The organism is Sedimentitalea sediminis, from assembly GCF_042687825.1.
GTDB lineage: Bacteria > Pseudomonadota > Alphaproteobacteria > Rhodobacterales > Rhodobacteraceae > Sedimentitalea.
On sequence record NZ_JBHUQE010000003.1, the window covers coordinates 110340 to 166099 of the forward strand.

A 55760-nucleotide genomic window follows, 5' to 3' on the forward strand; every position below is an offset into this window, starting at 1 on the left:
TGTCACGACGACCGAGGCGCTGGTGCGAACGGTCGGGAACGAATTCGAGCGGTACGCCAAGGTGCGCAAGAACATCCCCGAAGAGGCGCTGGCGGCCGTGGGCGATAGCACCGAACCGGCCAAGCTGGCCGATCTGGTGGCCGGGCATCTGGGCATCGAAGTGGCGCAAAAGCAGGATCTGCTGGAAACGCTGTCGATCAGCGAACGTCTGGAGAAGGTCTATGGCCTGATGCAGGGCGAATTGTCGGTTCTGCAGGTCGAGAAGAAGATCAAGACCCGCGTCAAGAGCCAGATGGAGAAGACCCAGCGGGAATACTATCTGAATGAGCAAATGAAGGCCATTCAGAAGGAGCTGGGCGATGGCGAAGAGGGCGAGGGGGAAATCGCCGAGCTGGAAGCCAAGATCGCCGAGACCAAGCTGAGCAAGGAGGCCCGGGAAAAGGCCGATGCCGAGCTGAAGAAGCTGAAGAACATGAGCCCGATGAGCGCCGAGGCGACCGTGGTGCGCAACTATCTGGACTGGATGCTGTCGATCCCGTGGGGGGTCAAGTCGCGGGTGAAAAAGGATCTGGGCAAGGCGCAAAAGGTGCTGGATGACGACCATTACGGTCTGGAAAAGGTCAAGGAGCGGATCGTCGAATACCTGGCCGTGCAGCAGCGCAGCAAAAAGATGAAAGGCCCGATCATGTGCCTGGTCGGCCCGCCGGGCGTGGGCAAGACCAGCCTGGGCAAATCCGTGGCCCGCGCCACCGGGCGCGAGTTCATCCGTATCTCGCTGGGCGGGGTGCGCGACGAAAGCGAGATCCGCGGCCACCGCCGGACCTATATCGGCTCGATGCCGGGCAAGATCATCCAGGCGCTGAAAAAGGCCAAGACGACGAACCCGCTGATCCTGCTGGACGAGATTGACAAGATGGGTCAGGATTTCCGGGGCGATCCGGCCTCCGCGATGCTGGAGGTTCTGGACCCGGAACAGAACAACACCTTCATGGATCACTATCTCGAGGTCGAATACGATCTGTCCAACGTGATGTTCCTGACCACGTCGAACTCTTACAACATGCCGGGGCCGCTGCTGGACCGGATGGAGATCATTCCGCTGGCCGGCTATACCGAGGATGAAAAGCGCGAGATCGCGAAACAGCATCTGATCGGCAAGCAGGTCAAGAACCACGGGCTGAAGGCCAAGGAGTTCGAACTGACCGATGCGGCGCTGACCGAGATCATCCGTGTCTATACCCGCGAGGCGGGGGTGCGGAACCTGGAACGCGAGATCGCCAAGGTCTGCCGCAAGAGTCTGACCCGGATCATCAAGGGCGACACCGACAGCGTCACCGTGACGCCGGACAACCTGAGCGATTTTCTCGGGGTGGCGAAATACCGCTATGGTCTGGCCGAGCAGGAGGACCAGATCGGCGTGGTCACCGGGCTGGCCTATACCAGCGTCGGCGGCGAGCTGTTGCCGATCGAGGCGCTGCGTCTGCCGGGCAAGGGCCGGATGAAGACCACCGGCAAGCTGGGCGATGTGATGAAAGAGAGCATCGATGCAGCCAGTTCCTATGTCCGCTCGATCAGTCCGCAGATCGGGATCAAGCCGCCGAAATTCGACACGCTGGACATCCATGTTCACGTGCCCGATGGCGCCACGCCCAAGGACGGCCCCAGTGCCGGGCTGGCGATGGTCACCTCGATCGTGTCGGTGCTGACCCAGATTCCGGTACGCAAGGACATCGCCATGACCGGCGAGGTCAGCCTGCGCGGAAACGCGATGCCCATTGGCGGCCTCAAGGAAAAGCTGCTGGCCGCCCTGCGCGGTGGTATCAAGACGGTGCTGATCCCGGAAGAGAACGAAAAGGATCTGGCCGAAATCCCCGACAACGTGAAGGACGGTTTGAAAATCGTGCCGGTCAAGCATGTCTCCGAAGTGCTGCAACACGCGCTGCTGCGCCAACCCGAACCCGTCGAATGGGACGAAGCGGCGGAAGAGGCGGCGGCAACCAAGGCGGCCCTGACCGGCAAGGACGACACGGCCACGGCTACGGCGCATTGACGGGTTGAAGCCGAGCCGCCGGCTCCTGGCTGGCCGGAACCTGCCCTGCAACACAGCGGCGTCCCTAGCGGGGCGCCGCTTCGTTTTCGTCGCGGCATATCGGCCAGAGTGCTGCACCGCGGCCCCCTATCGGCGAGCGTCGGACGGCTGGGCAGTAACGCTGTTCTCCGCAAAGCTATCTTTTTGTGCCAAACTCGTCCATAATCGGACAGGTTTTAACGATTATGTGTGTCACGATGTCGAATTGGCGTATCTATGAAATTTCCCGGTCCTTGCTGGCGACCGAGGCCGAGAGCTTGGTCAGAAACTGGTATTGTGCCAGTGATACCCAGCCCACTCTGTTTGTTCTGAACAATGTGTCTGCCGCACGGGTCAACCGGATCCTCGACCCCGTCGTGGCCGCGCGTGCGCTGCCGGGACATGGTGTGCGCTATGCGATTCTGAGTGAGTTGCCGCGGTTTTCCGACATTTTCAGGCAGGCCGGTCGTTTGGTCATCGCGACGCCGGAATTCCGCGCTTGTTTGCGTGACAGCGGTATCATTGTGAACCCGGATTGCGAGATTCGCGATCTCGTCCCGACCCAGGTGCCGATGCGGGTGCCGGGGCTGCGGAACAGGCACGCATATCCCTTGCCGGGCCTTCAGTCCGCGGATCGGGAAATTGCCGTCGGCCTCTTGCACTACCCGGCAGGCCCCGCTACATCGCGTTGGGCGGGTGATTAGCTCAGTTGGTAGAGCGCTTCGTTTACACCGAAGATGTCGGGAGTTCGAGTCTCTCATCACCCACCATAACCCGTTGAATTTTAGTGTGGTTTCCTTGCGCCGCCGCTTTTGGTCTGGTCCGGTTTCCCAATCCCGAACCAGAGTTTCCCAGAAATACCGGCCAGGGCCGGCGGCGCCGATCTGGTGCGGCGTCAGAAAACCCGTTCTGATCTAACCCAGCAGCGTCAGCCACATCCAGACGGTCAAAAGTGACGTTCCGGTGGCGATCAGAACCGACGAGGCGGCCACCCGTTTGGCCCGACCATAGATATTGGCAAAGATGAACGCATTGACCCCTGGCGCCATCGCCGCATTCAGAACCGCCGATCGGAACAGATCGCGATTCAGGGACAGCGCCGATCCCATTGCCCAGACCAGGGTCGGGTGGACCAGCAGCGAGATCGCACAGACAAAGGCGATGGTGCGCAGATCGCCCTCGGGACGGTATTGCACCAGAACGCCACCCAAAGCGAACAGCGCACAGGGCAGGGCGGCGCGGGTGATCAGCGCCAGGGCATCATCGATCACACCGGGAATTGCGAGCCCGGACAGGTTGACCGCAAAGCCCAGTGCGATGCTGAGGATCAGCACATTGCGGAACATCGCGCGCAGGCTGGTGCGAAGGGTCGCCATGCCGCCCCGGCCGCGGTTGCGCACGATCTCCATTGCGGTGATGCCCAGCGCATAGCAAAACGGCGAGTGAAAGGCGATGATGGCATAGTTGCCGGTCAGGCTCTCGGGACCATAGGCGCGCTCGGTGATCGACAGCCCCAGCAGCACGGAATTCGAGAACAGGCAACAGAACCCGATGGCGATGCTGTCCTCCCAGTCGCGGTGAAATAACAGGCGTGCGCCAGCGATCCCCAGCGCAAAACAACTGGCCGCACCGGTGTAGAAACTGGCCAGCAGGGCCGGGTCGAATCCGGCGGACATGTCCAACTGGGCAATGGCGCGGAACAACAGGCAGGGAATGGCAAAGCTCTGGGCAAAGCGCATCACCGCGTCGATCTGCGTATCGCTGAAATACCGGGCGCGGGTTGCGGCGTAGCCGGCGCCGATCACCAGAAAAACCGGCAGGATCACATCGATCAGGGTCTGGAACATGAAGCTCTGCCTCTTCTGCAGCGCGTGCCTGTCAGCCGCTTTGCCGGGCTGCCGGCACCGCTGTGAAAGCCAGAGAAAACGAACACAGCGTGCCCCGGACCGGGACCGTTTCGATCATATCGGATAGCGCAGGGTCATACCGTCATAGGCAACGAGAACATTGGCGGCGGTTTCGGCCATGACGGTATCGTAATCCATGTCGATATGCATGTTGGTCAGCACGGCCTGGCGGGGTTGCACGCGGTCGATCCACTCCAGAGTGCGGGCCAGATGCGAATGCGTCGGATGCGGCGTGCGCCGCAGGGCGTCGACGATCCAGCAATCCAGGTCCTGCAGGGCCTCCCAGGCCTCGTCATAGATCTCGGCGACGTCGGGCAGATAGGCCAGCCCGCCGATGCGAAATCCCAGGGCGTCGATCGAGCCATGTCCGACCCGAAACGGGCGCAGGTCGATCGGGCCGCCGGGGCCGTCGATCGAAAACGGGCCGTCGATGGTGTTCAGGTTCAGGATCGGCGGATAGGGCGAGCCCTCGGGCTGGACAAAGGCATAGCCGAACTTGCTGATCAGGTCGTTCTGGGTGTCGCCATCGGCCCAGACCGGAATGCGGGCGCGCATGTTGAACACGATCATCCTGAGGTCGTCGATGCCGTGAACATGGTCGGCATGCCCATGCGTATAGACCACCCCGTCCAGCCGGCCGGTACCGGTGTCCAGCAGTTGTGACCGCAGGTCCGGCGAGGTGTCGATCAGCACCGAAGTGGTGCCGCCCGGCCCGTCCCGCTCGACCAGCAGCGAACAGCGCCGGCGCGTGTTCTTGGGGTTTTCAGGATCGCAATCGCCCCAATGCCCACCCAGCCGGGGCACGCCGCCGGACGAGCCGCAGCCCAGTATGACAAAGCGCATCTCTGCCATCAGGCTGCTGCCCGGAACTGCGCGGCCTTGCTGAACAGGCGGTTGAAATTGCTCTGGGTCCGGGCCGCGAACTCGGCATAATCCAGACCAAAGATGTCGGCGCCGACGCGGGCGGTATGCGCGGTGTAGGCCGGTTCGTTGCGCTTGCCGCGATGGGGTGGTGGTGCCAGATAGGGGGCGTCGGTCTCGACCAGGACGCGGTCGATGGGGGCGGCGGCAAAGATGTCGCGCAACTCCTGGCTTTTGGGAAAGGCCGCAATGCCCGACATCGACAGGTAGAACCCCAGATCCAGAGCGGCGCGGGCCAGGTCCGCCGAAGACGAGAAACAGTGCATCACGCAGAAATAGGCGCCGTTGCGGTGCTCGTCGCGCAGAATGCGCGCCATGTCGTCATCCGCCGCGCGTGCATGGATGATCAGCGGCAGGCCGGTCTGGCGCGCGGCGGCGATGTGGATGCGCAGGCTCTCTTGCTGAATGGCGGCACTGTCGGCGGTATAGTGGTAATCCAGCCCGGTTTCGCCGATCCCGACGAATTTCGGATGCGCCGCCAGCGCCGTCAGTTGCTCGACACTGACCAAGGGTTCCTGGGCGGCACTCATGGGGTGGGTGCCGGCGGCATAGAAAACCGGCGCATGCGCTTCGGCGATGGCGCGCACGGCGGGTTCGTTGCGCAGCCGGGTGCAGATCGTCACCATGCGGGTGACGCCGGCGGCGGCGGCATTGGCGACAATGTCATCCAGCTGGCCCTCGAAATCGGGGAAATCGAGATGACAGTGGCTGTCGGTGATCTGGGGAATTTTGGTCATGGGCTATTGGCGCGGGGCCGGCCCGCCACGGTTTCCTTCATCTTGAAAACCGTATCTAGGACAAGCGCGGCGGGGTCAAGGTTGACCGACTGCCCGTGGCGGCTGCGGTCGGTGATGATGGCGGCGGTCTCGGCCCAGGCGCGCGCCATTCCCGGATCGGGGGCCAGCCGGGTCAGGATGGCCGCCTCGCCCGGTGCCGCTTCGGGCCGGGGCGCGGTGCCGCTGGCGCCGGTGCGGGCCAGGCGTGTCAGCGCGATCTCGGTGAGATCCAGCAGCAGGTCGAATGTCTCGGCAGCACCGCGCTGGGCGGCGGCCTGCGCCAGCGCCAGCGCGCGGGGGCGGTCAAGCGCGGGCAGCGAATCCAGGATCGCGATCAGTTCGCCATACAGGCGCAGCCCGTCCAGGCCCAGCAGCCGAAACGCCGCGCCGACCGAACCGGCGGCCAGGGCGGCCAGGTGGTCGGCCTGACCGGAGGCGTCGGGCAGGGCGGTGCCGGCCTGGGACAACGCCGCCTGCATGTCCGCGCTATCCAACGGGTTCAACCGCAGCGTGCGGCAGCGCGACCGGATCGTCGGCAACAGCCGCGACGGATGATGCGCGACCAGCAGCAAGGTGGTGCGCGCCGGCGGTTCCTCGAGCATTTTTAGCAGCGCATTGGCGGCCGCCGTGTTCATCTCGTCGGCGGCGTCCACGATCACCACGCGCCGGCCGCCATCGGCCGCCGACAGGCCAAAGAACCGCGCCAGCCGGCGGATGTCATCCACCACGATCTCCTGGCGTATCCGCCCCGATCGTTTCTCGTCTTCGCTGCGGGTGACATGGGCCAGGCCCGGTTCGGCCCCGGCCAGAATGCGCCGCGCCACGGGGTGGTCCGGGGCGATGTCCAGGCTGTCGGGCGGCGGTGGCGCGAACATGCCGGCCGCCTCGGCGGCGGGCGTGGCCAGCAGGAACCGCGCGATGCGCCAGGCCAGGGTGGCCTTGCCGATGCCGCGCGGCCCGGTCAGCAGCCAGCCATGATGCATGCGCCCGGATGTATAGGCCTGCAGAAAGGCGTTCTGAGCCGCGTCCTGCCCGAACAGTTGCGCGGTTTCGCGCGGATGCGGCGCGCCGGGGGCCTGATCGGGGGGCAGGGGGTCGGCGCTCATGCCAATGCGTCCATGGCGATGGCAAGGACCTCGACGGCAACCGTGTCGATGGCCCGATTGCCGTCGATCACCCGGAACCGGTCGGGGTATTCCGCCGCCAGCGCCAGAAAGCCCGTGCGCATCCTGCGTTGCAGATCGGGGCCGAACCCCTCGAACCGTTCCTCGTGGCCCTGCCGCGCCAGCGCGCGGTTCAGCCCGGTTTCGGGGTTCATGTCGATCAGCAGGGTCAGGTCCGGTTCGCGCCCGATCATCAGGTCGTGCAACTGGTCCACGAGGTCGCGCAGATCGCCGCGCGACAGGCCCTGATACATGCGGGTGCTGTCGGCAAAACGGTCGCAGACCACCACCTTGCCAGCGCTCAGTGCAGGCAGGATCACGCGCTCCATGTGGTCGCGGCGGGCAGCGGTGAACAGCAGGATCTCGGTTTCCGCCGACCAGCGGTCGGGGTCGCCTTCCAGCACCAGCCGGCGGATGTCCTCGGCCCCGGGCGAGCCGCCCGGCTCGCGGGTCAAAACCACATCGTGCCCAGCGGCGCGCAATGCGTCCGCCAACCGCCGCGCCTGGGTGGATTTGCCGGACCCGTCGATGCCTTCAAAGCTGAGAAAACGCCCCGAGGCGGTGGGCGATCGGATCACATTGCCTCCATCGGCCCGTTTACGAAACGGGTGAACAGGTGCTGGGCAGCGGTCGTGACCTTGACCATGAACCCGCCCGCGGGCACGTCCTGATGCGCCACCAGCGGTCGGCGGATTTCCGGCAGGCCCTCGGGCTTGATCACCAGTTCCGCCAGTTCATCGCCCTTGCGGATCGGCGCGTGCAGTGGACCCTGATACACGACTTCGGCCGCGACGGATTTGTCGTTCAGGGCGGGCAGCAGCAATTGCAGATCCTCGGCCGGTACCAGCCCTACCGATCGTTCAACTCCCATCCAGACGTCGGCCGTGGCAATGGGCGTGTCGGCGGTGGCGATGGTTTTCTTGACAAAGTGGCGAAACGACCAGTTAACGACGGCCTGGGCCTCCTCGGTGCGGGCCGCCTGATCCGGCAGTCCGGTCACCACGAAAATGACCCGGCGGTCGCCCTGTTTCGCCGAGCCGACAAGCCCGTAGCCGGCTTCCTGGGTGTGGCCGGTCTTGAGGCCATCAGCCCCGATGCCCAATCGCAGCAGCGGGTTCCGGTTGAACCGGTTTGCCGGTGAACGATCTTTGTAGTTGAATTCCTTCTGGGCGAAATACTGATAGAATTCCGGGAACTCCTCGATCAGGCGCTCGGCCAGAATGGCCAGGTCGCGCACGCTCATCCGCTGGTAGGGATGCGGCCAGCCCGATGCGTTGGCAAAGGTGGAATGGGTCATGCCCAGCCGTTTCGCCATCTCGGTCATCTGCGCGGCAAAGGCCTCTTCGGAGCCGGCCAATCCCTCGGCCACAACGACCGTGGCGTCATTGCCCGAGGATACGACAATGCCCTGGATCAGTTCGTCCGCCGTCGGCCGGTCCAGTTCGTTCAGGAACATCGTCGAACCGCCCATTTCCTTGGCCTTGGTGGAAACGGTGAATTGTTCGTTCAGGCCGACCCGCCCGTCGCGCAGCGCGTCAAACAGCATGTACAAGGTCATCAGCTTGGACATCGAGGCCGGCGGCAACGGATCGTCGGCATTCTTGGACAGCAGCACCGTGCCGGTGGACTGATCCAGTACATAAGCGGCCTTGGCGGCGGTGTCGAATGCCCAGGCGGTCAGCGGCAGCTGGCACAGCAACAGGGCCCCAAGGATGTGACGGAACGCTGGTTTCACCGAGAATACTCCCTGGTCAGTTGGTTACGAAATAGGCGTCGGAGAACCCGGCCCCCTTGACCCGCTTCAACAGCGCCGCGCCGTCGGACCGGGTCATTGCCGGACCGACCACAACACGCCAGAACCGTTTGCCGTTGGCGCGCTGGTCATAGACGGTGGGCGTCAGGCCGGCGGCGCGCATCTGGCCGGCGGTACGCTCGGCATTGGCCTCGACGCTGAAGATGCCGATCTGGATATAGGGCTTTTCGAGCCGCGAAACTTGAGGTTGCGCCGTTGCGGCGGTCACGGGTTCTGCGGCGGGTTCAGGCTCGGCGGCGCTGGCGGCAGCCGCGCCTGCGACCGCAGGTTTTGCCCAGGGCCAGCGAAAGCCCCGCTTGCGCGGTTGATCCGCCGCCGTTTCGGTGCTGGCCGCGGCCGTCGCTGCGACAACGTCAGCCTCGGGCGTTGCAGACACCGTGGGAGTCGGTTCCGCCGACTCTATTGCGGCAGCCGCGCCGGCGATCGGGTCCAGCGCGGTTTCGCTGATTTCGGGTGCCGGGGCGGGCTCGGCGGTGGCCGCGGCTGCGGGTTCCGGTTCGACCGGTGCGCGCGTCAACGCGATGATGGTCATCTGAACCGGCGCGCCCGGCAGCATCGACAACGCTTCGGCGGCATCCGACGAAGCCTGGATGCGCGGGCCGGGAATGTCGCGCTCGCGCCGGAACAGCGCGCCGATCACTTCCTTGTTGTTGGCCGCGTTGCGGATCACCACGCGCTGGGGCTCGGTGACATCCGGATGCGCCACCCAGACGCCGCCCAGCGACGGGCGCCCGTCCCACAGGGCCGCCTCGGTCGCCTCGAAAACCTCGGGGGCCTCGACGTCCTTTTCCACCAGCTTCTTGCTATGCGTTGCGCCGGTGCTGCCGGTCGCGGCGGGCCCGTTACCGGGATTCAGGAATGAGTTGCCCTCGTCGCAGCCCGAAAGCGCCCCCATGGCGAGCACGGTTCCGGTCAGGCAGATCGCGCGCCTGATGCCAGTTGCTGTACGGATCATATCCAGTTCCTTGCCTGTGTGCCGGCACATATGCGTTCAATTGCCGGTTGTCCGGTCATTCCGCCTGGCCGTGCGCCGCACCATAGCTTGGCTGTGGTGGCAAGGAAAGTCCGCGCCACCGGACTCGGCGAGAATTCCCCGGGTTTTTTGCTTGCCTGACGGGGCGCGGGCGCATACATCGGCGTCTCAGTGAAACCGGTCAGGGCGTTTCACGCTGGTCCCGCGGGGGCCGCGCGGGGAGGTGGCAGAGTGGTCGAATGCGGCGGTCTTGAAAACCGTTGGGCGTGAGAGCGTCCCCGGGGTTCGAATCCCCGTCTCCCCGCCATTATCCCCATTGCGAACCAGTGACACCGCCCTGATGGGCACGGATTTTTCAGTGTTATCAAAGGGGTTTGCAGGAACCGACCGAACCTCATAGACGCGTCGCCAGTCCAAAGTTGGGCTCTGAATGGCCCTCAGTCTCAGTTTGGGCGGACCTCGCTCGCTCCGGTTCAGTCTACTTTTACCGTTACTTTTCAGTAGCTTGCTTTTGAACTCCGCCAAAACCCAATTGCGCGTTCCGAACGGCTTCGATGGCAGCTGACCCAGCCCCCTGAAATCAGGCCACTGGGATGTTAGTAATCCGTCCAAGCAAAGGATGGACTATGAAACGCAGATTTGGCGACGAACAGTTCATAGGAATGACCAAGGAATTCGAGGCAGGGGTTAAAGCTCAGGAGTTGTGCCGCAAATACGGGATCAGCGATGCCACGTTCTACAAATACAAAGCCAAGTTTGGCGGGATGAACGTGTCGGATGCGCAGAAGCTGCGAGCGCTGGAAGATGAGAACAATCGTCTGAAACGGATGCTGGCGGATGCCATGTTGGACAACGCCGCGCTCAAGGATCTCGCGACAAAAAACGACTGACGCCTGACGTTAAGCGACGGGCCGTGTCGGATGTGATGGATCGGCATGGCCTGTCTGAGCGTCGGGCATGTGAACTGGCCGACCTGCATAGGTCTGTCTTTCAATATCGCAAGCAGGCCCAGGATGACATGGCGCTCCGAAAACGGTTGCGTGAACCGGCGAATGAACGCCGTCGGTTCGGCTATCTCCGCCTAAAGGCTGCATCCATCACACAGATCGTGGGTCGCAATATGGTTCGCACGATTATCAGAAGATCCTGCGCCAACATGGGTTCAAGGTGTCGATGTCTGGGAAGGGCAGCCTTGAGCGCCTCAAGCGCAACCCTCGCCTTATACTCTGCCGATTGGTTCTCCCGTTTCGACATCTCTGATCGCCTTCTCGTCTAAGATCAGCAGACTGCAAATCGTAGCTTATGTCGAAGTCCGATTTTCGGGGGGGGGCCGCTCAAAGGTTCTCTGAAACAGGCAGTCATTGCTGGCCCGTTGGCAACGCAGGCTTTCCGTCCAACTCTGCCTGTACTGCCAAGAGTTCAGGGTGTTCCGGATTGGCCGACAGTGCCTCTGCTACAACCGTGGCGGCCGCATCGCGACCCCGGGTCGCCGCTGTGATCCTGACTAGCATCATCCATGCGTCCAGCCGCTGCGGATCCAGCCGCACCACTTCGCGGAAAGCGGAAGTGGCCATGCCCATGTCGCGCATGGTTAGCGCTACGCCGCCAAGCTGGAGATGGGTTTCAGGAAAATCGAGACGGCTCGTCATAGCATCCTGCCATTCCACCATGGCGCCTTGAAGTTCCGCAGCGGTTTCTCTCTGCAGATAGTTCGCTGCTCCACCCAACATTGTGCGGGCGGCTGCCATGCGCACATTGCGGGCAGGATCTGCAAAGGCGGCGGCCAGGTGCTTGCTCCTTTCCTGGAGCGGTGCAAGCCGCTGCAGAGAGGCCGCGGCTGCGCGGACAAGAGGATCAGGGTCCTGCAGCTGATCCGTCAGCCCGGTGGCCGCCTGCGGGCTGTTTGACTGCTCCAGAAGCCAGAGCGCAGTTGCCCGCACGATGCCGGGCTGGCTGGTATCTTGCGCGAGTGCGGTCAAATCGCCGGCCGTCGCAACCGCATCGGCACGCCCCCGCGCCAGCACTTCCCCGTAGTGCTGACCGCGGTTTTTACTGTCCGGATACCAAGTGGAAATCTGTGCTGCGGCCCAGGCTGCGTCCCGGTCGCCGTGGCAGGCGGTGCAGGCATCCGGCGCACCGGTCACCTGTGAAAGGTCCGGCCGGGGAATCCGGAAGGAGTGATCGGCGCGCCAGTCGTTACCCATATATACGCGTTCCGGCATGTGGCAGGACTGGCACTTTGCTGCTGTTGTGCCCTCTGGGTGGAAGTGATGCGCCGGGCTGTCGTAGTCAGCTGCTGAAAGTGTAGGGAAGTCCGGATTGCCCGCCGGGCTGTGGCATTGGGAACAAAGACCATTGCCTTCTGCCTTCAGTTCCAGGCTGTGTGCGTTGTGGCAGTTCAGGCAGGTCACGCCCCGCGCATACATCTTCGATTGCAGAAAGGAGCCGTAGACATAGACCTCGTCCTGGATCTGACCATCAGCGTAATAGAGTCCTGGACGCAGGAGCGCGAGCACGTAGGCATCATCATAGCGCGTGCCCGGCGCCGGGTTGCCGTCCAGGTTGGTTTCGCGTCTGGAATGGCACGTCGCGCATTGTTCGACCGTCTGCACAGAATCAGAGAAATCCACAGGAAATCCATGGTTTGCGGGCGGCGGCGTTCTTGTCGTTTTCCATCCTTCGGCCCAAGCCACATGGTCCGCACCCGGTCCGTGGCAGGCTTCGCAGCCGACCCCCATTTCGACCTGGGTAGACGCATAGCTGAAACGGCGCGCATCGTAGCCTTTGCTGAAGCCAGTCGCGTGGCACTCGGCGCAGCGCGCGTTCCAGGTCTTGTAAGGACCCGTCCAGTGCAGACCGTCCGAGGGCGGCAGGTCCTGGTCCGGGTAAAGGTGGAACCACTTTTCCTGTTCGGTGTCCCAGGCCACGTCGAAGCTCTGCAGCCGCCCCGGTCCGGTCTCGAGAAGGTATTGCTGCAGCGGTTCGATCCCTGCGACCGAATGAACTTGGTATTCAGCCTGTGATCCATCTTTTTCGGTAAGCTCGATGTAGTAGCCGCCCTCCGCTCCGGTCTGAAACCGGGCGGTCACACCGTCATGGTGAAAGTCCGTCCCGCTGAAATCACCCGCGACCGTCTCCCGCGATGGCAGTGTCCAGGCCTGGGCGTGATGCGATCCCGCCCAGCCGGCGGCACTGTCCTTGTGACAGCCGGAGCAGCTGTCTGACCCCAAGTAACCGTCAAGGCTCTGGGCCATCGCGGGGAGGCCCAGCAGCAGAAGAAGGATCAGAACTGCAATCTGCATTTTCGGTGAGCCTTCAGGTTTCCCGGGTCGTGCACGCACTTGGATTGCGCAGCGGCATCATTCACCGCCGGGCCAGACCCGCTCCCAATCAGCGGCCATGTCGATTACCACCCAGCCGCGGCTGGCTGCTTCATCAAGCCCGCGTACAAGCTGCCCGATGTGGCTATCACGGTCGTAGGCGTATTCGCGTTCACCATCGGTGTGGTGCAGGAGGATGCCCAGCCGTGCGCCGGTCCCCGCAGTGGTCCATTCAAGCATCTGGAAATCTCCGTCGGAATTTCCCACCGCGATCAGTGGCCGGCGCCCGATGCGGGCCTCAATAGCAACCGGCTTGCCAGCCTTGTCGTCGATGAAGAAAATACCCGGGTCCTTCATCACCCGCGGCGGCCCGTCCTCGGCGGAATAGCTGCCGTTGCCAATGGAGCCAATAACCTGTTCGGGCGGAATATTATAGGCGCGCTCCGAGAACGCACGGATGAAATGCAGGCCGCCGCCCGAGGCGATGTACGTGCGGAAGCCTTCATCGCGCAAGTAGCTCAAGAGCTCCAGCATGGGCTGATAGAGCATTTCGTCATAGGCCCGGCCAGTTCGGGAATGACTAGCCGTATCCAGCCAGCTGCGCACAGCGGTCTGGAACTCGTCTACCGTCAGCCCGGAGTGGGTGGCCGAGACGATTTCCAGCAACCCCTCGGTTCCCGAGGCGGCCACAGTTTCCATGTCCCCTTCGGCTGCGGCGTTCAGCACGTCAGACGTGAGCACCGCAGGGTCGGCAGCAGCCAACTCCTTTAGACGGTCGATGGCAAACAGGAGCTGGAAATAGACCGGCTGCTCAGCCCAGAGTGTGCCGTCATTGTCGAAAGCCGCGATGCGCGCGGTCGGGGTGACATAGTCAGGTGACTCAGGGTCCGTCACGCGTTCGACAAATTCGATGATCCTGGCCTTGGTGGCCGTGTCCGTCCATGACGGCAAAGGATCCGCCAGCAGAGCTGACGCAAACAGAATTGAAAATGGAAGTGAAACCAGTAGAGTACGCATCGGGAAGACCTCCGCAAGCGCAGGGAAGGGGACGCCGGGGCGACCGGCGGAATACGCGCCCCGGCGGAGAAGTTCCACCGGGGCGAACAGGGATTGGCCTACTGCGCGCCGCCCGGCTGCGTCAGCTTCTCCATCACCTTGTCGAGGCTGAAGGAAGCCGCCTCCTGCCGTGGCGGGTATTCCTTGAAGGTCTCTAGGAACTGCGCGACATAGGTTTGGGCCGGCACCAGCATGAAGGCTCGGTCGAGCAGCCAGTCGTAATAGGTGTTCGACGTCCGGTAGCCGCGTTCATACGGGTCTCGGCGCAGGTTGAAGATCAGCGGCACGCGCAGTGGTGTCAGCGGCTCCATCCAGGCCCGGAAGGTCCCCCAGGCTTTTTGCTCCAGGAAGGTGATCTTCCAGTTGTTGAGCCGGATCGCTGCGAGGTCGCCGTCATCGGTAAAGTAGAAGATCTCCTTGCGCGGGCTCTCGTCCGTCTCGCCCTTCAGCATAGGCAAGAGGTTGTAGCCGTCGAGATGGACGCGGTATTCGCGGCCTGCCATCTCTGGAACTGTGACGCCTTCCAGCAAATCTTCCTTAACGGTCACGTTGCCTGCGGCGGCCAGGAATGTCGGCAGCCAGTCCATGTGATGCACGATCTCATTCGAGATCGTTCCCGGCGCGATATTGCCGGGCCAGCGGACCATGGCGGGCACCCGCCAGGCGCCTTCCCACTGGGTGTTCTTCTCGCCCCAGAACGGGGTCATCCCGGCATCCGGCCAGGTGTTCATGTGGACGCCATTGTCAGTGGAATAGAACACGATGGTATTATCGGCGATGCCAAGTTCGTCAAGTTTGTCGAGGAACTTGCCGATATCCATGTCGTGTTCGATCATGCCCGCCGTGTATTCGTCAGCCCGTTCTCCATTGTACTTTTCATCGGCAAGCGCGCGGTTCTCGTCGCTGACATGGGTGCGGAAATGCATCCGCGTTCCGCTCCACCACAGGAACCACGGAGTCCCGGAGGCGGTCTGCTCCTCCATCCAGGCGATCGCTGCATCCGATGTCTCGTCGTCAACGACCTCCATCCGCTTCTGCGTCAGCGCGCCGGTATCCTCGATATTCTGGGTGATTTCAGTCTCGCCGTAGGTCGCGGTCACGTTCAGAACACCGCGCGGACCGAAGCGTTCGAGAAACGTTGTGCCGTCCGCCAGGACCATGTCCCGCGGGTAATCTTCATTCTCCGGCTCTTCCTCAGCATTCAGATGGTAGAGATTGCCGAAGAACACGTCGAAACCGTGGTTCGTCGGGAGGTGTTCATCCCGGTCACCCAGGTGGTTCTTGCCGAATTGCCCGGTGGCATAGCCTTCGGCCTTGAGGAGGCCTGCAATGGTCGGGTCTTCGACCTGCATGCCTTCCTCGGCGCCGGGCAGCCCGACCTTGGACAGACCGGTGCGGAAGACCGACTGGCCCATGATAAAGGACGACCGGCCAGCCGTGCAGGATTGTTCGCCGTAATAGTCGGTAAAGATCATTCCCTCTTTGGCAACCCGGTCGATATTCGGGGTTTGATAGCCCATCAGCCCCATTGTGTATGCGGAGATATTGGACTGGCCGATGTCGTCGCCCCAAATAACGAGAATGTTCGGTTTTTCGCTCGCGCTGCCTTCCTGGGCAAGCGCTGGCGCCCCTCCAATGCTCACCATCAGGATGCCGGCCCCGACGGCCCGGCCAAAATGCATTATTGCCATAATCGATAACTCCCTCGCATTTGATATATTGAAACTTGAGGTGGCCGCAGACAGGCAATAAGCGAGAAACATGGTTGCCAGAGTGCCACCCCCAAAGCATTTTAGTAGGGTCATTTATCCATAGGTTGAGGGAATGGCGCAACACATTCGTTTAAGTCTATTTGCCTCTCGTCAAATGCTTCTTGAATGTTGGCCCTGCAGCCCGACGCGCCAATGGGTGCCGTAATCGTCTGGCCGTTGACTAATGCGGCCAGACCCGCCGCCGAGGTGCCGATAACCAAGACGGCCCTTGTCGTCGGCTGGGGAACTTCGAGAGTGCACGGGCTCGCGCCGAAAAGGTCCTGGAGGCAGAACCGGATTTCAAGGTCGGCATCTTCGCCGACTCCATGTCCTTCCGAGATCCAACACTTGTCCAAGATTATCTTTAAGGCCTCATCGGGACCGGCGTGCCGGAATGACCGCTCGGGGCTGGCCTTTCCAGCACGACTTCGCTGCAGCTGCAGTTGCGGCTGGTAGATGTGACAATGATCGATTATCGTTCGTAGAGCTTGCTGATCAGGCGGAACAGAAGCTGGCCACCAGTCTGGGCGAAGGGCAAATAGCCGAGTTCGTCCAGGGTCCGGAAGTCCGGACAGGAGATCAGATCCGCAGTCCGGCCTTGCCGTTCGGCACCGGCTTTTGCACCCAGCCTGCTGACCAGATCGACGACGTTGAAGAACCGCCCCGGCGTCCGGCCCGGATACAGGCGCGGGCGATGCTGGCGGCGGGCTGGGTTTTCCCTGATGCCCCGGTGCCCACCGGCAGACCGAGCGGCCAGGCCCACAGGTTCTGCGGGCGTGCTGGCATTTCGGTCGCCGGCTCAGTTGTCCGAACGGCGCCAGTGCGTCCGCCGGTCCGTTCGTGCAGGACGGCTCAGCGCCTCTTCGATACGCGCCGCATAGCTGGCACGCTCGGCATCGCTCATGGCGCTGACCCGCCGCAGCCAGGCCGCATTCGCGGCGGCCTGCCAGTCGCGGCGCGACCGGGCATGGGCTTCGAGCACCGATGTCGCGGCGTCGGGCTGAAACGGGACCGCACGCAACGCTGCCGCCAGTTGGGCCCCCTCGATCCCATGCCCGACCGGGTGATGGTTCTCGTTATTCTTCCCTTTTCCGCCCGCTTGGGCGGTCGCAAGCGCCGGCATCAGCTGCCGCATGTCCCGGCGAAAAGCGCGGCGATCCTCGCGCGACAATTCGCGGTACAGAGCCGCGCCCAGAGCCGGCGGCGGCCGTCGTACCCCGTCCGGGCCGCCAAATCGATACACTGCGCCGGCGACCAGCCCCACAACCAGCAGGTTCGCTGCCAGCGACAGCACCAGCAAAATGCGCATCCAGCGCCGGTTCCGTCCGGGCGATTTATTGTCCGTTTCGGTCATTCACCGCTCCTCCGCCATCGCCAGCATCAGGCTGTCATCGCCAAACAGAGCGGTTTCCCATATCAGCAGCCCGGCCGGATCCGGCAGCGCCTGCGGTGGCGCTACCCCCAGCCAGATACCGATTGCGCAGGCCGTCACCAACCCCCCCATCGCGGGCCAGCCGCCCAGCATCTGCATCAGTTGACGCCACCGCCCCGACCGCCGCGATTGCATCCGGATTTCCTGACGCGCCGCTGCCGGCGTTGCGTCCTGCACGCGCGCCGCGTCGGCGAGAACACGTGCGGCCAGACCCTCAGGCAGATGTGCCGTCTCGCGACGGGCAGCATCGAAAAAGCCGTCCAGATCGATCTCGTTCCGATTGCCGTCAGTCATCGCTGTACCCCAGTTCGTTGCGTTGCCCGGCCAGCGCCCGGCCCAGCGCCCGTTTGCCTCGCGCGGTCAGGCTCTCCACCGCTTCGGTGCTGATCTCCATGATCTCGGCGATCTGCGGATTGGACAGGTCCTCGAGATGGCGCAGCACGACGGCCTGACGCTGCCGCTCGGGCAGCTGCATCAGCGCCGCCTGCAGGGCATCGGCCCGCGCCGCCTGCTGCAGGCGCTCGGGCATGCCGGGCGCCGGATCCGCCGGTTCGGGCACATCGTCCAGCCGCGCCGCGCGGCGTTTGCGGCGACGCTTGATGTCCAGACACAGGTTCAGCACCACGCGATAGAGCCAGGTGCTGACCTGCGCCGTTCCGGGCTGCCAGTCGGGCGCCATGCGCCACAGTCGCATCATCGCCTCCTGCGCCACATCCTCGGCCTCGGCCCGGTCGCCCAGTACCCGCAGCGCCACGCCATGAGCGCGTGGCGCCAGGCGTTGCGTCAACAGGCGCGCCGCCGCCGGCTCGCCCTTGGCGAACAGACCTAACAGGGCGGCGTCGGACGGTTCGGACCGGCCGGCGGTCATCGCCACCGGTCCGAGCCGGCAACCCGGCTATGCGGCGCGCCGGGCACACTCAGTAGTTACCGTGGTGGCGCTTCATGCGGCCCTTGCCGGCTGCCCCGACCGTGTCGAATTCCTCTTGCGAGATGCCGCCGCTGCCGTCGCTGTCCATTTGATCGAACATCCGGCCCGACCGTCGCGGGCTGGGCATCTCGTCGCGTGACAGGGCTCCGTCCTTGTCGGCATCGAATTTCTCGATCAGACGTGCGACGCGCTGGGCGACGCGTTGCTGACCGGCCGCCTCCAGTTCGGCGCGGCTGAGCAGGCCGTCACCATCGGAATCGGCGCTGGCAAAGCGCGCGTCGCGATGGGCGGCCATCTCCTCCGGCGAAATCTCGCCGCTGCCATCCGCATCAAGGTCCTGGAACGACGCCTGGTGCCCGGACATCCGGCCCGGCCCCATGGCCAGCGCCGCAACCGCGGTCAGCGACATGGCCGACGCCACGATTGCCGTGATGAACATGCTGTTTTTCATTTTTCGCGTTTCCTTCTGCGCGACGGCCCCGTGCCGTCGATCATACAATGCAAACGTCGCATCCCCGCGGTTCCGTCGATATTTTTTTCCGGACTCGGATTATTTTTCCATCCTTTGCATCGTTGCCGGTACGGAAATCTGTCTGCACGGGGCTTCCGGCCCCTGTCACGTATTCGCGACATCGCGCCGCAATGTCACATTACCCCCTTTTCCGCACCCGGGATCGCGCCCATTTATGAGGTGGGAGACAAGGAAAAAAATGACAGACGAATCGATTTCACATTCGCCGCATGTCGGCGAAGACGCCGCGCGTGATGTGTGGCCCGCGCTGATCCGGGGATGGCGCGGCAAGTGTCCGCACTGCGGCAGCGGGCCTTTGCTCAGTAGTTACCTCAAGGTCAACGACCGGTGCAAGGTATGTCGCGAAGAACTGCATCACCACCGGGCCGATGACGGCCCGGCCTATCTGACGATTCTCATCGTCGGCCATGTCATGGCGCCGCTCTTGCTGCTGGTGTTCATCAACTGGCGGCCGGAACCGCTGACATTGTTCACTATCTTCGCGGTTGGCTGCGTCGGGCTGTCGCTGTACCTTCTGCCGCGCATGAAGGGGGCCATTGTTGGGTTCCAATGGGCGCGGCACATGCACGGGTTCTGACTCGGGGGCATTCCCCCCGACAACCCGTCCGGTCAAAGGCGCACGAGACAGAATGAGCATGGATAAAACCGCAATCCGGAACGCCGCGACGGTGATCGTCCTGCGCGACCGCCTCAGCGACCCCGCAATCCTGATGGGCCAGCGGGGCGCCAAGGCGGCCTTCATGCCCAACAAGTTCGTCTTTCCGGGCGGCGCGGTGGATCCGGCCGATGCCCGGGTGCCGCTGGCGGCGCCCTTGCCGGATATCTGCCACCAACGCCTGGGCGACCAGGCACCGGCCGGCATGCAGACCGCGCTGGCCGCTGCCGCGATCCGCGAACTCTGGGAGGAAACCGGCCTGATCCTGGGCCGGGCCGGAACATGGCCTGACCGCGACGTACCGCCGGACTGGCGCAGCTTTGCCGCCACCGGGCATCTTCCCGCCGCCGACAGCCTGCAATTCGTATTTCGCGCCCTGACACCGCCCGGGCGGCCCAGGCGCTTTGACGCGCGGTTCTTTCTGGTCGATGCCAACGCCATCCAGGGCGATCTCGACGATTTTACCCATGCCTGCGACGAGCTTTCGCATCTGCAGTGGATCAAGCTGCGCGAGGCGCGCAACTTCGACCTGCCCTTTATCACCGAAGTCGTGCTGGCCGAGGTCGAAGCCCGCGTCGCGGACATGACGCCGCCGGTCAGCGTGCCCTATTTCCGCAATGACGACGAAGAAAGCCTGTTTCTGCGGCTGCGCGGACATCCAATGCCCAACCACGACTGACGGGTCACCCGCAGGGCGTCCGAGTTGCGCGCGCCTTGCATGGCCCGCGTGGCCTGAACGCAAATGATTCATATGCGCCGCAAGGCGCGCCTTTGGGTCAGATCGCCAGCACCAGCAACAGGATCGACAGGCCCAACAACGCCATGCCGCCGATCTCGCGCAGGCTGACGGTTTCGCGAAAGAACAGCACCGAGGCCAACAGACTCAGGATCAGCTCGATCTGCCCCAGCGCCTTGACATAGGCGGCGTTCTGCAAGGTAAAGGCCAGGAACCAGCAGAACGAACCGGCCATGCTGAACAGGCCGACCCAGACCGCGACCCGGCGCGCGCCCCAGACCGCGCGCAGTTCGGCACGGTCGCGCCAGCCCAGCCACAGCGCCATTGCCAGTGTTTGCAGGCAGACCACACAGGCCAGCGTCACCCCGGCGCGCAGAACCGGGTCCGCCGCCGCTATTTCCAGCGATGCGCCTCGATAGCTGACCGCGGAAAAGGCGAACAGCACCCCCGAACCCAGCCCCAGCGCCGAAGCCCGGTTGCCCAGCTGCCGGATCCACGCCCCCTGCGCGTTCGGCCCCCGGGCCAGCAAAAGCACCGCTGCCAGACCCAGCAGAATGGCGGCAAAACCCAGCGCGCTGACGCCTTCGCCCAGAATCACAAAGCCGACCAGCGCGGTCTGGATCACCTCGGTCTTCTTGAACGTGATGCCAACGGCGAAATTGCGCTGCTTGAACAGCGCCACCACGCAGATCGTCGCCAGAATCTGCGCCAGCCCGCCGATGGCGGCAAATCCCCAAAAGACCGGCCCCAGGGACGGAAGATCGCGCCCGGTCACCGCCAGGTACAGCGCCATAAATCCCAGGATCAGCGGCGCGGAATAGCAAAAGCGCGAAAATGTCGCCCCCGCGGCCGACAATTTCGTCGTGCTCAGGCTCTTTTGCAGCATGAAACGCAGGGTTTGAAAGGCGGCGGCGGCCAGTGTGACCGGTATCCAGAGGCTCATGCCCCCTAGTGGCGCATATTCACCCTTCTGGCCAGAGCGGATGCGGCACCGGATCCTTGGCGCGCCAGAAATGGCGCCGGAAAATCTGGCCATACGAGCGATAGGCATAGCCGAGGTTGCGGGCCAGATACTGCGCCTTCCGGGCACGATACAGCGCCGGCAACCGGTACCAGGGCGCGGTCGGGTGCATGTGATGCACGACATGCAGGTTGTTGTTCAGAAACAACAGCGCAAGCGGGCCGCGGTCTTCGATGATCACCGTACGGGCGCGGGCGTCTTCATGGGCGCGATGCTCCAGAAAGGTGCGGATCTTGAGCAGCCCCAGCCCGAGATAGGCGGCGGTCAGATAGGCCCAGACCGGCATCGGAGAAACGGCGACCAGCGCCAGCACCGCCGCCGCGCCGGGCAGATGCAGCCCCCAGGCCAGCCAGACCGCCCCTCCGCCCGCCCGCAGGGCCTGCAACTCGTCGTGAAAGAACCGCGCCTGCCCGAGGGCCGGCCCCAGCAGGATGCGCCCCAATAGCGTGTTGTTCAGGCGCAAGAGCCAGCGCCGCCAGCGCGGCATCGCCGCCCAGACGGCCGGGTCCAGATAGTTGCTTTCCGGATCGTCATAGGGATCGGTCAGGATCGGCTCGCGGTGATGCGCCAGATGCAGGTCGCGAAATCGGCGATAGGGAATGCACAGGTTCAGCGGCAGCAGCATCGTCACCTCGTTCCAGCGCCGGTCGCGAAACGGATGCCCGTGTAGCACCTCATGCGTCAGCGAGGCGTGAAAGGCGATCAGCACCCCGATGACCAGGATCGCCGTCACCGGCGCCACCGCCGCCAGCCGGAACATCGCCAGCCCCCATAGCCCGTAGCAGACCAGGATGGCCGCCAGCGTGATCCATTCGATACGGTGGTCCGGCCGGCGCGATTCAGACATGGCGCCCCCAACGGATTCCCGCCCAGATCCGTTCATACAGAACATAGCCCGTCAGCCCGATCGCGGTATTGATCAGCGCCATGCCACCGCCCGCAGTGGGCGAGCCGGTCACCGCAACGCCCACCAGTGACATGATCACGAATCCGATCCCGTTCCAGATCACTGCCTTGACCAGCGATCGCCGCCGCGTCTCCGAGACTTGCCTATTCTTGTGTGCCATGCCCTTGGCCTAGCTCGGCCAGGTGTTGCTGAAAATTCCGAATATGATTAACAAAACTCTGCAGCTGTGACATATATCAACATATGCTGCACAGAGTCGACAAACGCACCCGCGCCGAACAATTCCGCAACCGTCTGGCCCGGGCCATGGCCCAGAAGACGGTCAGTCAGAGTGCCCTGGCGCGTCAGGTCGGGGTCGATCGCTCGACCATTTCGCAATTGCTCAAGGGTGACGGGGCACGGTTGCCCAATGCCCATGTGGTCGGCGCCTGCGCCGCCGCCCTGGGCGTGTCGGCAGACTGGCTGCTCTGTCTCAGCGATCGTCCGGAAAGTGCCGCCGAACTGCTGGCCGGCAGTCTCAGCCTGACCGAAGCGCCCCGCGCGCTGGTCGATCAGCGCATCTTTGACTGGCACCGCGAGGCCGCCGGCTACAAGATCCGCCACGTGCCTGCCGCGCTGCCTGACATGCTGAAAACCCGCGCCCTGCTGGAATGGGAATACGCGCCGCATCTGGGACGCACGGCGGATCAGGCCATCGGTGCGTCCGAGGACCGGCTGCACTGGATGCGCAACGCCCAATCGGACTACGAGATTGCCCTGCCGGCCTTTGAACTGCACAGTTTTGCGCAAGGCACCGGCTATTATCAGACGCTGCCCTTGCGGCTGCGGCTGGAACAGATCGACCGGTTCATCGAACTGTGCGACCAGCTCTATCCGCGTCTGCGGCTGTATCTCTACAACGCGCAGCGCCTGTACAGCGCACCCCTGACCATCTTTGGTCCGCTGCTCTGCGTGTTCTACGCCGGGGGCCACTATATGGCCTTTCGCGACCGCGACCGGGTCGAGACCTTTTCCCGGCATTTCGACACGCTGGTGCGCGAGGCCGACCTGACCGCGCGCGACCTGCCCGACCACCTGCACCGTCTGCGCCGCGACATCGCCTGAAACTAGATCGCCCCAGTCGTGCCCCCCCTTGCTTCTTGGCCTGTGTCCGGACATCCCATGAAGCTTAAAACTCCCATGTCAGCCTTGATTGTCCTTTTGATCGCCGCCGCTCTCGTTGCCGCCGAGCAGACCGTGCCGTTCTCGGTACCCGGGATGTATTGCGACAGCTGTCCATTTGTCGTCGAGGCGGCCATAAGCGGCGTCAGATCAGTGACTGCAAATTCCGAAACCCGCACGGCGATGATTGTCTTTGATGACGAGGTTGCCACGCTTCGGACCATCAGGGTCGCCTCTGCCGCTGCGGGGTATGAAGCCACGCCTGTCGCCTCCGGATCGTAGCCGGTGAGCGACATATCGCTTCTGAAAGTCGGTGTCATCGGCACGCTGATCGCGGCCCTTTGCTGCTTCACGCCGGTCCTTGTTTTCCTCTTCGGCGCCGTCGGTCTTTCGACGGTTGCGGGCTATATGGACATGGTTCTGCTGCCGGCGCTCGGTGTGTTCATCCTGATCGTGCTTGACGCCCTCTGGCGCAGACGCACCCAATTGGCCTGTCTGCAAAAGAAATGAAATCATGAACGATTGCTGCCAACTCCCGGATTAGAAAGACCGCTGCGATATCGCGGTGATCGGTGCCGGATCGGCTGGATTTTCCGCAGCCCTCACCGCCGATGACGGGGCCCATGCGCGCCCGGGACATCTGCGGGCAGGTTTGCTGCGAGAAGGGAGACGACATCATTCGGGATGTGCTATCGGCGGATCATGTCCATATGTTCGTGTCGGTGCCGCCCGGGCTGGCGGTGAGCGATCTGGTGCGGCTGATGAAGCGGCGGTCTTCCCACAAGGTCCAACGTGAATGCGCTCAGCTACGCCAGCGTTACGGGGGCCGACGTTATTGGGGCCGGGGGGAGTTCTCGACGACCAACGGCGCAATTACCCAAGACATCGTGCTTCATACCTGGAAAAACACATCGCCGATCCTGCCGGCGCCAGCCGGTCGTGGTTCAGCCGGCAGGGGGAGGCATCCAGGACTACTTGGTTGAGCATTATTGCAGGCCGTCAGCCTATCCCCGTCCCCGATAGGGCGGCACTCCCTGATCCGGGATCCAGACGGTTTCTGGCATCGGTCCGGTCTGCCAGAAAACGTCGATCGGGATGCCGCCGCGCGGATACCAGTATCCGCCGATCCGCAGCCACTGGGGCGACAGAAACTCCACCAGCCGCCGGCCTATCGAAACGGTGCAGTCCTCATGGAATGCCCCGTGATTGCGAAAGGAACCGAGAAAAAGCTTCAGAGATTTGCTTTCGACCAGCCATTCGCCGGGGACGTAGTCGATCACCAGATGCGCGAAATCCGGCTGGCCGGTCATCGGACAGAGCGAGGTGAATTCCGGTGCCGTGAAACGCACGTTGTAGGCTGTGTCGGCCTGCGGATTCGGTACCCGCTCCAGCTCGGCCTCGTCGGGGCTGGCCGGCATCACCGTGGCGCCGCCGAGCTGTTTCAGATCGCTGTAGATGCTGTCGGTCATCGTATTCCTCCAGTTTGTCCCGTCAGACGCCGCGTCTGTTGCCCCAGACCAGCACATGCAATTGCGGCAGCACCCGCGGGGTGAACCAGCCGTCGTCGGTCACTTTCTCGATCAGCCAAAGCAGCCGGTCGGTGGCGGTTCGCAGGTCCACCGGCAGATCAGGATCCACGTCGGGATTGCCGGGTTGCAGAAACAGTGGCAGCCGGGGGTGGTTTTCGGCGACCGCGCGGGACCAAGCATAGTCGGTGTCGTCAAAGATCACGATCTTCATCACCACATTTGGGCAGTTTTTAGCGGTCGTCAGGCAGGTCTCGAAAGCCGCCCAGTCCACGATTTCTCCGCTTGAAGGCGGCTTGGGACTCAGCACCAGCGTATCGAGATCGGCGAACCAGGATCTGGCAATCGAGCCCTGCGTTTCGCAGGCGAAGCGATAGCCTGCCGCCTTGCCCATGGCGATCACTGGGGCAAAATCCTGAATCGCCGGATTTCCGCCTGAAATCGATACGGTCAGGGGGCGGTCACCGGAAAGTTTTCGCACTTCGTCCCAGACAGCCTGCGGCGTCATGACCGCCCAGTCATGGCGATGGGCGCTGTCTACCGCATGTATCGAGTCGCACCAGCTGCATCGGTAATCACACCCGCCGGCGCGAATGAAAACCGTGGGTTCCCCGATCAGGGCACCTTCGCCCTGGATCGTTGGCCCGAAAATCTCGGCGATACGCAGGCTCATGGCCGGTACTCGGCCCAGGTCTTCGATGTTTCAGATATCTTCACGGCTGCTGTCTCGGGCCAGCGCGCCTTGCACCAGTCGAAGAAATGGCGGGCCATATTTTCGGCGGTGGAATGCACGTTCAGCACCTCGTTCAGGTGCCGATGGTCGAACGTGTCGTCGATATAGGACTTCAGCGGTTTCAACTCGTGATAGTCGCGGACGAACCCGTCCGAATTCAGTTCCGCAGAAGCCAGTTCGACCACTACGATGTAGTTGTGCCCGTGCAGTCGAGCGCATTGGTGGTCGGATGGCAGATGTGACAGTTGATGCGACGCAGAGAAGTGGAATTCCTTGGTAATACGGTACATCAGGCGCTTTCCTTGGCCGCGATGGCGTCACGCCAGAAGTCCGGGTCATCGTAGATCGTGGGATCGGCGATGCCCGCAAGAGCAAAGGCTTCGCGCCGCTCAACACAGGTGCCGCAGCGCCCGCAGTGATGATCGCCGCCCTTGTAGCAGGACCAGGTTTCGGCAAAGGGGGTGTCGACCCGTGCGCCTTCGGTCACGATATCGGCCTTGGATCGGTGCACGAACGGCGTCGTCAAAGCCACATCCGCGTAGCCATCGAGAGCTGCGCGCTGCATCCTCTCGAACGCTTCGGTAAAGGCGGGGCGGCAGTCGGGATAGATGAAGTGATCGCCGCCATGCACGGCGGTGGCCACCGCCTCGTCCCCGTTCGCCGCAGCGATGCCATAGGCGATGGTCAGCATGATCGCGTTGCGGTTCGGAACCACGGTGATCTTCATGGTGTCTTCGGCGTAGTGGCCATCGGGCACATCGAAGTTGTCGGTCAGGGCCGAACCGGTCAGGGCCGCTCCTACGGGGCGCAGGTCGATAATGTGGTGCGGAACATCCAGCCGGGCCGCGCAGGCGCCGGCAAAGTCGAGTTCCTTGCGGTGGCGTTGACCGTAATCGAAGGAAACAAGACCGGACAGGTTGCCGTCCCGCGCGATCAGATGCGCCAGCGACACAGAATCCAGTCCGCCCGAGCAGATGACTAAGGTTTTCATTTTACAGTCCTTGTTTTGATAACCGGGTAGGCTGCGACCGGTGGCAGCGTGAATAGCGAACCGCTTATCAAATGGCAACAATCGGAAGATTATGTGGATTGCCATGCAAAATTGGGTCTGTCGCGGATTTGGTGCAGGTGTTGGTTTGTGCCGCTATATTTCATTAATCTTTTGGGACGTTATCGAGGGCGTCATGGTTTTCGCGACGAGATTTTCTGCCAGCAGGGCTCAAGGCCGATCAGGTCGAACGGGTTGGCGACAGGATCCTGATCCACGCGCGGTCGTCGGATGCCGCAACGGCTTGCCCATGTTGCGGCACATCTTCACGCCATGTTCATGGCAGATACCGGCGTCGGCCTGCGGATCTTCCTGCTTATGGCCGATCAGTCGAACTGGTATTGCTGTCTCGTCGATTTCGCTGTTGCGCCGCGCGCTGCCCTGCCAAGATTTTCGCCGAACGGTTCCCCTCTCATGTGACCCGGCCCTATGCGAGACGTACATCCCGCCGGCAAGGATTGGTGCGCCATCTTGGCCTCGCCCTCGCCCTCGGCGGACGCGCCGCGCAAGCGCTAGCTGGGCGTCTTCTGCTGCAGGTGAGCAAGGATACTTTCCTGTACAGCGTTCCCAAGGCGTCCGGAAAACCCGCCGGGTCCGCCCGTGTGGTCGGCATCGATGACCGGGCCTGGCGCAAGGGGCAGCGCTACGGCAGGTTGATCTGCGACCTTGAGCGTCGACAGATGATCGACCCGCTGCCCGACCGCACGCCAGCGACCGTAACAGCGTCGCCGCGGGCACGTCCGGACATCGAGATCGTCGGCTGCGACCGCGATGGCGGCTATGGTGGTGCTGTCGCATGCGCCTTGCCGGATGCCGTGCAGGTCGCCGACCGCTGGCATCTCTTCGAGAATGCAAGCGCTGCGTTTCTTGCTGCGGTTCAACGGAGTGTGCCGGCAATCCGCAAAGCGATCGGGGTCAGAACACTGGAGCCCAAGCTTCTGACGGCGGCGGAACGCCTGCAATACGATGGATTTCGGCGTCGGCAACAGATCGATCGCATGGTCCGCCGGATGGACGACGATGGTATTCCTATCAACCGGCTGGTGCGCCTGACGGGGTCGAGCCGTGGATTAATCCGTCAGTTTCTGCGCGCAGACACTGACGCTCTACGGCATTGGAGCGGCCTGTGATGCGACACTGGCCACCGCCGTCAAACGCCAGCATGAACTCCAACAGGCCATTGGGCAGCTGTTTTCCGCCGAGATCCGGGAGAAGCGGACCAGATCGGTCAGATACCAGATGAGCATCGCCATGATGCCCCTGACCAAGGAACTGGAAGAGTTCGCTTTCGAAGCAACGGAGGTCAACGAGATGCTGATCCGCGATCTGGCTACAGGGGATTTCCTGGATACCAGCGCAACCACGTTTCGATCGGTGGCACAGGAAGGCGGCATTGTGTGCGGTGGGTCCACAGGGCAGGGGCCACGAAACGGGCGGCGGGCGGTACCCGACCTGCCGGTCGTAGAGGCGCGGGCATGCAGGGGCGACGATCCGGCAGTATGCGGCCGCCGGATATGCCACTGTCGGCCGCGGCGGGGCGTGTGGCCTCGCTCAGGCGGCGGTTGGGATCAGCGAGACCTGGTTTCGCCCGCCCCCCTTGGCGCCATACAGGGCGCGATCTGCCTGACCGATCAGGGCAGTGGCATATTGTTCCGGGGACAGCTGCGGATCCGCCCCGGCGGGCGGGCCGACCACGACTCCGATGCTGGTGGTGACATTGATCGACTGCATCATCCCGGGGCATTGAAACGGCATCGCGTTGATCTGGCGGCACAGCCGGTCTGCGGCCAAAGTCGCGCCGGCCTGATCTGTATTGGGCATGACGATCAGGAATTCCTCGCCGCCGACGCGGGCGATCATGTCGATGGGGCGCAGCTGGCTTTTCAGCCGCCTTGCGGTTTCGATCAGCACCGCGTCGCCGGTTTGGTGACCGTACTGATCGTTGATTTGTTTGAAATGGTCCAGATCGGCCAGCATCACCGCGAAACTGGTGCCGGATTCCGCGGCGCGGGCGGCGATGGCGGCCAGATGCGGCAGCGCGTAGCGGCGGTTATACAGGCCGGTCATCGGATCGCGCACCGCGGCGCGCAGCCCGTCGCGCACCGAGGCGCGCAGCCGGTCCGAACTCGCCTTGCGCCGCAGTTGCGAACTGAGCCGCAATGCCATTTCTTCGGCGCAGAACCCGCCTTGCAGCACGTCATGCGCGCCGCGGTCCAGCGCCTCGGCCACCAGATGCGGGGCACTGACGGGGACCACCGCGATCAGGGCCGCGTTGCTGGTCATGCTGCGCGCGCGCAGATCGGCCAGCAGACGCAGCCCCTGTTGCGGCTGTTCGCCGGTCAGGTCGACCACGATCGCATCGGGAACCGGCTCGGCCATAAGGGCGTGGATATCGCTGATCTGATGGCTTTGCAGACGGTGCCGGGTCAGGTCCTTGAGCCGCGAGCGCCAGACCGCGCCGGTTGCGGCATCCCGGGTCAGCAGGGCGACGCTGGCCGGAGTCGAGAAGGTGGCGGCCGGTTCGCTGAACCCCAAGGCGCTGGGCGTGCCGTCGCGCAGATGCAGCTCTTCGGTGCCGCTGCGGGCCCGGATCAGGCTGCGGATGCGGGCCTGTAGAATCAAATCGTCCAGAGGCTGGCTCAGCACGTCGTCGATGCCGCCGGCCAGGGCCGCCAGCCGGGCCGCGGGGTTGTTTTGCGCGGTCACGGCGATGATCGGAATCTGCCTAAGCGATTCGTCCTTTTGCAGCTCGGCGCGCACATCCAGCGCGGTGCCGTCCGGCAGCGTCATTGCGGTGACGATCAGATCCGGACGGCAGCGCCGGGCCAGGGCTGTAAGCCCTTGCAATCCATCGCTTTGCACAACGTGGTAATAGGCTGCCGACAGCTGAACTTTCAGCATGATGCGGTTGGTGGACACACCGTCGAGGATCAGTATGGTGCCTTGCACGCCACGCGCCTTTCACAAGTCGTTTCAAGATTGTCTAAAGTCTTCATGAGAGTCGTTAACAAACCCTTTCCGCCGACCCGAAAGTCCTCTGCCATGCAACAATCCGCCGACGCCGCAGAAACCCTTGCTCTGACCGCCTTGGGCTGGCTGCTGGAGCACGAGGAATTGCTGCCGGTTTTCATGGGCTCCAGCGGTACCAGCGCTGCGGATATGCGCGACCGGGCGGCGGATCCCGACTTTCTGGGCTCGGTTCTGGATTTCCTGCTGATGGACGAGGCCTGGCTGGTCGCGTTCTGCGATGCCCGCTCGGTGCCCTATGATCATCCGATGCAGGCGCGCGCGGCTTTGCCCGGCGGCGCACAATTCCATTGGACCTGACTGCCGGTACCTTGAAAACACTGGAAAAACCGGGCGCCCGAGCAAATACAGGAACAAGACCGTATGACCATTGCCGCCATATTGTTTGACAAGGACGGCACGCTGTTCGATTTCGGCCCGACCTGGGAAAGCTGGGCGCAGGCCTTTCTGCTGCGCGCTGCCGGGCAGGATCAGCGCCGCGCCACCCATCTGGGGCAGCAGATCGGCTTCGATCTGCCCAACCGGCGATTTCGGCCTGACAGCATCGTCATCGCCGGCACCGCTGCCGAGGTCGCCGAGGCGCTGACCCCGCATCTGCCCGAAATTGCGCCAGCACAGCTCTATGACATGATGAACCAAGAGGCCGAGACCGCGCCGCAGGTCGAAGTGGTACCGCTGGCACCGTTCCTGGACCGGTTGCGCGCCCGGGGGTTCCGGCTGGGGGTGGCGACCAACGACGCCGAGGCCCCCGCGCGGGCGCATCTGGGAACCGCCGGAGTGGTCGACCGGTTCGACTTCATTGCCGGATTTGACAGTGGCCACGGTGCCAAGCCCGGGCCGGGGCAGTTGCTGGCCTTTGCCCGCACCGTCGGGGTCGAACCTGAAAATGTGGTCATGGTCGGGGACAGTACCCATGACCTGATCGCCGGGCGCAGTGCCGGCATGATCACGGTGGGTGTGCTGACTGGCCTTGCCCCAGAGGACGATCTGGCCGCCCTGGCCGATGTCGTGTTGCCCGATATCGGCCATCTGCCGGGCTGGCTGGCCCTCTAGACCGCTTCCGCCGACCCGGTATCTGTGGCTGCGCCTCTCTGCCGTGGCCGGGGCGGTCCGGGACGGCACCGGCGGCGACCTGCTGGCCTGCTGTCCGCTATGCGGGGCGCATGGCAGGCTGGTCTTTGTATCCGGCATCGTTACCGGACGGGTCTGGCGGATGAATGGGGGCAGCGAAGGACGCTCTGCTCTGGCTTCTCGTGAAAAACGACATACTGCGTCGCGAATGGGCCGGATCGTTGATCTGTCCCGATGTCTGCTGATCGGGCAACACCAATGAGGTCGCATCATGGCAGACAGGGCATCGCGACGGCGGCGCAGTGGCGGGCATGCGGGAAACACCGCCCGCCGGGCGGGGCGGGTGATCGAGCAGATGCCGTGGAGTCCGCCTGTCAATATCGACCGCCCCGTTGAACCGCTGAACGCGGAAGGCGTCGCCGCCATCCACGAGGGGGCCATGCGCATCCTCGAAGACATCGGCATCGCCATCCTGAACCCCGAGGCGCTGGCGCTGTTCCGTCAGGCCGGATGCATCATCGACGGAGAGGTGGTGCGCTGCGACCGGGATTTCATCATCGAGATGGTCGCCAAGGCGCCCGCGCAGTTCACCCTGACCCCGCGCAACCCGGATCGGCAGATCACCGTGGGCGGCGACACCCTGCTGTTCGGCAACGTGTCCTCGCCGCCCAACTACTGGGACATGCAGATCGGCAAGAAAGTATCGGGCACAAGAGAAATGTGTCGCAACCTGCTGAAACTGACGCAATATTTCAATTGCATCCATTTCGCAGGCGGCTATCCGGTGGAACCGGTAGACATTCATGCCAGCGTGCGCCACCTGGACGTTCTCTATGACAAGCTGACCCTGACCGACAAGGTGATGCATGCCTATTCACTGGGCCGCGAGCGGGTCGAGGATGTCATGGAAATGGTGCGGATCGCGGGCGGTCTGACGCATGAGGAGTTCGACGCAAGCCCCCGGATGTACACGAATATCAACTCGACCTCGCCCCTGAAGCACGACCATCCGATGCTGGATGGCTGGATGCGCTGCGCGCGGCGCGGTCAGGGCTGTGTGGTTACGCCGTTCACCCTGGCCGGGGCGATGGCGCCGGTGACCATGGCCGGGGCGGTGGCGCAGTCGCTGGCCGAGGGGCTGATCGCCATCGCGCTGGCGCAATATATCAATCCAGGCTGTCCCTGCGTGATCGGCACCTTTACCAGCAATGTCGACATGAAATCCGGCGCGCCGGCCTTTGGCACGCCGGAATACATGCGCGCGACGCAGATGACCGGACAACTGGCACGGTTCTACGGCTTGCCGATGCGGTCCTCGGGCGTCTGCGCCGCCAATGTGCCGGACGGGCAGGCGATGTGGGAAACCTCCAACAGCTTGTGGGCGGCAGTGCAGTCGGGCAGCAACATGGTCTATCACGCGGCCGGCTGGCTCGAAGGCGGGCTGATCGCCAGCCCGGAGAAATTCATCATGGATTGCGAGGTGCTGCAGCAGATCCAGCGTTACATGGACCCGGCCCTGACCGCCACCGGCCCGGACGAGATCGCACTGGAAGCGATCCGCGAGGTCGGCCATTCCGGGCATTTCTTTGGCATCCAGCACACGCAGGACCGCTATCCCACCGCGTTCTATCAGCCGTTTCTCAGCGACTGGAAGAATTTCGAAGGTTGGGAAGTCGCCGGATCCATCTGGACTGCGGAACGCGCGCATCGTCTATACAAGGATATCCTGGCCGACTATGCCCCGCCGCCGATGGACCCGGCAATCCGCGAAGAGCTTGAGGCCTTTGTGGCAAGGCGCAAGGAAGAGGGCGGCGCGCCGACCGATTTCTGAGCGCCGCGCGGGGGCGGACGGGCCCGCCAAGGAGAAAGGCGACACCAGGACAAGGGCCAAAGCAAGGACCGGCACGGGCCAGAACGGGTCGTGCGTCCGACCCGGTTTCCCTGCAGCGCAGCCGTGCCGCCGCCGGGTCTGTCCGGCGTGATCGGCGCATTCAGATTTCGCGGCCATGTCCGGCAATGAGATGTCCGGCAATGAGGCTGCTCTCTCTGGTTTGTTCCCATCCCGTCTTGTAGGTTGCCGGCACAAGAAGCCGATCAGAAGGTGAGCACGGAATGCAGGCCACAGACAGGCGGATCGCGGTGCATCGTGTCACGATGGTGGGTCTTGGCGGCATCGCTGGGCTGGCGCTGTGGGCGCTTGGCCGGCAATGGGGCAGCGCCGGAATGCCGCCGGCGCTGTTTCTCGCGCTGTTCACCTATGTGACCACACTGGTGTCGGTGGCGCTGGCGCTGTGCGGTCCGATCGAAGTCCCCCGCGCCCTGCGCGGCGGCGCGCTGTCGGCGATCTTTGTCACAGCACTGATCAGCCTGGCTGGTCAGCGCTATGTGGTGGCCACCGAGCTGCTGGAAGACCCTGTCATGCTGAGCGTCGCCACCGTGATGGTGCTGTATCTGACGCCGTTTCTGATCGTCTGGATGCGCGACCGCCGACAATGGCGGCGGTATGCCAGCCTGTTTGATGCCGCCTGGACCATGCTGATGCGCTATACGATCGCCTGGGTGTTCGTGGCGATCTTTTGGCTGGTGGCGTTTCTGAGTGATGCGCTGCTGGATCTGGTGGATGTGACGGTGATCGACTGGGTGCTGCGCACCGATTGGGTGCGCTTTGCCGTCAGCGGTGCGATCCTGGGGCTGGGGCTGGCGGTGGTGCATGAGTTGCGCGGAACCTTGTCGCCCTATCTGGCGCTGCGGCTGTTGCGGCTGTTCGTTCCGGTGGTGCTGACAGTGGTGGCCCTGTTTCTGGCTGCGGTGCCGTTTCGCGGTCTGAGCCAGTTGTTCGGCGAGTTTTCAGCGGCGGCGACCCTGATGGGGGTCGCGGTGATGGCGATCACGCTGATCAGCACGGCTCTGGATCAGACCGATCTGGCGGCCGTGCAGTCCAGAGGTCTGCGTCTGGCGACGCGGGCGCTGGCGGTGCTGCTGCCGCTGCTGACGGCGCTGGCGATCTGGGCGGTGGTGCTGCGGGTACGCCAGTATGGCTGGACCCCGGATCGCATTCTGGCCGGTCTGGTGGCGCTGTTTCTGCTGGCCTATGGTCTTGGCTATTGCATCGCTGTGCTGGGCGGCGGCGGCTGGATGCGGCGGATCCGCTCGACCAATGTCGCAATGGCGCTGGCGGTTATCGCGGTTTCGGCGCTGTGGATGACCCCGGCACTGGATGTGCACCGGCTGTCGGCAAACAGTCAGCTTGACCGCTTTTTGTCCGGACGCAGCACATTGGACGAACTGGCGCTGTGGCAGATGGGGCATCAGTGGGGCCGGGCCGGGCAGGCCGGGCTGCAGCGGCTCGAGGCAATGACGGACCACGCGGACCATGCCGCACTGGTGGCGCGCATCGCCGATGTGCGGACCCAGGTGAATCCGTTCCAGTTCGAACAGGCGGCCCGGCGCCGCGCCGCGCCGGATCAGGCGCGCGCGCTGTTGGCCCTGATGCCGGTGCGCCCCGAGAATGTCCAGGTCCCGCCGCTGTTGCTGGCGGCCGCGCCACCCTATCGGCTGCAACGCTGGCTCGAAGGCTGCCGGCGCAGCCTGCCGGACGGGCGCGCCGGCTGCGTGCTGGTGCAGGGGCCCTTTACCCCGTCAGCGGATCAGCGCGAACAGGGCATCCTGCTTTACCTCGACGCTCAGGGGCGCGGCCGTGCCGACCACCTGGTTCTGCGTCCCGAAGGCAAGGTCACCGTGCGCGATGTCTTTGACCCGGTGGCCAATGACTGGCCCGATCTGCCACCCGCTGCCGTTGCCCAGGCGCTGGACGGCGGGTTCCGGATCGCGCCCAGCGGCAGCCACGCGCTGTTTCTGGGCGGCTCGACCCTGGCGCCGGGTCAGTAGCCCGGCGCCGTGGGCCGCGAAACTGTTTAGAATTGCGGATGTTGGGCCTTTTTTAAGACCTGAATTGCGATGCTCCCCGATATCAGAAAAAGGGGCCGACATGCATGGTCTGATCAACAAGGCTGTTCAATCGTTTTTTTGCACGACCTATGGTGTGGATCGATGGGTGACCGTGACCCAGGCGGCAGGCCTGGAATTTACCGATTTCGAGGCAATGCTGGTCTATGACGAAGAGCAGTCGGCCCGGATGCTGGACGCGGCAAGCGCGGAACTGGGCCGCCCCCTGGATGAGGTGCTCGAAGATTTCGGCACTTTCCTGGTGTCCAACCCTCAAACCGAAGCCCTGCGCCGGCTGCTGCGCTTTGGCGGCGTGACCTATGTCGAATTCCTGCATTCCCTGGACGACCTGCCCGACCGGGCGCGGCTGGCGGTTTCGGACCTGCATTTGCCGGCGCTGGAGCTGCGCGAGCATGCGGCGGGGCTGTTCAGCCTGACCTGTCATCCCGGACTGCCCGGTTTCGGCAGCGTGATGGTGGGCGTATTGCGGGCGATGGCGGATGATTACGGCGCCTTGGCGATGCTCGAGCGGACAGGCGGCGGTCAGGGTCCCGATGTCATCACCATCACGCTGATCGAAACCGCCTTTGCCGAGGGCCGCAGCTTTGATCTGGGGGCACGGGCCGGATGATAGATCGCGATCAACTGGCGGATACGCTTGACCTGATGTGCCCGATGCATGTCCTGCTGGATCCGACCGGACATATCGTCCGTGTCGGACCGACGCTGCAGAAACTGCGCCCCGCGGCGCCGATGGCCGGCGTGCGGTTTCTGGAATTGTTCGAACTGAGCCGACCGCGGGCGGTGGGCAACATGGCCGGTCTGCTGGCGACCGCGGGGGCGAAACTGCACCTGCAGTTCCGCGATGCGCCGCGAACCTCGCTGAAAGGGGCGATCGTACCGATTCCGGACGACTCCGGCGCCATCGTCAACCTGTCCTTTGGCATTTCGGTGCTGGATGCGGTACGCGACTATGCGCTGACCAGCGCTGATTTTTCGGCCACCGATCTGACCATCGAACTGCTGTATCTGGTCGAAGCGAAATCCGCTGCAATGGAGGCGTCCCGCAAGCTGAACCAGCGTCTGCAGGGGGCGATGATCGCCGCCGAGGAACAGGCCTTTACCGACACCCTGACCGGGCTCAAGAATCGCCGCGCGATGGATCACGTCCTGGCCCGGATGGCCGCGGCGCCGGCTCCCTTTGCGCTGATGCATCTTGACCTCGATTTCTTCAAGGCGGTGAACGACACGATGGGGCATGCTGCCGGCGATCACGTGTTGCAGCAGGCGGCGCGGATCATGGTCGAAGAGACCCGCGATGAGGATATGGTGGCGCGGATTGGCGGTGACGAGTTCGTTCTGGTGTTTCACCAACTGATGGACCGCATGCGGCTGGGACGGATCGCGCAGCGCCTGATCGACCGTCTGGAAGACCCCATGCCGTTCGGCGGTCAGATCTGCAAAATCTCGGCCAGCATCGGTACCGTCCTGTCCGAACAGTCTGCGGCGCGGGATCCGGCGGAGCTGCTGCACAAGGCCGATATGGCGCTCTATGCTTCGAAACATGCCGGCCGGGGGTGTCACAGTTTTTACAGCGAAGCCATGACCGAAATGTCCGAAGATATCGTGCCAATCGGCCGCGCCGAGCCGGGTCAGGCAGGTCGCTCTGAGCCGCCCGAACAATCCGAAGAACCCGGGCGCGCCGCCTCGTGAGCGGTTGCGCGGCCCCGGGCCATTGAGGTTGCGGCCAGCTTCGCGCGTCCCAGGGCCCAACGGCCTGCTGATGGCGGTGGTTGACACGGCCCCGGCCGGACAGCCGTCGGACAGCACGGGATGTGTTTGCCGGACAGAGGCAGCGGGCACCTGACCGGGGTCGCAGTCTTTGCTTGGGCGGGGATATGCCGGTGCCGGAAGGGGGAAATTTCCGCCGAATTCATCAGATATGCGCATATCACCGCCAATGCGGGCTGCCAGCCGGGCCGGGGGCTCCTGGCGGACAAGTCTGCCCTTGCGGCGGCCAAGCCGGGCGGCTTAGTCTCAAGCTGTTGAAATGCAGAGATTTGCGGTTCGGCGGCGCGACACGCACCCGGACCACCCCGGGGCAGGCAGGTGAGTACAGGTATGGGGAAGACAGTTTCGTGATCGCCAGGGACTCATGCGGATTTTTCTGACCCTTCTGGCCGCGCTGCTGGTCGTGGCCGTGGGTCTGTCGGCCGTCCAGTTGTTGCAGTCCTGCGGCCTGCGCCTGCCGTTCACCCAGCGGGAGATCAGCTTTTGCGACGCTGCTGACACTCTGCAGATACGCGCCGACCTGAGGCGTACCGACCGGGCCAACGCCGATCTGGCGGCACAGGTCGGGGCATTGGAACGGGCGCTGGGGGAACGGGTTTGCAAGGCCGACCCACCAGCGCCGCCGCCACCGTCTCCACCGCCGCCGCCGAAACCAAAGCCGAAACCGAAAACCCCCAGCGGCCTGGCGCCGGACGCCTTTGACGGGCGCGATATTTCGGTGATGAAGGGCTGTTGGCAACTGTCCTCGGATTATGCCGTGCGCGACATCAATACCGGGCGCATCACCCGGTTCAGATACTGGCGCATCTGCTTTGACGCCAGGGGCAACGGCACTGAGCAGATGCGCTCGACCAGTGGCGTGCGCTGTAACGGTCGACTGACGGGCCAGATGCGCGGCAACGGCACCCTGACCATGCGCGAGCCGGGCAATCTGCGCTGCGATGACGGCTCGTCGATCTTTCGCCGCGAGGTCACCTGCAAGCTGGACCGGCGCGGCAACGCCAATTGCGACACCTACCAACCCGAAACACAGGGCCGGGGCGCGGCAACGCTGCGCCGGGCCGGGAGATAACGGCGATGGCTGACCATTTTCTGTCCAAGATCCGCGTGACCTCCGAGGATTTCGTCACCGCCGGCGACGTGCCGGCTCTGGAACGCCATGCCGAACTGAAGGCGCTGCTGACCGAACGGGCCGGACCCAAAGTGGCGGCGCTGTTCGCCGAACCGCTGATCAGCCGCGGCAATGACACCGCGCCGCCGACCGTGGCCTGGTACAGTGAAAACATCGGCGAGCCGCGCCCGCTGGACCGGCTGTCGCCGATCGAGCGGGACCGCGCCGAGACCTATCTGGCCGAGCATCTGCGCCCCTTGCGGGCGCTGGCGGCGGACCCGGCCACCGCCGACCTGGCCCTGGCGGCGCTCAGTGTCTACGGGCGCGACGATGTGGTTCTGGTCGGCGACCGCCCGGTCATCGTGAACTGGGGTCTGCTGCCGGATGGCGGCGGGGCCAATGCCGTCAGCCGACCGGCGCATTTTGCGGCCACTCTGGGGCGCTATGTGGCGTTGACCCCGGCCCAGGACGCGGCGACCGGCCCGGTGCCGGCGTCGGCAATGGCCTCAGCGGCGGTGACGCCTGCGGCCCTGGCATCTGCGGTGGCCGAACCGCCGGGCGCGGAACCTCGGGTGCCGCGGGCAATCACGCCACTGGCCTGGGTGCCGCTGCTGGTCCTGCTGCTGCTCGCCGGGGCGGCTCTGGCCTGGCTGTTGATGCCGGGGACCCGGCTGTTTCACACCGCCGCAACGCCGCCGGTGGTCACCGATGCGGCGGCCTTACGGGCCGCGCGGGCTCTGAACGACAGCCTGCGCGAGCGCAGGGCGGCCTTGCAGGCGGCGGTGCAGGGGGCGGTCTGCCGGCCCGACGGGGTGCTGGTATTGCCCGATGGGCGCACGCCGGAGGGTCTGACCCCGCCCGCCGTGGGCGTCAAGCCCGAGCGCAAGGCCGGCGCCGCGCCGGATGCATTGCTGCCCAACAGCCCGGCGCGCGTATTGTTGCCGGACAAGACCGGCGAGGCCAGCCTGCTGGCACTGATCGAGGCCCGGACGGTGCTGGTGTTGGCCAGTCCGGGCGACAGCCGGGTGACCACCGGGTCGGGGTTCCTGATCGGGCCGGGGCTGGTGGTGACAAACCAGCACGTGATCGCTCCGAGCCAGGTGGAAAACGGTCAGATCCTGGTGACCGGCGGGGCGTTGTCGGGACCGCAGACCGCCACCGTTCTGAAAACCCATGGGCCGCTCCTGGACACCGGCGGCGATTTCGCGCTGTTGCAGATCGAAGACACCGGCGCAGCTGCTTTTTCCGTGCATCTGCCGTCCGGGTCGCTCAAGCTGCACAACGTCGTGGCCGCCGGTTTTCCTGGCGACGTTCTGGAAACCGATATCAGCTATGCGGCCCTTAAATCGGGCGATCTGAGCGCGGTCCCGGGGCTGACCGTGACCGACGGCATCATCAACACCGAACAGCAGATCGGCCCGGATACCCATGTGCTGATGCATTCCGCGGCGTTGTCCAGCGGCAATTCCGGCGGTCCGCTGGTGGACATGTGCGGCCGGCTGGTGGGGGTGAATTCCTTTGTGCGTCAGGGTCGGCTGCAGAACCGTGGCTTTGCCCTGACCACCGGTGATCTGATGGCGTTTCTGACCGGCACAGCCGCCGCGCCGCAGATCGACAGCCAGCCCTGCAGCCCGGTCGTGATGCGGGCGCAGGCCACTGCCGACCCGGATGCGACACCGGCCGGGACTCCGGGCAAGGCCGGGGCGAAATAGAGGCCCGGCATGTTCGATACCTTTCTGGTCACCACATCCTCCGAAGGTCTGCAGCCGCTGGGCACGGCGGCACAGCGCTCGTTCGAGCTGATCACCGGCACCTTGTCGGCACGGCTGGGCGACGAACATGCCCGGCTTTTTGCCGAACCGGTGGCCACCGAACATGGCGACAGGATCGACTGGCATGCCCCGATGCCCGGCGCGGCGACGCCGCTGCCGGATCTGACCGAGGACGACCAGCGGGCGCTGCACGACCGGCTGGGCAGGCTGGTGGCCGATATCCGGGAGGAGGCGGATCGCCTAGCCGCCAGCGCCGATGCCCAGGATCAGCGCCTGTCCGAGGCGCTGGCCAATGCCATCGAGATACCGGACGAGGCGATGATCTATGCGCTGCGCGACCCGGACGGTGTGCTTCATCCGGTTCTGGTGCATTGGGCCTGGTTGCAGGATGGGCAGAAATCCGTGCGCGGTCTGCTGACGGCCATGGTACCGCGTCCACAACCGGCGCCGGTTGTGGCAACCGGGGCCGATGCCGGGTCACGGGCGGCTGCGACGCTGCCGTGGTGGTGGCTGATTCTGCTGGGCTGGCTGCTGCTGGCGGTGCTGCTGGCCTATGTCCTTTATCTGCTGATCGCGCCCTGCGGGCTGAACGGTGTCCGCCCGGTCTATTGCCCGGCGCCGGCACCGCCGGTTTCGGCCATCCCCGGCGAGAGGGCGGTGATCGAGGACGAGATCGCGGCGCTGCAGCATGAACTGGCGCTGCGGGACCGCGCCTGTCAGCCGACGATCCCGGTGCTGCCGGCGCAACCGGCAGCACCCGAGACACCTGCGAAACCGGCCCCGAAAAAGACCCCCGCGCCGCCGGACAAGGCGAAAGACAAGGCCGACCTGGCCCCCAAGGCGACGGCGCGCCGGCTGGTGGATCGGGGCGGCAAGCGTGGTGCGCTGAATTTCGTGCTGGCCTGGTCCACCATCGACGATATCGACCTGGCGGTGACCTGCCCGGCGGGACAGACCGTGTCCTATCGCAACCGCGGCGATTGCAATGGCAATTACGATCTGGATGCCAACGTGAAACGCGCCGAAGCGGTGACCGATCCGGTCGAGAACATCGTTTTTGGTCCGGCGGTACCGGGGCTGTACAAGGTGCGTGTCCACCTCAAGAGCGAGCGGACCGCCGGTGAAAAGGCGGTTACCCTGCACGTCATGCGTCAGGATGGCCGGACGCAGTCATATTCTGGTACAGTCAGCGGCAAGACCCCCGAGTGGTCGCTGAACATAAGCATATCAAGGTAGGCAGGATGCAGCATTCCGTAAATTTGGCGCAGCTGGTCGATTGGCGCGACGAGGTAACCCTGGTGCCCAATTCCGGCACGCAGATCCTCGATTTCGGCTTTCGACTGGACAGGCTGGAGCTGAAGAACGCGCGGTTTGTCGAACGCGTCATCGGAGGCACCGAAGAGGCCGAGGAATGGGCGCTGCTACCCCTGACCGGCGATGCCGAAAGCGACGCCGGGATCGAAGACAGCGCAACGGCCGAAGATGACGAATATTCGGTGCGTCCGGTGGCGGCGCTGGAGCCTTTTCTGTCGAAATGGCTGCCGGTGCCGGTTTTGCGCATCAAGACCGATCGCGGCGTCGGCGGCGAGGAACGCTTTGATCCCGGCCCGTCCAGCTGGGCGCGGATCCGCACCGTCGAACTGGACGAGCCGGACCCCGAGACCGGCCATACCCACCGCGTGCAACTGGCGCTGGACACGGCCCTGATCGAGGGTGACCAGCAGTTCCAGTATATCGCGCCCGACCGCGGTGACGCGGAAAAGTCGCGCGATTTCAGGTTCGTCTCTGACCCGGCGCGGATGGACTGGTTCCTTCGCCGGCTTCAGCCGGACAGCGACGGACAGATTCTGGATCTGCAGAAATGGGTGTCGGACTGGCTGGACGATACATTCATGGCCTACAAGCGCGCTGAGCGCCCCGGGCGCCGGATCACCCATGACGACCTGCCGCATAAGTTCGAGCACTGGGCGCGCTATCTGGCCTATCTGCGCCTGATCGATCACGCGGTGAACATTCCGAAACTGCGCCTCGCGGACACTGTCAGCCCGCGCGACAGCGTCACCCCGGTCGAGGTCGAATTGGTGCTGGATGTGGGCAATTCGCGCACCTGCGGCATCCTGATCGAACGCTTTCCCGGCGATTCCCGGCTGGATCTGGCGCGCTCGTTTCCGCTGGAGGTGCGCGACCTGTCGCGGCCGGAACTGCACTATTCCGGCCTGTTCGAAAGCCGGGTCGAGTTTTCCGAGCACCGCATGGGCGACGAACGCTATGCCAGCCGGTCCGGGCGGCGCAACGCCTTTCTGTGGCCCAGTTTCGTGCGCATCGGCCCCGAGGCGCTGCGGCTGGTGGCCGGCGAAGAAGGCACCGAGACCGCCTCGGGCCTGAGCAGCCCGAAACGCTATCTCTGGGACGACAGGCCGGTGTTGCAGGACTGGCGCTTTCACCACCATTCCGACCCCAACAACCTGCCGAAATCGCTGCGCGCCGCAATGCGTCACCTGAACGAGGCCGGCGATGTGTTGGAACAGATCGAAGCCGATGAAAAGGCCCGGCTGCGGCCACGCGGCAAGACCCCAAAGACGCCGGCGATCCGGCCGCGGTTTTCGCGCGCCTCGCTGTTCGGGTTCATGCTGGCCGAGATCATCGCGCATGCGCTGATCCAGGTGAACGCGCCGGCCAGCCGGGCGCGGCGGCCGCAATCGGAACTGCCCCGGCGGCTGGACCGGATCATCCTGACCCTGCCGACCGCGACTACGGCGCAGGAACAGGCGATCATCCGCTCCAAGGCACGCGGCGCGCTGGCGCTGGTCTGGGCGACGCTGGGGCTGAAGGACGGCGAAAGCAGCATCGCTCGGATGCCCGAACTGATCGTCGAATGGGACGAGGCCAGCGCCACCCAGCTGGTCTATCTCTATTCCGAGCTGACACAGAAATTCGACGGGCGGATCGATCGTTTTCTGTCGCTCAAAGGCACGCTGCGCCCGCGTCTGGCCGAGGGCGCACCCGAGCCGTCCCTGCGACTGGGCTGCATCGACATCGGTGGTGGCACCACCGATCTGATGGTGACCACCTATTGGGGCGAGGCCGGGCGGGTGTTGCACCCGCGCCAGACCTTTCGCGAAGGCTTCCGGGTGGCGGGCGACGACATGCTGCAACGCATCATCGCGGCGATCATCCTGCCGGGGCTGCAGCAGGCGATCGAGACCGCCGGCGGTCGCTTTGTTGGTGAAAAGCTGCGCGAGCTGTTTGCTGGCGATATCGGCGGGCTGGACCAGCAAAGCGTTCAGAAACGCCGGCAATTCGCGCTGCGGGCGCTGATGCCGCTGGCGGTCGAGATCCTGAACGTGTGCGAGACCGCGGGCGAATTTCAGCCCCTGACACTGGCGGTGCGGGATGTTCTGGAGCTGGGGGCCGAACCCGCGTCGTCAGAAGCCCACGTGCCGGATGCGCTGGTGGCCTATATCGAGGAAGCCGCCCGCGATCTGGGGGCCGGGGAATTCCGCCTAACCGATGTCGACCTGACCTTTTCGCGCGAGGATGTGGACGCCATTGCCCGCGAGGTGTTTCAAAAGGCGCTGAGCAACCTGGCCGAGGTGATCGACCATCTGGGGGTGGATGTGGTGCTGCTGACCGGGCGGCCGTCGCGCCTGCCGGCGGTGCGGGCGATTCTCGAAGAGATGCTGGTGGTGCCGCCGCACCGGCTGGTGTCGATGCACAGCTACAAGACCGGGCGCTGGTACCCGTTCCGTGACCCGGTCACCCAGCGCATCGGGGATCCGAAATCGACGGTGGCGGTGGGCGGCATGCTGATCGCCCTCAGCGAAAACCGGATCCCGAACTTCAAGGTCGAGACCCGCGCCTTTCGTATGCAATCGACCGCGCGCTATATCGGCGAGATGGACACGTCGGGGCAGATTCTGACCGACCGGGTCCTGTTTGCCGATGTCGATCTGGACGCGCGCAAATCCGAAAGCGATCTGGTGGCACGGATCACCATGTACACGCCGGTCTATCTGGGGGCGCGGCAATTGCCGCTGGAACGCTGGACCACCACACCGCTGTATCGCCTGGATTTCGCCACCCAGTCAGCCCAGGCGCGCGCGCCCCTGCGGGTGACGTTCGAGCGTGCCGAATTCGATGGCGATCCTGACCGCGAGACCAGCGATACGGTGCTGCGTCGCGAGGCGATGCGCGAGGCCTTTGTCGTGACCGAGGTCGAGGACAACGAAGGAACCGCCATGAAGAGCGGCGAGGTCGATCTGAGCCTGCACACGCTGGGCTTTGAAGACGAGTACTGGATAGATACCGGCCTGTTCCGGCTGTGAGGAGATTGCGGCAATGACGGCACCAGAACAAGACAGGCTGGCCACGGAATGCACCGGGTTCGCCGAACTGACGGAACAGGCGCTGGCCTGGGTCCGCGATCCCGAAAACGCCGAACTGGTCGGGGCCGAGACCAAATCCCTGGTGCAGATGATGCGCCGCAGCGCGCGGCGGGCGCGGCGTCTGGCCCGGGCGGCGCGCACGCGCATGTCGGTCAGCGTTTTTGGCCCCAGCCAGGCGGGCAAGTCGTTTCTGGTCTCGGTGCTGGCACGGCCCCAGGACGGTCCGCTGATCGCCGATTTCGGCGGGCCGGACGGCGCTCTGGATTACATCCGCCAGATCAACCCCGAGGGCGAGGGCGAAAGCACGGGTCTTGTGACCCGTTTCACCATGGACCGCACAGCCACGCCCGAGGGCCATCCGGTGCGGCTGACCCTGCTCAGCGAAGCCGATATCCTGCGCACGCTGATCAACAGCTTTTTCATGGATGGCGACCGCAGCGAGCCCAGCCCGGAACCGGCCGAAATCGCCGCCCATCTGGACGCGTTCAAGGCCCGCGCCGGGGTGGCGCGGCCCGGTCTTGACCCCGACGACATGCACGAGGTCGGCGAATATGTCGAAACCGTCTTCGGCCGTCAGGCCTATGCGGTCGCCCTGCGCCCGTTCTGGGACGAGGCGGCTGTGATCGCGCCTGGGCTGAACCTGACCGACCGGGCGGCCTTTTTTGCATTGCTCTGGGGCGGGCATCCGGCGCTGGGCGATCTCTATCAGCGGCTGGCCGGCGCGCTGGAACAGCTGGGCCATGCCGAAGAGGTGTTCGCCGGTCTGGACGCGCTGGTGCCCCGCGAAACCTCGATCATCGATGTCAAGACCCTGAGCGGCGCCGCCGACGCGACCGCGCTGACGGTGATGGCGGCCGATGGCCGTGCCGCGGCGCTGCCGCGCTCGGTGATCTGCGGGCTGGCGGCGGAACTGGTCCTGCCAATGCAGAGCCTGCCCTCGGCGATGTTCGCCGAAACCGACCTGCTGGATTTTCCCGGGGCGCGCAACCGGTTCGAACAGGATCTGGGCAAGGCGCTGGCCGAGGATGCCGATGCGATCCTGCCCGAACTGCTGTTGCGCGGCAAGGTCGCCTATCTGTTCGACCGCTACGTGCAGAACCAGGAAATCACCTCGATGCTGCTCTGCGTGCCCGACAGCAACATGGAGACGGTCGATCTGCCGGGACTGGTGCAGAACTGGATCGCCACCACCCATGGCGCCACGCCAGTACTGCGCGCCCAGACCGATTGCGTGCTGTTCCTGGTGCTGACCAAGTTCGACAAGCATCTGTCGGATTCCGCTGCCCAGGGCGGCGATCAGACCCGGTTCGAGCGGCGGATGAGCGCCTCGCTGCTGGAGAAATTCGGCCGCGGCAGCGACAACTGGGTAGAGGAATGGGTGCCGGGACAGCCGTTTGCCAACTGTTTCTGGCTGCGCAACCCGAATTTCTATGTCGATGGTCTGATGGATTACGATGCCGGCAAGCGCGAGACCGCCATTCGCGGCGACAAGCAGGCACGCATGGCCGAACTGCGCAGCGGCTGCCTGGCCGCGCCCGAGGTGCGGCGCCATTTCGCCGATCCTGCAGCGGCCTGGGACGCCGCATTGTCGCTGAACGATGGCGGCGTCGGCTATCTGACCGCGGCGCTGGAACGGGTCTGCAGGCCCGACAGCAAGCTGCGCCAGATCCGCGCCCAGCTGGACACCGCCCGCACCGATCTGCGCCAGGCCATGGCGCCGTTTCATGTCAGCGACGATGTCGAGGCGCGCATCGCCGAAAAGCAGCAGGCTGTAACCCGGGTCATCGACGATCTCGAAGTGGCGTTGTCCCGGCACCGGTTCGGCGCGGTGCTGGCAGCGCTGATGGTTGATCAGGATGAAATCGAGGGCCGCATCGCGCGGGTGCCCAGTTCGGTGCGCATCACCAGCGCGGTCAGCGCCGCCAGCGGTGCCAACGGGCGCATCGCCGACGCCGCGGTTCTGCAGCGCCCGGCGCGTCCGGATCGTCCGCAACGTCCCGACCGGGAACCGGCCCGGGCCGCGCCGGCACCGGCCAGCGATATCCGGACGATGACGCTGGAACAGTTCCAGGCGGAAACCGCGATCGAAATCTGGATCGACCGGATGAAGCGGTTCCGCGACGATCGCGCCCGGCGCGGGGCCTATGGGCTGGGCGAAACCGGCGCCGGCGACCTGGTGGCCGAACTGATCCACGCCGCCCGGCGCACCGGTCTGGGCCGCGGCACGGCGGCGCAGCTGGAACAGATCAATTTCGGCCTGAATGTCGAGAAACAGGCGCAGCCCGCAGCGATTCTGGGGGCCGAGAGCATCAATCGGTTCGTCTCGACGCTGGGCATGCTGGACGTGCCCGCCGCCGAGCGGCCGCAGGTGCGCGGCCAAAACGGTGACAGCCGGCCGATCTTTCAGCGTCCGCCGGCCTCGGATGATGTGGACGACCTGCCGGTGCAACCCCGGGCCGTGGCCGAGCAGGTCTGGACCGACTGGGTTTTTGCGCTGGACGCGGTGTTTGTCGCCAATGCCAAGGACGGTGCCGGCGGCGAGGTCAACATCGAACAGAACGTGCGGCTGGGCCGGATCCTGGCAGCGTTGCAGGGGCAGGGCGCAGAATGAGCCTGTCGGTTCACCCGGATCCGCAGCACCCGGCAGGTGGCTATGCGTTTCTGGAACTGCCGGCCGGCAGCCTGCCGGACGCGCAGGTGACGGTGGCGGTGTTTGACGCCTATGGCGAACGCTGGCTTGCGCCGTCCGGCGAGCCGGGCGGGCGGATTACCGTGGGCGACGGCAATTGGCAATCCGAGCGCATCGGCTTTGGCCCCTACGAAGTGCATCGTCACGACGGGGCTGACTGGGTGCGGATCGGCCCCGAAATCGTCAACAAGCTGCAGGAATACGCGCCCCTGCGTATCGAGGTGGACCGGCTGTCCTTTGACATCGCCTGGCCGGACGATGTGCCGCCCCGCGCCGGGGCGGCGGTGCTGGGCGGGCTACAGCCGGTGGTGCGCAAACCGGCGGAGGTCCGTTCCGACCAGTTGATCCGATCGCGGCTACCCAAGCCGCCTGCGCCCGAGGTCGAAGCGGCACCGCGACCAGCGTCTGACGCGGCGCTGACGCTGGCGCAGGAAACCCGCCGGGGCAGCCGGTTGCTGCGGAACCTGGTGCTGACGGCGCTGTTGGTACTGGCGTTGGCGATCTGGTATTTTTGGCCCCGCGACACCGCTCCGGTGGCCAAAGATGCCGGGGTCCGGGACGCGGCCTGCAGCCCGGCAGCACTGGCGGCGGTTCCCGGCGGTTTTGCGGCCACCGCCGATGCGATCCGGACCTGCGGTGCAGATGTGCCGCCAGGCGTGGCGCTGCGTCTTGTCGAAGAAGCCGCCGACCGCGACGATGCCGATGCGCTGCTGCTGTTCGGCACGCTTTATGATGGCGCCCGGCTGGACGCCCGCATCGAGAATCTGATCGGCCTGACCTTTGAGGATGACCCGGCCAAGGCGGCGGAATACTATGCCCGCGCCGTCAGAGCCGGAGCGACTGACGCTTCAAAGCATCTGGCGGCGGTCTGCCGGACTCTGTCCGGTGCAAATGCGACCTTAGCCAAAGGGGCTCATGATGATTTCTGTTCGTAAGCGGTTTTCTGTCTGCACCCGTCGCGCCGTTGCGGTGGCGTGTCTTTTCGGGGGACTGGTCGTCGGCCTGCCCGCCGCACCGCTTTTGGCGCAGGACAACCAGCGCCCGCTGCTGGTCGAGGGGCGCAAGACCGTCTACCAGCGCGTGCTGACCCGTCCCGGCGCCTTGCATCACGCCGCGCCCGAGGCCGCGCCCACGCGTGGCTATCCGGCCTTTCAGCCGCTTTATGTCTATGCCGAACAGCCCGGGTGGTTTCAGGTCGGCCCCTCGGTCTCGGGCGGACCCGCCGGTTGGGTCGAGGCCGGATCGGTGGTGCCTTGGAAACAGAATATCGTTGCCGCCTTTACCAACGGAGCCGGGCGGCAACGTCAGTTCCTGTTCGACAGCGAAGAGCGGTTGCGCACCCTGATGGAGCATGAATCGCTGCGCGAGATGCAGACGCGGATGCTGGCCGAGGTAGCAGCCGGTGCGGTGCCCGAAAGCCGCGGCATCGTCGCCGCCGAGCCGCCGGAATTCGTCAATATCGTCGATCAGCTCTACCTGATGCCGATCCTCGACTTTACCCAGGATCTGCACCCGCTGAACTACGAGGAAAACCTGCTGATGAAGGTCGCCTCGGTGCCGTTGCGCGAGGATGGCAAGCCGGCCTCGGCCTCGGCGGCGAATTTCGACGCCGGTATCGTCTTTGTCTTTGACACCACCCAGTCGATGGACCCGTATATCCAGCGCACCCAGGCGGCGGTGGAACAGGTCGTGCAGAATCTGCGCGGCACCGAAATCGGCGACCGGGTGCAGTTCGGCGTGGTCGCGTTTCGAGACAGTCCCGAGGCAGCCCCCGAGCTGCAATATCGCACCCGCACCCTGTTGCCCTTGCAGCGGCGTCAGGATCAGACCCCGGTCGTGGCCACCATCCGTGCCGCCACCCGCGTGGCCCAGGCCAATTCGCCGGGTTTCAACGAGGACAGCCTGGCCGGGGTCGAGGACGCCGTGGATCTGACCGACTGGAGCGGCGGCGGTGCCGATCCGTTCGACGCGCGCATCGTGATCCTGATCACCGATGCCGGTCCCAAGGATGTGCGCGATCCCAATGCCCGGTCGCGGATCGGCGCCAAGGAATTGCAGCGCAACGCGCAGGACAAGGGCGTGGCCATCATGACCCTGCACCTGCAGACGCCCGCCGGCGGCCCGGCGCAGCATGCCTATGCGGCCGCGCAGTACCGCGATCTGTCGCGGTTTCACGACGATACCTTCTATTACGGTATCGAGGACGGCTCGCCGCAGGCCTTTCAGGCCACGGTGACCCGGCTGGTGACGGCGCTGACCGACGTCATCCGCGTGGCCCGCAACGAACAGCGGGTGCTGGCCCCCGAAGAGGCCGGGCCGGAACTGGTCAATCTGGGACTGGCGCTGCAACTGGCCTATCTGGGGCGCCTTAAGGGCACCCAGGCGCCGGACGTGATCGAGGGTTGGGTGTCGGAAAAGGCGGTCGAGGATCCGACCCGGCTGGCGATCGAGCCGCGTCTGCTGGTCACCAAGAACGAGTTGGCCACCATGGCCGATCTGCTGTCGCAACTGTTGACGCTGGGCGAACAGAGCCGTGGTGCCGACGATGCGGCCAGCTTTTTCACCCAGGTGCGCGACGTGGTGGCGCGGATGGCGCAGAACCCGGACCGCCTGGTCAACACCGGCAGTGACACGCTGGGCGGGGCGCTGGAATTTCTCGAGGACCTGCCCTATGAAAGCCAGCTGATGCTGACCACCCAGGAACGCTGGGCGCAGAGCGCGATGAACCGGCGGGCGATTCTGGACGGGATGCGGCAGAAACTGGTGCAATACCGCAAATGGCTGCTGGACCCGGCGGTCTGGACGCCGCTTTATGATGGCGCGCCGGATGGCGAATATGTCTTTGCCATGCCGTTTGACGTGCTGCCCTGAGCGCGCATGTCGGCGGGTCTGAACCTATCCGATGGTCATGTCACCCTGCGCGACGGCGACCGCAGCTTTTGCCTGCGGGTCGGGCATCTGCGGGTCACCTCTGGTCAGGCGGTGGCTCTGTCCGGGGCCAGCGGGTCGGGCAAGACCCTGTTGCTGGAACTGCTGGGGCTGTTGCGGGCGCCGGGCACGGGCACGCGCTATGCCTGCGGCGACCGCGATCTGGCCGGGCTGTGGCGGCAGGGCGCGCGCAGCGCCGGACTGGCGCAGACCCGCGGCCGGCTGTTCGGATTCGTACCCCAGACCGGCGGGCTGATGCCGTTTCTGACGGTGGCCGGCAACATTGCCCTGCCACAGCAGGTGACAGGGCGCGCCGATGCCGGCTGGTGTGCGGATCTGATCGCCCGGCTGGGCCTGGCCGATGTCGCCGACCTTTTCCCCGCGGCGCTGTCCATCGGCCAGCGTCAGCGCGTCGCCATTGCCCGGGCGCTGGCGCATCGCCCGGCCTTTGTCATCGCCGACGAACCGACCGCGGCGCTGGACAGCGACAGCGCCGACGGCGTGCTGGACCTGTTGCTGGAGACCGCGCGCGGGCAGGGGGCCGGTGTGATCCTGTCCAGCCATGATCTGGCGCGTATCGCGCGGTTCGGCATACCGCGCCTGCACCTGATCGCCAGCGCCAGCGGCCGGCAGGTGACCAGCCGGCTGGAGACCGCGCCATGCTGATCGCGGCGCTGGCCTGGCGCGACCTGATGCGCGATCGGTTCTTTCTGTACTGCAACGTCGCGGTGATGGTCGGCATTCTGGTGCCGCTGCTGGTGCTGCTCGGGGTCAAGAACGGCGTCTATGCGGCGCTGATCGGTGAGATGCTGGCCGACCCGGCAAACCGGCAGATCGACACGCTGGGCAACGCGGCGTTTTCCGAAACCGACCTGGCGCCGTTGCGCGACTGGCCCGAGATCGCCTTTTTGACCCCCAAGGTGCGGGGGCAGTTCGACTATATGAACGTGCGGGCGCAAGGCGGACGGCGGATGCGTCCGGCGCTGGTCATTCCCAGCGGAGCCGGGGACCCGACCCTGCCGCCGGGCACGCGGATCGGTCCGGATCAGGTGGTTGTCAGCGCCCAGCTAGCGGCGCAGCTGCAGCTGACCGCCGGTACCCGGTTGGAGCTGATCAGCCAGGCCGAGGGACGGCCCCGGCAACTGGTCCTGCCGGTGACCGTCGCGGCCGTGCTGCCCCAGTCCGCCGTGTCCGGGCGCGCGGTGCTGGCGCCCTTTGCGATGCTTGATCTGATCGAGGCGTATTACGATTCCTATGCTCTGCCGCAGCATGGCATCACCGGCACCCGCGATCTGGCCCAGCGGGTGCCGTCCTACGAGGGCGTGCGGGTCTATGCCAGACGGCTCGAGGATCTGGCCGAGCTGCAGGCGCGGCTGGAAACGCAACTGGGCATCGGCACCACCGCGCGCACCCGCGACGTTCAGTCCCTGCTGGGGTTGGGGCGCAAGCTGAACCTGGCGCTGGGGCTGACCGCGCTGCTGGCGGCGCTGGGACTGGGCGCGGCGCTGGTGCTGGGGTTCTGGTCGGATGTCCAGCGCAAAAAGACAGTGTTGGCGGGCATTGCGCTGTTGGGGGTGCCCGGCGCGCGGCTGGCGCTGTTTCCCGCGGTGCAGGCGCTGATCACCTCGCTGATCGGGTTGGTTCTGTCCTGCCTGCTGTATCTGGCCGCCGGGCCGCTGGCGACGGCCCTGTTCGGGCAGGGACTGCCCGAGGGCGCGGCGCTGACGCTCATCACATTGCCGCAGGCGCTGGCGATCTGCGCGGCGGTGCTGGGCCTGACGCTGGGCGCTTCGGCGGTGGCGGCCTGGGCGGCGCTGCGCCTGGATCCGGCCAGCGTGCTGCGCGAGGGGGCGTGAGGATGCGCAAGCTGCTGGCCATGGGATTGGCGATCTGGACGGGGGCCGCAGCAGCGGAACCCCGCTGGCCGACCGAACTGTACGATCCGGCAGCGGACAGCGCGCCTGCCGACCTGATCCTGCCGATGCCCTGCGGGGCGAAAATGGCGTTTCAAAAGGTCAGCGTTCCGGTCGATGCGTCGGATCCGCTGGCGGATCGGCGGGTGCGGCTGGGCCGATCGCAGGATCAGACCGGCTATTCCGACTATCTGTTGCCGGCGCATCTGCGTGGTCCGTTCGAGGATGCCGAGACCGGTGCGACGCATTACTACATCGCCCGATACGAGCTGACCCGCGGCCAGTACCGGGCGCTGAGCGGCGATTGTGCGCCACCGACCCGCGTCGACCGGATGGCGCAGGGCGGGCTTGGCTGGTTCGATGCGGTGGCAGTGGCGCGCGACTATTCGCAATGGTTGTATCGAAACGCGCCCGGGGAGCTGCCGCGCGCGGGCGAGGCCCCGGGTTACGTGCGCCTGCCGACCGAGGCGGAATGGGAATATGCCACCCGGGGCGGCGCGCGCATCGACGCCACCCGGTTTCCCGCCCCGACCTTTTTCGGCAATGGCGAGCTGCGCGCCTATGCCCGGTATCAGGCCGCCGGATCGGCGCGTGGCAAACTGGGGCCCGTGGGGCTGCGCAAACCGAATCCGCTGGGTCTGTTCGACGTCTACGGCAATGCCGAGGAACTGATGCTGGAACCGTTCCGCCTGAACGCCATCGGTCGCGCCGGCGGTCAGGTCGGCGGCATCGTCACCCGCGGCGGCTCGGTTCTGTCGACGGCGGATCAGATCGATAGCGCGCAGCGCACCGAATACCCGCCCTTTGACGTCGGGACCGGCGCGCCGACGCGCAGCCCGACCTTTGGGGTACGGCTGGTCCTGGCGGCGCATATCGCCACGTCGGACGCGCGTCTGCGCCGCATTCGCGACCGCTGGGTCGCCCTGGCCGGTTCCGGTGCCGCCGAAGAAGGCCACACCCTGGATCCGGTGGCCCGCATCACCGGGCTGATCGAGGCCGAGGTCGATCCGCGGCGCAAGGCGGCGCTGGACGGGCTCAAGCTGGAGTTCCGCCGATCGCGCGATCGCGCCCAGACCGCGTTGCAGCAATCGGCCCGGGCGACGCTGCTGGCGGGCGCGGTCTTTGTCGACTCGCTGGACGAGAACGCCGCCGACATCCGCGACAAGGCCGGCAATATCCGCATGCTGATCGACCTGCAGCGGGCCGGCGAAAACAGCGCCGTCTACGGCCGGCAGGTCGAAAAGCACGTCGCCGAGATCAAGCAGATGCGGCGCATCCAGTCGACCTATCTGCTGTCGATCCGGGCCGCTCTGGAAACCCTGACGACCGATATCGGCGCCGCCGAACGCGAAGCCGCCTATAACGTGCTGCGCGAGGAACTGTCGCTGTCAGGCCGGCAGCAGACGCTGCAGGTTCTGGACCGGTTCTGGGCCGATCTGTCGGTCTATGGCGACCGGCCCGACATCAGTCCGGCGGATTTGCTGCAGGTGGCGCTGGATTGATACCCCGCGCGGGCAGGGCGCCGCATTGCCGCGGTATTCACATTCCCGCCATTCAACCGCCCATGATCGGCCAAAAACCCCGGTCAAGCTTGACATCAACCGGCATGAGTGGTCGGCTTGAAACAGCAGTTTGGTATTTCCATGACACAAGGCTGTCGGGTCGCTCTGGCGACGCTCCGGGTCTTGTATTCGGTGAGGTTAGAAAAATGATTGCACGAAAATTCTGTACGACGCTGGTGGCGGCCAGTCTGATTGCCGTCCCGGTTCAGCGCGCCCAGGCAAATGACGCGGCGGCCCTGTTGGGCGGCGCGTTGCTGGGCGGGATCATCGTCAACGAAGTTCACAAGAACAAGCAGCGTCAGCGCGCATCGACGCAGCGCCGGACCTACAAGTCTTCCACCTCGTCGGCGCAGCGCGCAGAGAACCGCCAGGTTCAGACCGCGCTGAACTATTTCGGCTATCACGTCGGCACGGTCGACGGCTCGCTGGGCCGCAAGAGCCGCGCCGGAATTTCGCGCTATCAGGCGGAGATGGGATTCCAGCCCGATGGTTATCTGGACGGGCACGAACGCGACTTCCTGCTGGGCAGCTATCAGCGCGCCCTGGCCAGTTCCAGCGTGCCGCCCTACAATCAGGTCGTCGCCACGCAGGGGTATAACGGGCTGTTGCGGACCTATCGCAACGAACAGCTGGGCATCGCCACCCCGCACACCACGCCCGGCATCCAGTCGGCCGTCGCTCCGGCACCGGCGCCGATGCCGGCCCCCATTCCTGCCCCCGTACCTGCCCCGGCGCCGGTCGCGGCACCTGCGCCGACCCAGCCCGAACCGGTCACCGCGCGCGCTGACACCGGTGCCCTGCCGAAATTCACGTTCGGGCAGGTGCCGCGTTCGGTCAACGAGCATTGCAACGAGATCAACGTGCTGACGGCGGCCAATGGCGGCATCACCACGGCAGGCCGGGTGACCGATGCCGAGTTTGCGCTGAACGAACAGTTCTGCCTGGCACGGACCCATGCCATGGCGGAAAGCACCTCGATCGTGTCGACCATCCCGAACATGACCGACGCCCAGGTCACCCAGCAATGCGAAGGTCTGGCACAGGCGATCGCGCCGCAACTGGTGGCACTGGAAACCGCACGCCCGGACAAGGTGATCGGCGACACGGCCAGCTTCCTGCAGGAGTCGGGCCGGCCGATGGATCAGCTGGTCTCGGCGGGCAAGGTCTGTCTGGGCGTCGGATACCGCACCGACAACGCGGCGATGGCACTGGCCTCGGCGGTGCTGCTGTCCTCGGCCGGTCAGCTGGGCTATGGCGAAATGGTCAGCCACCACATGCGCGAGGGCTTTGGCACCGCCAAGGCATCGCCGCAGCAATCCGGCGCCTGGATGAGCCTGGCGATGGATGCGCTGGCCGGTGGCGGCTCTGCGGTCCTGGGGCAGTCTTCGGATCGCGTGGCGGTTCTGCGCGATGCGATGCAGGGCGGCAGTTCGCCCTCGGGCGCGGTTTCGGCATTGCCTCTGTTCCCGGCCCCGTCGGGCAACTGAGCCGACGACATGAAACGCGAACCGCCGGTGCAGTCCCCTGCGCCGGCGGTTTGCTATTTGGCTTCGGAATACCCTGAAACCCGGCGCTTCAGCCCTTTTTCTTCAGGATTTCAGTGCGCTTCTTTTCGTATTCGCTTTGCGAGATCGCGCCCGCATCCGACGCTGCCTTGAGATCGGTCAGTTCCTGTCCGGTGGTGGTGGTCGAAACATTGGTTTCGGTCCTTGCGCCACCGCCGCCGCAGGCAGACACGGTTGCGAGAGACAAGACGAGAAGACAGCTTATGCCGATGCGTTTCATGTGCTTTCCTTGATGCTGGAAACGTTTCGGTATCTGTATCCGAGACAAGGGACGGGTCAAGCCGCCAGCGGATCTGGACTGGGGAAAGATGGCTTTGTGGCGGGGTGAACACAACCTGTTGCATCTGCAAACGTGTGCTGGTCCGCGACCGCAAATTGCGAACATCAAGACCGATCAGGCGCTGGATTTCTTGCCGGGAACAGGCCAACCTGACCGACGGGGCCATGCGGAGAAACGCCATGCTGACCGTGCATCACCTGAACAACTCGCGCTCGCAGCGCATCCTGTGGTTGCTCGAAGAACTGGGGCTGGACTATGAGCTGAAGACCTATCAGCGCGATGCCGAAACCAACCTGGCGCCGCCCGAGTTGCTGCAGGTGCATCCGCTGGGAAAATCGCCGATCATCGAAGACCACGGGCGGCTGATCGTCGAGAGCGGCGCGATCGTCGAATATCTCTGCACCCGCTATGGGCCGCAGATGATCCCGGCCACGGACAGCGACGCCTGGATCAGCCATCAGGAACTGATGCATTTCGCCGAGGGTTCGGCGATGGTGCCGATCCTGCTGGCGCTCTATGTCGGGCGGCTGGGCGCGGCCGGCGCGCCGCTGGGGCCGCGGATCGAACAGCAACTGGATACCCATTTCAACTATATGGAGGCGGTGCTGCGCCCCTCGGGGCATTTCGTGCTGGACGATCTGTCGGCGGTGGACATCATGATGAGTTTTCCCGCCGAGATGGCGGTGCGCCAGGGACGCGGCGAAGCGCATCCCAAACTGGCGGATTTCGTCGCGCGCATCCATGCCCGGCCCGGCTTTGTCCGGGCGCTGGAGCGCGGCGGCGCCTATGCCTTTGCCTGAGACCGGCCCCCGCGCGGTCGCCAGGGTGCGGCGGGGCGGGATCAGCCGCCCTTGAGGCGCTGCATCAGATAGACTTCGCTGTCGGGCCGCACCGGTTCGGTCAGCCCGCTGGCGATGATGCGCCCGTCCACGGCCACCGACACGCCGGCGTCGATGGCGTCCTGCAGGCCCGGATGCGCCTTGACCAGAGCGGCCAGCACCTCGCCGACATTGGTCGCCTCGACCTCGACCTTGTCCTGGCCGTTGGCCAGGGCGCGCAACCCCGACCACAGGTTGACTTCAACCATCGCGCTGATCCTCCAGCGCCTCCAGGATGCGCGGCGGCGACATCGGCAGGTGCCGCAGGCGCACACCGGCGGCGGCGGATACCGCGTTGGCAATGGCCGCCAGCGGCGGGCAGATCGAGGTTTCCCCGACCCCGCGCACGCCATAGGGGTGGCCGGGATTGGGCACTTCGACGATCACCGTGTCGATCATCGGCAGGTCGCTGGCGA

Annotated in this window: 51 protein-coding genes, 2 tRNA genes and 5 pseudogenes (2 of these 58 cut by a window edge); 32 read left to right on the plus strand and 26 right to left on the minus strand. The window is 64.9% G+C overall.

Going from position 1 to position 55760, the window contains the following annotated elements:
• The 3 genes from lon to ACFMPD_RS03750 all read left to right on the plus strand — a co-directional run.
• Window positions 1–2050, plus strand: partial view of an endopeptidase La gene (gene lon / locus ACFMPD_RS03740; RefSeq protein ID WP_380991949.1) — the 3' portion only. 362 nt of this gene lie to the left of the window's left edge; the window shows 2050 of its 2412 coding nt (coding positions 363–2412); its start codon lies off the left edge, out of view; the stop codon is at window positions 2048–2050.
• 272 nt (window positions 2051–2322) lie between these two features.
• Window positions 2323–2772, plus strand: a complete 450-nt coding sequence (locus tag ACFMPD_RS03745) for a hypothetical protein (RefSeq protein WP_380991951.1) — start codon at window positions 2323–2325, stop codon at window positions 2770–2772.
• Window positions 2763–2838 (plus strand) — tRNA-Val (locus ACFMPD_RS03750). Before ACFMPD_RS03745 ends, ACFMPD_RS03750 begins: the two co-directional genes overlap by 10 nt.
• A 144-nt stretch (window positions 2839–2982) precedes the next feature.
• Here ACFMPD_RS03750 and ACFMPD_RS03755 read toward each other — a convergent pair.
• From ACFMPD_RS03755 to ACFMPD_RS03785, 7 genes are all read right to left on the minus strand, one after another.
• A complete protein-coding gene (locus ACFMPD_RS03755) occupies window positions 2983–3915 on the minus strand; it encodes an AEC family transporter (RefSeq protein ID WP_380991953.1) in 933 nt (310 codons plus the stop codon).
• Between the two features lie 114 nt (window positions 3916–4029).
• Window positions 4030–4827, minus strand: a complete 798-nt coding sequence (locus ACFMPD_RS03760; RefSeq protein ID WP_380991955.1) for an MBL fold metallo-hydrolase — start codon at window positions 4825–4827, stop codon at window positions 4030–4032.
• A complete protein-coding gene (locus ACFMPD_RS03765; protein ID WP_380991957.1) occupies window positions 4827–5633 on the minus strand; it encodes a TatD family hydrolase in 807 nt (268 codons plus the stop codon). Before ACFMPD_RS03765 ends, ACFMPD_RS03760 begins: the two co-directional genes overlap by 1 nt.
• Window positions 5630–6778 (minus strand): DNA polymerase III subunit delta', encoded by a 1149-nt coding sequence (locus tag ACFMPD_RS03770; protein WP_380991959.1) that lies wholly within the window; start codon window positions 6776–6778, stop codon window positions 5630–5632. Before ACFMPD_RS03770 ends, ACFMPD_RS03765 begins: the two co-directional genes overlap by 4 nt.
• Window positions 6775–7413 (minus strand): dTMP kinase, encoded by a 639-nt coding sequence (tmk, locus tag ACFMPD_RS03775; protein WP_380991961.1) that lies wholly within the window; start codon window positions 7411–7413, stop codon window positions 6775–6777. The genes ACFMPD_RS03770 and tmk overlap by 4 nt, the downstream gene beginning before the upstream one ends.
• Window positions 7410–8570 carry a D-alanyl-D-alanine carboxypeptidase family protein gene (locus ACFMPD_RS03780; protein ID WP_380991963.1) on the minus strand — a complete coding sequence of 387 codons (1161 nt, stop codon included), beginning with the start codon at window positions 8568–8570 and terminating at the stop codon, window positions 7410–7412. Before ACFMPD_RS03780 ends, tmk begins: the two co-directional genes overlap by 4 nt.
• Before the next feature lie 16 nt (window positions 8571–8586).
• Entirely contained in the window at window positions 8587–9603 is a 1017-nt protein-coding gene (locus ACFMPD_RS03785; RefSeq protein ID WP_380991965.1) for an SPOR domain-containing protein, read from the minus strand.
• Window positions 9604–9838: 235 nt separating this feature from the next.
• Here ACFMPD_RS03785 and ACFMPD_RS03790 point away from each other — a divergent pair.
• The 3 genes and pseudogenes from ACFMPD_RS03790 to ACFMPD_RS03800 form a co-directional block, all read left to right on the plus strand.
• Window positions 9839–9928: transfer RNA gene (locus tag ACFMPD_RS03790), tRNA-Ser, on the plus strand.
• A gap of 319 nt (window positions 9929–10247) precedes the next feature.
• Window positions 10248–10511, plus strand: a complete 264-nt coding sequence (locus ACFMPD_RS03795; protein ID WP_380991967.1) for a transposase — start codon at window positions 10248–10250, stop codon at window positions 10509–10511.
• Window positions 10512–10698: 187 nt separating this feature from the next.
• A pseudogene (locus ACFMPD_RS03800) lies at window positions 10699–10812 on the plus strand (DDE-type integrase/transposase/recombinase); the annotation flags it as partial.
• A gap of 167 nt (window positions 10813–10979) precedes the next feature.
• Here the strand turns inward: ACFMPD_RS03800 and ACFMPD_RS03805 are convergent.
• The 8 genes and pseudogenes from ACFMPD_RS03805 to ACFMPD_RS03840 form a co-directional block, all read right to left on the minus strand.
• Window positions 10980–12923: a cytochrome c3 family protein gene (locus ACFMPD_RS03805; RefSeq protein WP_380991969.1), complete on the minus strand. Its 1944-nt coding sequence runs from the start codon at window positions 12921–12923 to the stop codon at window positions 10980–10982.
• 57 nt (window positions 12924–12980) lie between these two features.
• Window positions 12981–13958: an HAD family hydrolase gene (locus ACFMPD_RS03810; protein ID WP_380991971.1), complete on the minus strand. Its 978-nt coding sequence runs from the start codon at window positions 13956–13958 to the stop codon at window positions 12981–12983.
• A 98-nt stretch (window positions 13959–14056) separates the two neighbouring features.
• The gene (locus ACFMPD_RS03815; RefSeq protein ID WP_380992311.1) at window positions 14057–15643 is read right to left on the minus strand and encodes an arylsulfatase; all 1587 of its coding nucleotides are present in this window, start codon (window positions 15641–15643) and stop codon (window positions 14057–14059) included.
• Between the two features lie 583 nt (window positions 15644–16226).
• Window positions 16227–16486: pseudogene (locus ACFMPD_RS03820) on the minus strand (ATP-binding protein); the annotation flags it as partial.
• 61 nt (window positions 16487–16547) lie between these two features.
• Window positions 16548–17102, minus strand: a complete 555-nt coding sequence (locus tag ACFMPD_RS03825; RefSeq protein WP_380991973.1) for a hypothetical protein — start codon at window positions 17100–17102, stop codon at window positions 16548–16550.
• Window positions 17103–17474, minus strand: a complete 372-nt coding sequence (locus ACFMPD_RS03830; RefSeq protein ID WP_380991975.1) for a hypothetical protein — start codon at window positions 17472–17474, stop codon at window positions 17103–17105.
• The gene (locus tag ACFMPD_RS03835) at window positions 17467–18048 is read right to left on the minus strand and encodes an RNA polymerase sigma factor (RefSeq protein WP_380991977.1); all 582 of its coding nucleotides are present in this window, start codon (window positions 18046–18048) and stop codon (window positions 17467–17469) included. Before ACFMPD_RS03835 ends, ACFMPD_RS03830 begins: the two co-directional genes overlap by 8 nt.
• A gap of 49 nt (window positions 18049–18097) precedes the next feature.
• Complete coding sequence (locus tag ACFMPD_RS03840) at window positions 18098–18559, minus strand: EF-hand domain-containing protein (RefSeq protein WP_380991979.1); 462 nt, start codon at window positions 18557–18559, stop codon at window positions 18098–18100.
• 259 nt (window positions 18560–18818) lie between these two features.
• Here ACFMPD_RS03840 and ACFMPD_RS03845 point away from each other — a divergent pair, with 259 nt between their 5' ends.
• Complete coding sequence (locus ACFMPD_RS03845; protein ID WP_380991981.1) at window positions 18819–19217, plus strand: DUF983 domain-containing protein; 399 nt, start codon at window positions 18819–18821, stop codon at window positions 19215–19217.
• Window positions 19218–19269: 52 nt separating this feature from the next.
• Entirely contained in the window at window positions 19270–19974 is a 705-nt protein-coding gene (locus ACFMPD_RS03850; RefSeq protein WP_380991983.1) for an NUDIX hydrolase, read from the plus strand.
• A gap of 97 nt (window positions 19975–20071) precedes the next feature.
• Here ACFMPD_RS03850 and ACFMPD_RS03855 read toward each other — a convergent pair whose 3' ends face one another.
• The 3 genes from ACFMPD_RS03855 to ACFMPD_RS03865 are packed head-to-tail and all read right to left on the minus strand — an operon-like array spanning window position 20072 to window position 22119.
• On the minus strand, window positions 20072–20974 hold the full coding sequence (locus tag ACFMPD_RS03855; RefSeq protein WP_380991985.1) for an EamA family transporter: 903 nt from the start codon (window positions 20972–20974) through the stop codon (window positions 20072–20074).
• 19 nt (window positions 20975–20993) lie between these two features.
• Window positions 20994–21899 carry a fatty acid desaturase gene (locus ACFMPD_RS03860; RefSeq protein ID WP_380991987.1) on the minus strand — a complete coding sequence of 302 codons (906 nt, stop codon included), beginning with the start codon at window positions 21897–21899 and terminating at the stop codon, window positions 20994–20996.
• Window positions 21892–22119 (minus strand): DUF2061 domain-containing protein, encoded by a 228-nt coding sequence (locus tag ACFMPD_RS03865; protein ID WP_380991989.1) that lies wholly within the window; start codon window positions 22117–22119, stop codon window positions 21892–21894. The genes ACFMPD_RS03860 and ACFMPD_RS03865 overlap by 8 nt, the downstream gene beginning before the upstream one ends.
• An 83-nt stretch (window positions 22120–22202) precedes the next feature.
• On the opposite strand from ACFMPD_RS03865, the gene ACFMPD_RS03870 reads away from it, so the two are divergent.
• From ACFMPD_RS03870 to tnpA, 4 genes and pseudogenes are all read left to right on the plus strand, one after another.
• Window positions 22203–23063, plus strand: a complete 861-nt coding sequence (locus ACFMPD_RS03870) for a helix-turn-helix domain-containing protein (protein ID WP_380991991.1) — start codon at window positions 22203–22205, stop codon at window positions 23061–23063.
• A gap of 57 nt (window positions 23064–23120) precedes the next feature.
• A complete protein-coding gene (locus ACFMPD_RS03875) occupies window positions 23121–23402 on the plus strand; it encodes a heavy-metal-associated domain-containing protein (RefSeq protein WP_380991993.1) in 282 nt (93 codons plus the stop codon).
• 3 nt (window positions 23403–23405) lie between these two features.
• Window positions 23406–23630 (plus strand): mercury resistance system transport protein MerF, encoded by a 225-nt coding sequence (gene merF, locus ACFMPD_RS03880; RefSeq protein ID WP_380991995.1) that lies wholly within the window; start codon window positions 23406–23408, stop codon window positions 23628–23630.
• Between the two features lie 113 nt (window positions 23631–23743).
• Window positions 23744–24057, plus strand: a pseudogene (gene tnpA / locus ACFMPD_RS03885) (IS200/IS605 family transposase); the annotation flags it as partial.
• Window positions 24058–24124: 67 nt separating this feature from the next.
• On the opposite strand, the gene queF reads toward tnpA, so the two are convergent.
• From queF to queC, 4 genes are read right to left on the minus strand one after another with little or no spacing between them, the layout of a single operon-like run.
• Window positions 24125–24589: a preQ(1) synthase gene (gene queF / locus ACFMPD_RS03890; RefSeq protein WP_380991999.1), complete on the minus strand. Its 465-nt coding sequence runs from the start codon at window positions 24587–24589 to the stop codon at window positions 24125–24127.
• A 22-nt stretch (window positions 24590–24611) separates the two neighbouring features.
• The gene (gene queE, locus ACFMPD_RS03895) at window positions 24612–25319 is read right to left on the minus strand and encodes a 7-carboxy-7-deazaguanine synthase QueE (RefSeq protein WP_380992001.1); all 708 of its coding nucleotides are present in this window, start codon (window positions 25317–25319) and stop codon (window positions 24612–24614) included.
• Window positions 25316–25669 carry a 6-carboxytetrahydropterin synthase QueD gene (gene queD, locus ACFMPD_RS03900; RefSeq protein ID WP_380992003.1) on the minus strand — a complete coding sequence of 118 codons (354 nt, stop codon included), beginning with the start codon at window positions 25667–25669 and terminating at the stop codon, window positions 25316–25318. Before queD ends, queE begins: the two co-directional genes overlap by 4 nt.
• Window positions 25669–26370: a 7-cyano-7-deazaguanine synthase QueC gene (gene queC, locus ACFMPD_RS03905; RefSeq protein WP_380992005.1), complete on the minus strand. Its 702-nt coding sequence runs from the start codon at window positions 26368–26370 to the stop codon at window positions 25669–25671. The genes queD and queC overlap by 1 nt, the downstream gene beginning before the upstream one ends.
• 215 nt (window positions 26371–26585) lie before the next feature.
• On the opposite strand from queC, the pseudogene ACFMPD_RS03910 reads away from it, so the two are divergent.
• Window positions 26586–27530 (plus strand): annotated as a pseudogene (locus tag ACFMPD_RS03910) (ISL3 family transposase); the annotation flags it as partial.
• Between the two features lie 34 nt (window positions 27531–27564).
• Window positions 27565–27723, plus strand: a pseudogene (locus ACFMPD_RS03915) (ATPase); the annotation flags it as partial.
• A gap of 255 nt (window positions 27724–27978) precedes the next feature.
• Here ACFMPD_RS03915 and ACFMPD_RS03920 read toward each other — a convergent pair.
• A complete protein-coding gene (locus ACFMPD_RS03920; RefSeq protein WP_380992007.1) occupies window positions 27979–29376 on the minus strand; it encodes a diguanylate cyclase in 1398 nt (465 codons plus the stop codon).
• A gap of 93 nt (window positions 29377–29469) precedes the next feature.
• On the opposite strand from ACFMPD_RS03920, the gene ACFMPD_RS03925 reads away from it, so the two are divergent.
• The 17 genes from ACFMPD_RS03925 (at window position 29470) to ACFMPD_RS04005 (ending at window position 54108) form a co-directional block, all read left to right on the plus strand.
• Window positions 29470–29754, plus strand: a complete 285-nt coding sequence (locus ACFMPD_RS03925; RefSeq protein WP_380992315.1) for a DUF3572 domain-containing protein — start codon at window positions 29470–29472, stop codon at window positions 29752–29754.
• Window positions 29755–29817: 63 nt separating this feature from the next.
• Window positions 29818–30507 carry an HAD family hydrolase gene (locus tag ACFMPD_RS03930; protein WP_380992009.1) on the plus strand — a complete coding sequence of 230 codons (690 nt, stop codon included), beginning with the start codon at window positions 29818–29820 and terminating at the stop codon, window positions 30505–30507.
• Window positions 30508–30796: 289 nt separating this feature from the next.
• Window positions 30797–32356: a trimethylamine methyltransferase family protein gene (locus ACFMPD_RS03935; RefSeq protein ID WP_380992011.1), complete on the plus strand. Its 1560-nt coding sequence runs from the start codon at window positions 30797–30799 to the stop codon at window positions 32354–32356.
• Window positions 32357–32637: 281 nt separating this feature from the next.
• A complete protein-coding gene (locus ACFMPD_RS03940) occupies window positions 32638–34413 on the plus strand; it encodes a hypothetical protein (protein WP_380992013.1) in 1776 nt (591 codons plus the stop codon).
• 100 nt (window positions 34414–34513) lie between these two features.
• The gene (locus ACFMPD_RS03945; RefSeq protein ID WP_380992015.1) at window positions 34514–35101 is read left to right on the plus strand and encodes a heme NO-binding domain-containing protein; all 588 of its coding nucleotides are present in this window, start codon (window positions 34514–34516) and stop codon (window positions 35099–35101) included.
• Window positions 35098–36183, plus strand: coding sequence for a diguanylate cyclase domain-containing protein (locus ACFMPD_RS03950; RefSeq protein ID WP_380992018.1), 1086 nt, complete (start codon window positions 35098–35100; stop codon window positions 36181–36183). Before ACFMPD_RS03945 ends, ACFMPD_RS03950 begins: the two co-directional genes overlap by 4 nt.
• A gap of 442 nt (window positions 36184–36625) precedes the next feature.
• On the plus strand, window positions 36626–37333 hold the full coding sequence (locus ACFMPD_RS03955) for a hypothetical protein (protein WP_380992020.1): 708 nt from the start codon (window positions 36626–36628) through the stop codon (window positions 37331–37333).
• A gap of 5 nt (window positions 37334–37338) precedes the next feature.
• Window positions 37339–39084 (plus strand): trypsin-like peptidase domain-containing protein, encoded by a 1746-nt coding sequence (locus ACFMPD_RS03960; protein ID WP_380992022.1) that lies wholly within the window; start codon window positions 37339–37341, stop codon window positions 39082–39084.
• A 9-nt stretch (window positions 39085–39093) separates the two neighbouring features.
• A complete protein-coding gene (locus ACFMPD_RS03965; RefSeq protein ID WP_380992024.1) occupies window positions 39094–40380 on the plus strand; it encodes a hypothetical protein in 1287 nt (428 codons plus the stop codon).
• Window positions 40381–40385: 5 nt separating this feature from the next.
• Window positions 40386–43469 (plus strand): virulence factor SrfB, encoded by a 3084-nt coding sequence (locus ACFMPD_RS03970; protein WP_380992026.1) that lies wholly within the window; start codon window positions 40386–40388, stop codon window positions 43467–43469.
• Window positions 43470–43482: 13 nt separating this feature from the next.
• On the plus strand, window positions 43483–46140 hold the full coding sequence (locus ACFMPD_RS03975) for a virulence factor SrfC family protein (RefSeq protein WP_380992028.1): 2658 nt from the start codon (window positions 43483–43485) through the stop codon (window positions 46138–46140).
• Window positions 46137–47153: a hypothetical protein gene (locus ACFMPD_RS03980; protein WP_380992030.1), complete on the plus strand. Its 1017-nt coding sequence runs from the start codon at window positions 46137–46139 to the stop codon at window positions 47151–47153. Before ACFMPD_RS03975 ends, ACFMPD_RS03980 begins: the two co-directional genes overlap by 4 nt.
• 34 nt (window positions 47154–47187) lie before the next feature.
• Window positions 47188–49089, plus strand: a complete 1902-nt coding sequence (locus ACFMPD_RS03985; protein WP_380992032.1) for a vWA domain-containing protein — start codon at window positions 47188–47190, stop codon at window positions 49087–49089.
• Between the two features lie 6 nt (window positions 49090–49095).
• Window positions 49096–49812, plus strand: a complete 717-nt coding sequence (locus ACFMPD_RS03990; RefSeq protein WP_380992034.1) for an ABC transporter ATP-binding protein — start codon at window positions 49096–49098, stop codon at window positions 49810–49812.
• Window positions 49806–51002 (plus strand): ABC transporter permease family protein, encoded by a 1197-nt coding sequence (locus ACFMPD_RS03995; protein ID WP_380992036.1) that lies wholly within the window; start codon window positions 49806–49808, stop codon window positions 51000–51002. Before ACFMPD_RS03990 ends, ACFMPD_RS03995 begins: the two co-directional genes overlap by 7 nt.
• A gap of 2 nt (window positions 51003–51004) precedes the next feature.
• The gene (locus ACFMPD_RS04000; RefSeq protein ID WP_380992038.1) at window positions 51005–52561 is read left to right on the plus strand and encodes a formylglycine-generating enzyme family protein; all 1557 of its coding nucleotides are present in this window, start codon (window positions 51005–51007) and stop codon (window positions 52559–52561) included.
• A gap of 206 nt (window positions 52562–52767) precedes the next feature.
• The gene (locus ACFMPD_RS04005) at window positions 52768–54108 is read left to right on the plus strand and encodes a peptidoglycan-binding domain-containing protein (RefSeq protein WP_380992040.1); all 1341 of its coding nucleotides are present in this window, start codon (window positions 52768–52770) and stop codon (window positions 54106–54108) included.
• Window positions 54109–54196: 88 nt separating this feature from the next.
• On the opposite strand, the gene ACFMPD_RS04010 is transcribed toward ACFMPD_RS04005, so the two are convergent.
• Window positions 54197–54406, minus strand: a complete 210-nt coding sequence (locus ACFMPD_RS04010; RefSeq protein WP_380992043.1) for an SHOCT domain-containing protein — start codon at window positions 54404–54406, stop codon at window positions 54197–54199.
• Window positions 54407–54630: 224 nt separating this feature from the next.
• Here ACFMPD_RS04010 and ACFMPD_RS04015 point away from each other — a divergent pair, with 224 nt between their 5' ends.
• Complete coding sequence (locus tag ACFMPD_RS04015; RefSeq protein ID WP_380992045.1) at window positions 54631–55266, plus strand: glutathione S-transferase family protein; 636 nt, start codon at window positions 54631–54633, stop codon at window positions 55264–55266.
• Between the two features lie 41 nt (window positions 55267–55307).
• Here the strand turns inward: ACFMPD_RS04015 and ACFMPD_RS04020 are convergent, their stop codons facing one another.
• Both ACFMPD_RS04020 and ACFMPD_RS04025 read right to left on the minus strand, forming a co-directional pair.
• Window positions 55308–55553 (minus strand): MoaD/ThiS family protein, encoded by a 246-nt coding sequence (locus tag ACFMPD_RS04020; RefSeq protein ID WP_380992047.1) that lies wholly within the window; start codon window positions 55551–55553, stop codon window positions 55308–55310.
• Window positions 55546–55760: the 3' end of a xanthine dehydrogenase family protein molybdopterin-binding subunit gene (locus ACFMPD_RS04025; protein WP_380992049.1), read on the minus strand. Its footprint extends 2035 nt past the window's final position; 215 of the gene's 2250 nt are visible here — the last part of the coding sequence; its start codon lies off the right edge, out of view — the gene reads right to left on this strand; the stop codon is at window positions 55546–55548. Before ACFMPD_RS04025 ends, ACFMPD_RS04020 begins: the two co-directional genes overlap by 8 nt.

What these genes read in the sequence shown, in the direction of transcription:
- ACFMPD_RS03850 (WP_380991983.1), top strand. Translation starts at nt 19,270, where the DNA reads ATGAGCATGGATAAAACCGCAATCCGGAACGCCGCGACGGTGATCGTC.
- ACFMPD_RS03840 (WP_380991979.1), bottom strand. Translation starts at nt 18,559, where the DNA reads ATGAAAAACAGCATGTTCATCACGGCAATCGTGGCGTCGGCCATGTCG.
- queD (WP_380992003.1), bottom strand. Translation starts at nt 25,669, where the DNA reads ATGTACCGTATTACCAAGGAATTCCACTTCTCTGCGTCGCATCAACTG.
- ACFMPD_RS03930 (WP_380992009.1), top strand. Translation starts at nt 29,818, where the DNA reads ATGACCATTGCCGCCATATTGTTTGACAAGGACGGCACGCTGTTCGAT.
- ACFMPD_RS04020 (WP_380992047.1), bottom strand. Translation starts at nt 55,553, where the DNA reads ATGGTTGAAGTCAACCTGTGGTCGGGGTTGCGCGCCCTGGCCAACGGC.
- ACFMPD_RS03785 (WP_380991965.1), bottom strand. Translation starts at nt 9,603, where the DNA reads ATGATCCGTACAGCAACTGGCATCAGGCGCGCGATCTGCCTGACCGGA.
- ACFMPD_RS03755 (WP_380991953.1), bottom strand. Translation starts at nt 3,915, where the DNA reads ATGTTCCAGACCCTGATCGATGTGATCCTGCCGGTTTTTCTGGTGATC.
- ACFMPD_RS03795 (WP_380991967.1), top strand. Translation starts at nt 10,248, where the DNA reads ATGAAACGCAGATTTGGCGACGAACAGTTCATAGGAATGACCAAGGAA.
- ACFMPD_RS03765 (WP_380991957.1), bottom strand. Translation starts at nt 5,633, where the DNA reads ATGACCAAAATTCCCCAGATCACCGACAGCCACTGTCATCTCGATTTC.
- ACFMPD_RS03855 (WP_380991985.1), bottom strand. Translation starts at nt 20,974, where the DNA reads ATGAGCCTCTGGATACCGGTCACACTGGCCGCCGCCGCCTTTCAAACC.
- ACFMPD_RS03960 (WP_380992022.1), top strand. Translation starts at nt 37,339, where the DNA reads ATGGCTGACCATTTTCTGTCCAAGATCCGCGTGACCTCCGAGGATTTC.
- ACFMPD_RS03975 (WP_380992028.1), top strand. Translation starts at nt 43,483, where the DNA reads ATGACGGCACCAGAACAAGACAGGCTGGCCACGGAATGCACCGGGTTC.
- ACFMPD_RS03955 (WP_380992020.1), top strand. Translation starts at nt 36,626, where the DNA reads ATGCGGATTTTTCTGACCCTTCTGGCCGCGCTGCTGGTCGTGGCCGTG.
- ACFMPD_RS03980 (WP_380992030.1), top strand. Translation starts at nt 46,137, where the DNA reads ATGAGCCTGTCGGTTCACCCGGATCCGCAGCACCCGGCAGGTGGCTAT.
- ACFMPD_RS03865 (WP_380991989.1), bottom strand. Translation starts at nt 22,119, where the DNA reads ATGGCACACAAGAATAGGCAAGTCTCGGAGACGCGGCGGCGATCGCTG.
- ACFMPD_RS03770 (WP_380991959.1), bottom strand. Translation starts at nt 6,778, where the DNA reads ATGAGCGCCGACCCCCTGCCCCCCGATCAGGCCCCCGGCGCGCCGCAT.
- ACFMPD_RS03760 (WP_380991955.1), bottom strand. Translation starts at nt 4,827, where the DNA reads ATGGCAGAGATGCGCTTTGTCATACTGGGCTGCGGCTCGTCCGGCGGC.
- ACFMPD_RS03965 (WP_380992024.1), top strand. Translation starts at nt 39,094, where the DNA reads ATGTTCGATACCTTTCTGGTCACCACATCCTCCGAAGGTCTGCAGCCG.
- ACFMPD_RS03870 (WP_380991991.1), top strand. Translation starts at nt 22,203, where the DNA reads ATGCTGCACAGAGTCGACAAACGCACCCGCGCCGAACAATTCCGCAAC.
- ACFMPD_RS03815 (WP_380992311.1), bottom strand. Translation starts at nt 15,643, where the DNA reads ATGGTGAGCATTGGAGGGGCGCCAGCGCTTGCCCAGGAAGGCAGCGCG.
- ACFMPD_RS03990 (WP_380992034.1), top strand. Translation starts at nt 49,096, where the DNA reads ATGTCGGCGGGTCTGAACCTATCCGATGGTCATGTCACCCTGCGCGAC.
- ACFMPD_RS03825 (WP_380991973.1), bottom strand. Translation starts at nt 17,102, where the DNA reads ATGACCGAAACGGACAATAAATCGCCCGGACGGAACCGGCGCTGGATG.
- ACFMPD_RS03860 (WP_380991987.1), bottom strand. Translation starts at nt 21,899, where the DNA reads ATGTCTGAATCGCGCCGGCCGGACCACCGTATCGAATGGATCACGCTG.
- ACFMPD_RS04000 (WP_380992038.1), top strand. Translation starts at nt 51,005, where the DNA reads ATGCGCAAGCTGCTGGCCATGGGATTGGCGATCTGGACGGGGGCCGCA.
- ACFMPD_RS03970 (WP_380992026.1), top strand. Translation starts at nt 40,386, where the DNA reads ATGCAGCATTCCGTAAATTTGGCGCAGCTGGTCGATTGGCGCGACGAG.
- ACFMPD_RS03875 (WP_380991993.1), top strand. Translation starts at nt 23,121, where the DNA reads ATGAAGCTTAAAACTCCCATGTCAGCCTTGATTGTCCTTTTGATCGCC.
- ACFMPD_RS03830 (WP_380991975.1), bottom strand. Translation starts at nt 17,474, where the DNA reads ATGACTGACGGCAATCGGAACGAGATCGATCTGGACGGCTTTTTCGAT.
- ACFMPD_RS03845 (WP_380991981.1), top strand. Translation starts at nt 18,819, where the DNA reads ATGACAGACGAATCGATTTCACATTCGCCGCATGTCGGCGAAGACGCC.
- ACFMPD_RS03950 (WP_380992018.1), top strand. Translation starts at nt 35,098, where the DNA reads ATGATAGATCGCGATCAACTGGCGGATACGCTTGACCTGATGTGCCCG.
- queE (WP_380992001.1), bottom strand. Translation starts at nt 25,319, where the DNA reads ATGAGCCTGCGTATCGCCGAGATTTTCGGGCCAACGATCCAGGGCGAA.
- ACFMPD_RS03810 (WP_380991971.1), bottom strand. Translation starts at nt 13,958, where the DNA reads ATGCGTACTCTACTGGTTTCACTTCCATTTTCAATTCTGTTTGCGTCA.
- ACFMPD_RS04005 (WP_380992040.1), top strand. Translation starts at nt 52,768, where the DNA reads ATGATTGCACGAAAATTCTGTACGACGCTGGTGGCGGCCAGTCTGATT.
- queC (WP_380992005.1), bottom strand. Translation starts at nt 26,370, where the DNA reads ATGAAAACCTTAGTCATCTGCTCGGGCGGACTGGATTCTGTGTCGCTG.
- ACFMPD_RS03835 (WP_380991977.1), bottom strand. Translation starts at nt 18,048, where the DNA reads ATGACCGCCGGCCGGTCCGAACCGTCCGACGCCGCCCTGTTAGGTCTG.
- ACFMPD_RS03935 (WP_380992011.1), top strand. Translation starts at nt 30,797, where the DNA reads ATGGCAGACAGGGCATCGCGACGGCGGCGCAGTGGCGGGCATGCGGGA.
- ACFMPD_RS03940 (WP_380992013.1), top strand. Translation starts at nt 32,638, where the DNA reads ATGCAGGCCACAGACAGGCGGATCGCGGTGCATCGTGTCACGATGGTG.
- ACFMPD_RS03945 (WP_380992015.1), top strand. Translation starts at nt 34,514, where the DNA reads ATGCATGGTCTGATCAACAAGGCTGTTCAATCGTTTTTTTGCACGACC.
- ACFMPD_RS03925 (WP_380992315.1), top strand. Translation starts at nt 29,470, where the DNA reads ATGCAACAATCCGCCGACGCCGCAGAAACCCTTGCTCTGACCGCCTTG.
- queF (WP_380991999.1), bottom strand. Translation starts at nt 24,589, where the DNA reads ATGACCGACAGCATCTACAGCGATCTGAAACAGCTCGGCGGCGCCACG.
- ACFMPD_RS03995 (WP_380992036.1), top strand. Translation starts at nt 49,806, where the DNA reads ATGCTGATCGCGGCGCTGGCCTGGCGCGACCTGATGCGCGATCGGTTC.
- ACFMPD_RS04015 (WP_380992045.1), top strand. Translation starts at nt 54,631, where the DNA reads ATGCGGAGAAACGCCATGCTGACCGTGCATCACCTGAACAACTCGCGC.
- ACFMPD_RS03805 (WP_380991969.1), bottom strand. Translation starts at nt 12,923, where the DNA reads ATGCAGATTGCAGTTCTGATCCTTCTTCTGCTGCTGGGCCTCCCCGCG.
- ACFMPD_RS04010 (WP_380992043.1), bottom strand. Translation starts at nt 54,406, where the DNA reads ATGAAACGCATCGGCATAAGCTGTCTTCTCGTCTTGTCTCTCGCAACC.